56 protein-coding genes and 1 pseudogene (2 of these 57 only partly in view) are annotated in these 54559 nt (G+C 76.1%); 19 read left to right on the top strand and 38 right to left on the bottom strand.

All coding sequences use genetic code 11. The features are described 5' to 3' along the window. Nucleotides 1-1223 carry the 3' portion of an ADP-ribosyltransferase domain-containing protein gene (locus tag IE98_RS0131900; protein ID WP_030275033.1) on the top strand. Its footprint begins 397 nt before the window's first position, so only the last 1223 of its 1620 coding nucleotides appear in the window; its start codon lies beyond the left edge, outside the window; the stop codon is at nt 1221-1223. Nucleotides 1224-1277: 54 nt separating this feature from the next. Here the strand turns inward: IE98_RS0131900 and IE98_RS0131905 are convergent, their stop codons facing one another. The 8 genes from IE98_RS0131905 to IE98_RS0131940 form a co-directional block, all read right to left on the bottom strand. Next, a complete protein-coding gene (locus tag IE98_RS0131905) occupies nt 1278-2501 on the bottom strand; it encodes a branched-chain amino acid ABC transporter substrate-binding protein (protein ID WP_159401140.1) in 1224 nt (407 codons plus the stop codon). A gap of 410 nt (nt 2502-2911) precedes the next feature. Then, nucleotides 2912-4786 carry an AfsR/SARP family transcriptional regulator gene (locus tag IE98_RS0131910; protein WP_234443754.1) on the bottom strand — a complete coding sequence of 625 codons (1875 nt, stop codon included), beginning with the start codon at nt 4784-4786 and terminating at the stop codon, nt 2912-2914. A 250-nt stretch (nt 4787-5036) separates the two neighbouring features. Next, nucleotides 5037-5201, bottom strand: coding sequence for a hypothetical protein (locus tag IE98_RS49615; RefSeq protein WP_159401141.1), 165 nt, complete (start codon nt 5199-5201; stop codon nt 5037-5039). Between the two features lie 18 nt (nt 5202-5219). Continuing rightward, nucleotides 5220-5462 carry a hypothetical protein gene (locus IE98_RS48455; RefSeq protein WP_030275042.1) on the bottom strand — a complete coding sequence of 81 codons (243 nt, stop codon included), beginning with the start codon at nt 5460-5462 and terminating at the stop codon, nt 5220-5222. 182 nt (nt 5463-5644) lie between these two features. Next, nucleotides 5645-7729 (bottom strand): prolyl oligopeptidase family serine peptidase, encoded by a 2085-nt coding sequence (locus IE98_RS0131925; RefSeq protein WP_030275044.1) that lies wholly within the window; start codon nt 7727-7729, stop codon nt 5645-5647. A gap of 172 nt (nt 7730-7901) precedes the next feature. Further along, nucleotides 7902-9173: an MFS transporter gene (locus tag IE98_RS0131930; RefSeq protein ID WP_078661468.1), complete on the bottom strand. Its 1272-nt coding sequence runs from the start codon at nt 9171-9173 to the stop codon at nt 7902-7904. Between the two features lie 26 nt (nt 9174-9199). After that, nucleotides 9200-10396 carry a radical SAM protein gene (locus IE98_RS0131935; RefSeq protein ID WP_234443755.1) on the bottom strand — a complete coding sequence of 399 codons (1197 nt, stop codon included), beginning with the start codon at nt 10394-10396 and terminating at the stop codon, nt 9200-9202. Between the two features lie 68 nt (nt 10397-10464). Further along, nucleotides 10465-10785 (bottom strand): hypothetical protein, encoded by a 321-nt coding sequence (locus IE98_RS0131940; RefSeq protein ID WP_030275048.1) that lies wholly within the window; start codon nt 10783-10785, stop codon nt 10465-10467. 219 nt (nt 10786-11004) lie between these two features. On the opposite strand from IE98_RS0131940, the gene IE98_RS0131945 reads away from it, so the two are divergent. Genes IE98_RS0131945 through IE98_RS0131975 form a run of 7 tightly spaced genes read left to right on the top strand, consistent with a single transcriptional unit; the run spans nt 11005 to nt 18866 of the window. Next, complete coding sequence (locus IE98_RS0131945; protein WP_063749047.1) at nt 11005-12183, top strand: radical SAM protein; 1179 nt, start codon at nt 11005-11007, stop codon at nt 12181-12183. Continuing rightward, nucleotides 12180-12869 (top strand): iron-containing redox enzyme family protein, encoded by a 690-nt coding sequence (locus IE98_RS0131950; RefSeq protein WP_030275052.1) that lies wholly within the window; start codon nt 12180-12182, stop codon nt 12867-12869. The genes IE98_RS0131945 and IE98_RS0131950 overlap by 4 nt, the downstream gene beginning before the upstream one ends. Next, nucleotides 12866-13069 (top strand): aroma-sacti cluster domain-containing protein, encoded by a 204-nt coding sequence (locus IE98_RS0131955; protein ID WP_030275054.1) that lies wholly within the window; start codon nt 12866-12868, stop codon nt 13067-13069. The genes IE98_RS0131950 and IE98_RS0131955 overlap by 4 nt, the downstream gene beginning before the upstream one ends. 46 nt (nt 13070-13115) lie before the next feature. Further along, on the top strand, nt 13116-16229 hold the full coding sequence (locus IE98_RS52080; RefSeq protein ID WP_030275056.1) for an adenylate/guanylate cyclase domain-containing protein: 3114 nt from the start codon (nt 13116-13118) through the stop codon (nt 16227-16229). Further along, on the top strand, nt 16226-17071 hold the full coding sequence (locus IE98_RS0131965) for a S8 family peptidase (protein ID WP_052391245.1): 846 nt from the start codon (nt 16226-16228) through the stop codon (nt 17069-17071). The genes IE98_RS52080 and IE98_RS0131965 overlap by 4 nt, the downstream gene beginning before the upstream one ends. Continuing rightward, nucleotides 17068-17661, top strand: coding sequence for a GAF domain-containing protein (locus IE98_RS0131970; RefSeq protein WP_078661469.1), 594 nt, complete (start codon nt 17068-17070; stop codon nt 17659-17661). The genes IE98_RS0131965 and IE98_RS0131970 overlap by 4 nt, the downstream gene beginning before the upstream one ends. Nucleotides 17662-17687: 26 nt before the next feature. Then, nucleotides 17688-18866 (top strand): cytochrome P450, encoded by a 1179-nt coding sequence (locus IE98_RS0131975; RefSeq protein ID WP_052391246.1) that lies wholly within the window; start codon nt 17688-17690, stop codon nt 18864-18866. A 562-nt stretch (nt 18867-19428) separates the two neighbouring features. Here the strand turns inward: IE98_RS0131975 and IE98_RS0131980 are convergent. Further along, entirely contained in the window at nt 19429-20421 is a 993-nt protein-coding gene (locus tag IE98_RS0131980; protein WP_030275064.1) for a GlxA family transcriptional regulator, read from the bottom strand. Nucleotides 20422-20473: 52 nt separating this feature from the next. Between IE98_RS0131980 and IE98_RS0131985 the strand changes: the two genes are divergently transcribed. After that, the gene (locus IE98_RS0131985) at nt 20474-20869 is read left to right on the top strand and encodes a cupin domain-containing protein (protein WP_030275066.1); all 396 of its coding nucleotides are present in this window, start codon (nt 20474-20476) and stop codon (nt 20867-20869) included. A gap of 248 nt (nt 20870-21117) precedes the next feature. On the opposite strand, the gene IE98_RS0131990 is transcribed toward IE98_RS0131985, so the two are convergent. Beyond that, nucleotides 21118-22131: a LuxR C-terminal-related transcriptional regulator gene (locus IE98_RS0131990; protein WP_078661470.1), complete on the bottom strand. Its 1014-nt coding sequence runs from the start codon at nt 22129-22131 to the stop codon at nt 21118-21120. A gap of 133 nt (nt 22132-22264) precedes the next feature. Beyond that, the gene (locus IE98_RS0131995; RefSeq protein WP_052391266.1) at nt 22265-23140 is read right to left on the bottom strand and encodes an oxygenase MpaB family protein; all 876 of its coding nucleotides are present in this window, start codon (nt 23138-23140) and stop codon (nt 22265-22267) included. Nucleotides 23141-23331: 191 nt separating this feature from the next. On the opposite strand from IE98_RS0131995, the gene IE98_RS0132000 reads away from it, so the two are divergent. Next, entirely contained in the window at nt 23332-23811 is a 480-nt protein-coding gene (locus IE98_RS0132000) for a DUF427 domain-containing protein (RefSeq protein ID WP_030275072.1), read from the top strand. Between the two features lie 51 nt (nt 23812-23862). Here IE98_RS0132000 and IE98_RS0132005 read toward each other — a convergent pair whose 3' ends face one another. From IE98_RS0132005 to IE98_RS0132040, 8 genes are all read right to left on the bottom strand, one after another. Continuing rightward, nucleotides 23863-24036, bottom strand: a complete 174-nt coding sequence (locus IE98_RS0132005) for a CsbD family protein (protein WP_030275074.1) — start codon at nt 24034-24036, stop codon at nt 23863-23865. 102 nt (nt 24037-24138) lie between these two features. After that, nucleotides 24139-24555, bottom strand: a complete 417-nt coding sequence (locus IE98_RS0132010) for an SsgA family sporulation/cell division regulator (RefSeq protein ID WP_030275076.1) — start codon at nt 24553-24555, stop codon at nt 24139-24141. A 92-nt stretch (nt 24556-24647) separates the two neighbouring features. Further along, nucleotides 24648-25076: an ATP-binding protein gene (locus IE98_RS0132015; protein WP_052391247.1), complete on the bottom strand. Its 429-nt coding sequence runs from the start codon at nt 25074-25076 to the stop codon at nt 24648-24650. Between the two features lie 82 nt (nt 25077-25158). Next, on the bottom strand, nt 25159-25554 hold the full coding sequence (locus tag IE98_RS0132020; protein WP_030275081.1) for an STAS domain-containing protein: 396 nt from the start codon (nt 25552-25554) through the stop codon (nt 25159-25161). Nucleotides 25555-25719: 165 nt separating this feature from the next. Continuing rightward, nucleotides 25720-26064 (bottom strand): PRC-barrel domain-containing protein, encoded by a 345-nt coding sequence (locus IE98_RS0132025; RefSeq protein WP_030275083.1) that lies wholly within the window; start codon nt 26062-26064, stop codon nt 25720-25722. A gap of 38 nt (nt 26065-26102) precedes the next feature. After that, a complete protein-coding gene (locus IE98_RS0132030) occupies nt 26103-26363 on the bottom strand; it encodes a GlsB/YeaQ/YmgE family stress response membrane protein (protein WP_030275087.1) in 261 nt (86 codons plus the stop codon). Between the two features lie 132 nt (nt 26364-26495). Then, a complete protein-coding gene (locus IE98_RS0132035) occupies nt 26496-26816 on the bottom strand; it encodes a WhiB family transcriptional regulator (RefSeq protein WP_052391248.1) in 321 nt (106 codons plus the stop codon). Between the two features lie 23 nt (nt 26817-26839). Then, nucleotides 26840-27064, bottom strand: a complete 225-nt coding sequence (locus IE98_RS0132040) for a DUF6458 family protein (protein WP_030275090.1) — start codon at nt 27062-27064, stop codon at nt 26840-26842. 194 nt (nt 27065-27258) lie between these two features. Here IE98_RS0132040 and IE98_RS51325 point away from each other — a divergent pair, with 194 nt between their 5' ends. Then, the gene (locus IE98_RS51325; RefSeq protein WP_030275091.1) at nt 27259-27693 is read left to right on the top strand and encodes an SRPBCC family protein; all 435 of its coding nucleotides are present in this window, start codon (nt 27259-27261) and stop codon (nt 27691-27693) included. An 18-nt stretch (nt 27694-27711) separates the two neighbouring features. Here IE98_RS51325 and IE98_RS0132050 read toward each other — a convergent pair whose 3' ends face one another. The 3 genes from IE98_RS0132050 to IE98_RS48460 all read right to left on the bottom strand — a co-directional run bounded on the left by IE98_RS0132050 (nt 27712) and on the right by IE98_RS48460 (nt 30010). Continuing rightward, nucleotides 27712-28737, bottom strand: a complete 1026-nt coding sequence (locus IE98_RS0132050; RefSeq protein ID WP_030275093.1) for a mechanosensitive ion channel family protein — start codon at nt 28735-28737, stop codon at nt 27712-27714. A 62-nt stretch (nt 28738-28799) separates the two neighbouring features. Next, entirely contained in the window at nt 28800-29225 is a 426-nt protein-coding gene (locus tag IE98_RS45305; protein WP_052391249.1) for a hypothetical protein, read from the bottom strand. 110 nt (nt 29226-29335) lie between these two features. Next, nucleotides 29336-30010 (bottom strand): hypothetical protein, encoded by a 675-nt coding sequence (locus tag IE98_RS48460; protein ID WP_030275097.1) that lies wholly within the window; start codon nt 30008-30010, stop codon nt 29336-29338. Nucleotides 30011-30263: 253 nt separating this feature from the next. Here IE98_RS48460 and IE98_RS49620 point away from each other — a divergent pair, with 253 nt between their 5' ends. Next, a complete protein-coding gene (locus IE98_RS49620; protein WP_052391250.1) occupies nt 30264-30707 on the top strand; it encodes an SsgA family sporulation/cell division regulator in 444 nt (147 codons plus the stop codon). A 163-nt stretch (nt 30708-30870) separates the two neighbouring features. On the opposite strand, the gene IE98_RS0132070 is transcribed toward IE98_RS49620, so the two are convergent. Together IE98_RS0132070 and IE98_RS0132075 are read right to left on the bottom strand one after the other, a co-directional pair. After that, nucleotides 30871-31758, bottom strand: coding sequence for an RNA polymerase sigma factor SigF (locus IE98_RS0132070; protein WP_234443756.1), 888 nt, complete (start codon nt 31756-31758; stop codon nt 30871-30873). Nucleotides 31759-32347: 589 nt separating this feature from the next. Next, complete coding sequence (locus IE98_RS0132075; protein ID WP_043175616.1) at nt 32348-32752, bottom strand: hypothetical protein; 405 nt, start codon at nt 32750-32752, stop codon at nt 32348-32350. A 70-nt stretch (nt 32753-32822) separates the two neighbouring features. Between IE98_RS0132075 and IE98_RS0132080 the strand changes: the two genes are divergently transcribed. Further along, a complete protein-coding gene (locus IE98_RS0132080) occupies nt 32823-34106 on the top strand; it encodes an NAD(P)/FAD-dependent oxidoreductase (protein ID WP_052391252.1) in 1284 nt (427 codons plus the stop codon). Here the strand turns inward: IE98_RS0132080 and IE98_RS0132085 are convergent. Next, nucleotides 34048-34350: pseudogene (locus IE98_RS0132085) on the bottom strand (cryptochrome/photolyase family protein); the annotation flags it as partial. The gene IE98_RS0132080 and the pseudogene IE98_RS0132085 overlap by 59 nt on opposite strands. A gap of 120 nt (nt 34351-34470) precedes the next feature. Continuing rightward, nucleotides 34471-35481 (bottom strand): MerR family transcriptional regulator, encoded by a 1011-nt coding sequence (locus tag IE98_RS0132090; RefSeq protein ID WP_063749048.1) that lies wholly within the window; start codon nt 35479-35481, stop codon nt 34471-34473. 166 nt (nt 35482-35647) lie between these two features. Here IE98_RS0132090 and IE98_RS0132095 point away from each other — a divergent pair, with 166 nt between their 5' ends. After that, nucleotides 35648-35941, top strand: coding sequence for a hypothetical protein (locus tag IE98_RS0132095; RefSeq protein ID WP_030275109.1), 294 nt, complete (start codon nt 35648-35650; stop codon nt 35939-35941). Nucleotides 35942-36037: 96 nt separating this feature from the next. Here the strand turns inward: IE98_RS0132095 and IE98_RS0132100 are convergent, their stop codons facing one another. From IE98_RS0132100 to IE98_RS0132130, 7 genes are all read right to left on the bottom strand, one after another. Next, complete coding sequence (locus tag IE98_RS0132100; protein ID WP_078661482.1) at nt 36038-36775, bottom strand: DUF1295 domain-containing protein; 738 nt, start codon at nt 36773-36775, stop codon at nt 36038-36040. A 56-nt stretch (nt 36776-36831) separates the two neighbouring features. Next, a complete protein-coding gene (locus IE98_RS0132105) occupies nt 36832-38070 on the bottom strand; it encodes an SAM-dependent methyltransferase (protein WP_030275113.1) in 1239 nt (412 codons plus the stop codon). Next, on the bottom strand, nt 38067-39392 hold the full coding sequence (locus IE98_RS0132110) for an SAM-dependent methyltransferase (protein WP_030275115.1): 1326 nt from the start codon (nt 39390-39392) through the stop codon (nt 38067-38069). Before IE98_RS0132110 ends, IE98_RS0132105 begins: the two co-directional genes overlap by 4 nt. Further along, nucleotides 39389-40204 carry a DUF1365 domain-containing protein gene (locus IE98_RS0132115; protein ID WP_078661474.1) on the bottom strand — a complete coding sequence of 272 codons (816 nt, stop codon included), beginning with the start codon at nt 40202-40204 and terminating at the stop codon, nt 39389-39391. The genes IE98_RS0132110 and IE98_RS0132115 overlap by 4 nt, the downstream gene beginning before the upstream one ends. Next, nucleotides 40201-41580, bottom strand: a complete 1380-nt coding sequence (locus IE98_RS0132120) for an FAD-dependent oxidoreductase (RefSeq protein WP_420706239.1) — start codon at nt 41578-41580, stop codon at nt 40201-40203. Before IE98_RS0132120 ends, IE98_RS0132115 begins: the two co-directional genes overlap by 4 nt. Before the next feature lie 174 nt (nt 41581-41754). Further along, a complete protein-coding gene (locus IE98_RS0132125) occupies nt 41755-42522 on the bottom strand; it encodes an anti-sigma factor (RefSeq protein WP_030275120.1) in 768 nt (255 codons plus the stop codon). Then, entirely contained in the window at nt 42519-43103 is a 585-nt protein-coding gene (locus IE98_RS0132130) for a sigma-70 family RNA polymerase sigma factor (RefSeq protein WP_052391253.1), read from the bottom strand. Before IE98_RS0132130 ends, IE98_RS0132125 begins: the two co-directional genes overlap by 4 nt. 240 nt (nt 43104-43343) lie before the next feature. Between IE98_RS0132130 and IE98_RS0132135 the strand changes: the two genes are divergently transcribed. Together IE98_RS0132135 and IE98_RS0132140 are read left to right on the top strand one after the other, a co-directional pair. After that, a complete protein-coding gene (locus IE98_RS0132135; RefSeq protein WP_052391268.1) occupies nt 43344-44504 on the top strand; it encodes a spore photoproduct lyase family protein in 1161 nt (386 codons plus the stop codon). A gap of 50 nt (nt 44505-44554) precedes the next feature. Next, complete coding sequence (locus IE98_RS0132140) at nt 44555-46246, top strand: SDR family oxidoreductase (RefSeq protein WP_078661476.1); 1692 nt, start codon at nt 44555-44557, stop codon at nt 46244-46246. Here IE98_RS0132140 and IE98_RS49625 read toward each other — a convergent pair. The 4 genes from IE98_RS49625 to IE98_RS45310 all read right to left on the bottom strand — a co-directional run bounded on the left by IE98_RS49625 (nt 46152) and on the right by IE98_RS45310 (nt 52132). Then, nucleotides 46152-48959, bottom strand: coding sequence for a hypothetical protein (locus IE98_RS49625; protein WP_030275128.1), 2808 nt, complete (start codon nt 48957-48959; stop codon nt 46152-46154). The two genes, IE98_RS0132140 and IE98_RS49625, sit on opposite strands and share 95 nt — an antisense overlap. After that, nucleotides 48956-50014: an effector-associated domain EAD1-containing protein gene (locus IE98_RS0132150; protein WP_030275130.1), complete on the bottom strand. Its 1059-nt coding sequence runs from the start codon at nt 50012-50014 to the stop codon at nt 48956-48958. Before IE98_RS0132150 ends, IE98_RS49625 begins: the two co-directional genes overlap by 4 nt. A 12-nt stretch (nt 50015-50026) precedes the next feature. After that, on the bottom strand, nt 50027-51124 hold the full coding sequence (locus tag IE98_RS0132155; RefSeq protein ID WP_030275132.1) for an effector-associated domain EAD1-containing protein: 1098 nt from the start codon (nt 51122-51124) through the stop codon (nt 50027-50029). A gap of 108 nt (nt 51125-51232) precedes the next feature. Then, entirely contained in the window at nt 51233-52132 is a 900-nt protein-coding gene (locus IE98_RS45310) for an alpha/beta hydrolase (protein WP_030275134.1), read from the bottom strand. A 430-nt stretch (nt 52133-52562) separates the two neighbouring features. Here IE98_RS45310 and IE98_RS0132165 point away from each other — a divergent pair, with 430 nt between their 5' ends. From IE98_RS0132165 to IE98_RS0132175, 3 genes are read left to right on the top strand one after another with little or no spacing between them, the layout of a single operon-like run. After that, a complete protein-coding gene (locus IE98_RS0132165; RefSeq protein WP_052391255.1) occupies nt 52563-53177 on the top strand; it encodes an NUDIX hydrolase in 615 nt (204 codons plus the stop codon). A 27-nt stretch (nt 53178-53204) separates the two neighbouring features. Continuing rightward, the gene (locus IE98_RS0132170; protein WP_052391256.1) at nt 53205-53906 is read left to right on the top strand and encodes an HAD family hydrolase; all 702 of its coding nucleotides are present in this window, start codon (nt 53205-53207) and stop codon (nt 53904-53906) included. 59 nt (nt 53907-53965) lie between these two features. Next, entirely contained in the window at nt 53966-54520 is a 555-nt protein-coding gene (locus IE98_RS0132175; protein WP_052391257.1) for a DUF2231 domain-containing protein, read from the top strand. Nucleotides 54521-54524: 4 nt separating this feature from the next. Here IE98_RS0132175 and IE98_RS45315 read toward each other — a convergent pair whose 3' ends face one another. Next, on the bottom strand, nt 54525-54559 hold the 3' end of the coding sequence (locus IE98_RS45315) for a ribosomal protein L7/L12 (protein WP_159401143.1). Its footprint extends 364 nt past the window's final position; only the last 35 of its 399 coding nucleotides appear in the window; the start codon falls outside the window, past its right edge; its stop codon occupies nt 54525-54527.

Consider the following 54559-nt stretch of genomic DNA (forward strand, 5'->3'; position numbering starts at 1 on the left):
CGATCGCCGACGTCCGGGCGCTGCTGAAGGAGCGGGACACCGTCCAGCCGCCGGAGTGGTTCCAGGCGATGCTCACCCAGGGCGTGCTGCTGCTGAACGCGGCGCTGACCGCGAGCGGCGACGGCTCGGTGGGCGCCGACCGGCACACCGCGTTCTGGCGCCCGGTCGCCGAGCGGATCGTCGAGGAGATCCTCCGGGCCAAGCAGGACGCCGACGAGGCGGACCGCAGCGTGGTGTTCGCGTGGTGGGGCGCCCATGCGCGGAACCTGAAGAAGGTCGTCCTGGAGCTGCAGCAGAAGTACCCGGGGGTGGAGGTCCGGCACATCGACCACGCCAATCCGGCGGCGCAGGGCGACATCTTCTGTGACGGCGACCACTTCGACATGGTGAACACCGCGCTGGCGTCCATGGGCGCCGATCCGGTGGACTGGCTGCCCAGCACGGGGTGGAACGCCCACACCGCGGACGGCGGCGGCGCGGACGGCGACGGCACCGCGGAGCGGATGGGCGCGTTCATCGCCTCCACCATGGAGCTGCACCAGCTCTACCTGGACCGGCTCGCGAGCGTCAAGGACGAGGGCCTCGAACTGCCGGAGATCACCGGCGTGTTCGACACTCCGCTGATGGACTTCCGGGACGCCGTCGCCCCGGTGGCGGCGCTGCTGCGCGGCCTGGACCGGCACGTGGAGCGGTCGTACGAGTTCGGCAAGCGGCGGGCGGACGAGGCACCGGGCGGGCTGTCCGCGGACGCCGTCGCGGCCGTGTACCTCTACACCTGCGAGTCCGCCTTCTACCGGGAGATCAACGCCGTGCTGCGGTCGCCGGACCGGAGCCGGCTGGTGCCGTACCTCGCCTATCTCCGGCTGCTGTTCTCGGCCGTCTCGCAGCTGCCGGCCCGCACCGGGCCGCTCTGGCGCGGCGTCGCGCTGGACCTGCGCGCCCAGTACCCGCTGGGGCGGACGGTGACCTGGTGGGGCGTCTCCTCCTGCACCTCCGAGCCCGGCGTGGCCCGGGGCTTCCTCGGCAGCCGCGGCAGGCGGACCCTCTTCGAGGTGGTGCCCTCCCGTGCCGTGGGCATCCGCGACTTCTCGGCCTTCACCGGCGAGGAGGAGTTCATCCTGCTGCCGGGCACCCAACTGGAGGTGACGGAGGTCCGCAGCGAGCGCGGCGGCCTGTGCACGGTGCGGCTGACGGAGGTCGCGGAGGGTCCGATGGTGTCCTGAGCGACGGCGGCGGCCGGGTCCGGGACCCGGCCGCCGGCCCGCGGCCGGTCGCCGTCAGAAGTCGCGGAGGCGGCCGAACGGGACGATGGACGTCCAGGAGCCCTTCGTCACCTTGTAGATCGAGGCGACCTGGTTGTGGGTGTCGCCGAACTCGTCGAAGGAGACGTCGCCGGTGACACCGAAGAAGGAGACGTTCTGCAGCGCGTCCGCGACGGCCTTGCGCAGGTCGGCGCCGGCGAGCTCCTGGTTGGTCTGCCGGGCCTTGGCGACGGCCTGGATCACCGCCCAGGTGGAGTCGTAGCCGTACGGGCCGAAGGGGCCGGGCTCCTCCTTGTAGCCGGCCGCCTTGTAGGCGTCGAGGTAGCCGAAGGCCGAGGCGAGGCCCTCGACGGAGATGCCGGGCTGGCTGGCGAGGTCGCCGTTGGAGGACGTGCCGGCGGCCTTGATGAAGCCGTCGGTGTGCAGGCCGTCGCCGCCGGCCAGCGGCACCTTCACCCCGGCGGCCTTGAGCGCCGCGGAGAGCGGTCCGCCCTCGGGGTGCTCGCCGCCGTAGTAGACGATGTCCGGGTCCTGCGCCGCGACCAGTTGGGCGATCTTCGCGAAGTCGGTGGTGCCCGGCTTCACGGTCGTGCGGTACACCACCTTGCCGCCGACCTCCTCGAAGGCGGTCGCGAACTCGGCGGCGAGGTTGCTGCCGTAGGCCTTGGTGTCGCTGATCACGGCGGCGCGGCCGGCCTTCAGCCGGCTGTGCGCGTAGTGGGCGAGCAGCGGGCCCTGCACGGCGTCGGTGGTGACCGTCCGGAAGTAGGTCGGGTACTGGCGCTTCTTGCCGTTGGCGCGGTAGTCGGCGCCCCAGGTCAGCCCCGGTGCGGTGTTGGACGGGGAGACCTCGGCGAGGCCGGCCTGCGCCATCACCGGCGCCATCAGCAGCGCGCCGGAGGAGGTCAGCGGGCCGACCACGCCCATCACCCGCGGATCGGCCACGAACAGGTCGCCGTTGGACTTGGCCTTCTGCTCGTCCGCCTCGTCGTCCTTCGCGTCGAGCACGAACTTCACGCCTGGGACGACGTTCTTGGCGTTGGCCTTGGCGATGGCCAGTTCGGCGGAGTTCCGGATACCGAGCCCCAGGTCGGCGAGCTTGCCGGTCAGCGGGCCGTCGACGCCGATCACCACGGTGACGGTCGATCCGGAGCCGAGCACACCGGACGAACAACCCGACAGCAGCACGGCGCAGACCACACCCAGGGCGGACGCCCTGGGCCTTGAGAATCCGGTCACTGGCACATCCCTTGCTGAGTGGGTTTGCTCATGGGACGCCGGACCGCGCGCCGACCGGGGGCCGCTGGTGGCGGCACGGGCGCGCAGGGAGGGGCGACGGCTGTCCGGGCCCATGAAATCCGCACGGGGGCACGGCAGTCGGCACCTCTGTGGACGGTCCGGCGAGGGACGGCGGCCCGGCTGCCGGCGGCACTGCCGACATGTCCGGATCACCGACCGGCGTCCATGGGGCGCGACCCTATGGTCTGTCACCGGGAGCGTCAACGGGTTCGTCCGAACACAACCGGTGACGGCGAGACACCCGCCGAGCTGCCGGATTGGCCCGGACGGCCCGGAGCGGGGACCCACTACCGGCCGGTACGACCGACCGGTAGGGTGCCGCAGAGCCGTGCGCGGGTCCCGGCCGGCGGCTATCCCGCCATGGGCCGGTACGGCACCGGGGCCGGGCGTTCGGCCGCCGCCCGTTCGCGTGCGTAGAGCTGTGCGAGCAGCGGGATCTCGTACAGCGCCGCGTGCGCGGTGACTTCGCCGAGCCTGCAGTGCAGGACGGAGACCTCGATCATGCTGTCCAGCACCCGGCGGGCGACCTCCTCTCCGCAGCCGAGCACGGACATCGCCTCGGCGAGGGTGAACAGCGGGCGGGGCAGCCGGCCGAAGGCGCACAGTACGGCGCGCACGACGGCGGGCAGTCCGGCCCACCAGACGGCGAGTTGGCGGCGGACGGCGAGGTCGCCCGCGGCGAGTTCGTCCAGCAGGGCCGGGCTGCGGGCCAGCCGGGCCGCGTACTCGGCGGCCGAGAGCTGGTGCAGCACGGCGAGTTTGGTGCCGCAGACCCGCACCGCGAGCGGCAGCCGGCCGACGCCGTCGACGATCCGTTCGGCGGCCTGCCGGTCGCCGCGGATGCGGCCGTCGCCGACGATCCGGTCGAGCAGTTCGACGGCCTCGTCCGAGGCGAAGGGTTCGAGCTCCAGCCGCTGGACGGGGCCGAGCCCGGCCAGTCGCGTCCGGCTGGTGACCAGCACGGCGCTCGGCCCGGAGCCGGGCAGAAGGTGGCGGATGCCGCCCTCGTCGGGGGCGTCGTCCAGGACGAGCAGCAGGCGGCGGCCGGCCAGCCAGGACCGCCAGAGCGCCGCGGCCTCCTCCTCGTCCTCCGGGACGGACCCCACCAGGCCGGTGGCGCGGCAGAGTTCGGCGAGCAGCGAGGCCGGGTGGCGGGGTGTGCCGTCCGAGCGCCGCAGGCGCACGGTGAGACAGCCGTCCGGGAAGCGGCCGGCCAGGCGGTGCGCGACGTGCACGGCGAGGGAGGTCTTGCCGACGCCGACCGGGCCGCTCACCACCACCCGCCGGCCCTCGCCGGCGAGCAGGGCGGTCAGCCGGGCGACCTCCTCGCGGCGGCCGGTGAAGTCCGGCAGGTCGGCGGGCAGGACGGTCTGCGGGACGCGCGGTGCACCGGGGGCGGCCGCCCGGGGCGCGGGCCCGGCCGGGCCGCTCCCGTCCAGCATGCCGCGGTAGAGCGTCTCCAGCGCCGGGCCGACCCGCAGCCCGAGTTGGCGGGCCAGGTGCTGGCGGAGGTCGTCGTAGACGGCGAGGGCGGCGCTCTGCCGCCCGGAGCGGAACAGGGCGGTCATCTGGGCGGCGCAGAGCCGTTCCCGCATGGGGTGTTCGGCGACGGTCTCGGCGAGCGCCTCGGCGACCGCGGGCGCGTGGCCGAGGTCGAGTTCGGCCTCGGCCCAGTCCTCCAGCACGGCGAGGCGGCGCAGTTCGCGCCGTTCGGCCCGGTCGCGCAGCAGCTCGGAGTGGCCGAGGTCGGCGAGGAAGGGCCCGTGCCACAGGTCGAGCGCCTCGCGCAGCAGGGCGGCGCCGTGCGCGCCGGCGCCGAGGCGGATCGCCGACTGTCCGGCGCGGGCGAGCTCCTCGAAGCGCAGGACGTCGAGTTCGGCGGCGGCGACGCGCAGTTGGTAGCCGGTGTGGTGGTGCACGATCCGGTCGCCGTCGGTGGTCTCGCCGAGCAGTTTGCGCAGGGCGGAGACGTAGGCCTGCAGGTTCTTGCGGGCGGAGCGCGGCGGTTCGTCGCCCCAGACCGCCTCGGTGAGCAGGTCGACGGAGACGGCGGCGTTGGGGTGGCAGAGCAGGGCGCCGAGGACGAGGCGCTGTTTGACGGGGCCGAGCGGCAGCGGCCGTCCGCCGGCCTCGACGAGGAGTTCGCCGAGCACCCGGAAGCGCAGGTCGGCCGTGGCGGGGCGGCCCGCGCGGTCGGCGGCGGCGGACAGGTGGTCCAGCGTCACAGGTGCTCCTTCGGGAGGGGTGCGGGCAGGAGCGGTGCCGGGCCGTTCGGCCGGCCCGGGTCACGGGTCGACGGCCGGACGGGGTCCGGTCGGTGCGGCGGGGCGGGGCGGGCGCGCCGGCGGCACGCACGGGCTCGGGTGCCGGGGCTGCGGGGCGCCGTGGAACGGTCGGCGCAGAAGGGTCGGCGCGGCGGCCTCGCGGATGCGGCAGGAGGTGCAGCGGCACCGGGTGCAGCGGCGGGCAACGTCCCTACGGCCAAAGGGAGTCGGCGCGCGGCTCGAACTCGGCGAGCACTTCACGGGCGCGGCGCAGGTGCACCCGCCGGCGGGCGGCCCGGACGAGGAGGGCGATCCCGACGGCGACCGGCAGGGCCGCCGCCAGCAGGGCGCGCGGCAGGAGGTGCAGGCGCTTCATCGGGGTCGGTCCGTCCTCTCAGTGGCCCCAGGCGGTGTCCATCGGCTCCTGCGGGTCCTCCGGGTCGCCGCCGATGATGCCGCCGTGGCCGTGGCCGCCGGAGACCGGCGTGGTGGTGGGGGTGGGCGTGGCCGGGGCGGTCACGGCCGGGGCGGGGGTGCCGTCCGCGGCGGCCGCCTGCACCGCGAGGACGGGCACGCCGAACACGGCGAGGCCGGTGGCGACAGCGGCGGAGACGGCCAGCGTGCGGGCACGGTTCATCGGTTCCCCTTGGTGTGTGGAGTGCGGCTCGTCCGTTGTGGGCCGGACGGCTTCGACACCCGGAAGCCTGCCGCGCCGGCGGGGGCGGGCCAAGGGGTGACGGGCTGCAGCTTGCTGCATGCAGCAAGCCACCCCGCGGGACGAATCGGGCGGATCCGCCGCTACACCAGCATAGTTACCAACTAGTAGGCCTGCTGGTCGACGGGCAGCCCGGTGTGCGCCGCGAGGAAGGCCAGGCTGTCGGCGAGCAGGTCCACGGTGGCGCCGATGCCGCGCTCGCCGTGCCCGAGGCCGTACTCCTGACGCAGCAGCACCGGGCCCGGACCGCTGCTCGCGGCCTGCAGCGCGGCTGCCGTCTTGCGGGCGTGCAGCGGGTCGACCCGGGTGTCGCCGTCCGCGACGCCGAACAGCACGGCCGGGTAGCGGACCCCGTCGCGGACCCGGTGGTAGGGCGAGTAGCCGTGCAGCACGGCGAGTTGCTCGGGGTCGGCGGCGGTGCCGTACTCCTGCGACCAGCTCGGGCCCATCCCGGACAGCTCGTAGCGCACCATGTCGAGCAGCGGGGCCACCGCGACGACGGCGGCGTACCGGTCGGGTCTTCTGGTGAGCGCGGCGGCGACGGTGAGGCCGCCGTTGGAGCTGCCGATCAGGGCGAGCCCGCCGGGCGGCGTCCAGCCCTCGGCGGTCAGGTGCGCGGCGGCGGCGTCCAGGTCGTCGAAGGTGTTGTGCTTGAGCTCGCGCCGCCCGGCCCGGTGCCACTGCTCGCCCTCCTCGCCGCCGCCGCGCAGACAGGCGAAGGCGTAGACGCCGCCGGCCCGCACCCACGCCAGCGCCTGGACGGCGAACCCGGGCAGCACGGACGCGCCGAACCCGCCGTAGCCGCTCAGCACGGTCGGCCGGGGGCGGTCCGGCCGGCCGGTCGGCGAGACGACGAACATCCGCACGGGGGTGCCGTCGTGGGACGGGTACACCAGCAGCCTCACCTGCGCGCCGCCGGTGTCGGGCGCGCCCTCGGGAGCGGCCCACAGCGCGGTCGTGCCGGTCGCCGCGTCGTGGCAGAGCACCTGGTTGGGCGTCACGTGGTCGGTGTAGCCGAACCAGACGCGGGTGCCGCCGTCCGGGTCGGTGCGCAGCGGTCCGACCGCGCCGGCGCCGGGCAGCGCCGCCCGGTCGTACCGGGTGCCGTCGGCCGCGTCGTGCAGGGTGACCTCGGCGACGCCGTGCCGCGTCCGGGTGACGGCCAACAGGGTACGGCCGGGCTCGGGCCCGTCCAGGACGGCGAGGTCCTCCAGCACCGCCTCCGGGTCCTCGGGCAGCAGGACGGTGCGGTCGTCGGGGCGGGCCGGGTCGGCGGTCTCGATCCGGCCGCGCGGGGCGCCGTCGCGGGTGAGCAGGTAGAGCCGGCCGCGCCGGACGGTGGCGGTGGTGCGGGCGTCCGCGGCGAGCCGGAGTGTGCTGAAGTCCGGCCGTTCCGGGCCGGTGGCGGCGAGGTCGGCGAGCCGGACCTCGGTGCCGGGCGAGGCACCGGCGGTGGCGGTGACGATCAGCCAGCGGCCGTCCTCGCTGACGGAGACGGCGTAGAACTGCCGCGGGTCGCGGCCCTCGCCGAACACCGGGACGTCCTCGGCCGGGTCGGTGCCGACCCGGTGCAGCCAGACCCGGCGGTGGTAGCGCTCCTCCCCCGGATGCAGTTCGGGCGGCAGCCGCCGCACGTAGTAGAACGCCCCGCCGCCGGGCAGCCAGGCGATCGCCGAGCGCCGCAGCCGGTCGACCGGGCCGTCCAGGACGGCGCCGGTGGCGACGTCCAGCACGTGCAGCACGGAGTCCTCGGTGCCGCCGGTGGAGGTCTGCACGGCGATCCGGGCGCCCTCCCGGGACGGCGCCCAGGCGTCCAGCACGGTGCCGCCGGACGGGTCCAGGGCGAGCGGGTCGAGCAGGGTGCGCTCGGCACCGTCCTCGGTGACCACCAGGGCGGGCCGGTCGGCGCCGGGGCGGCCACGGGTGTGGAACCGCAGGCCGCCGCAGGTGACGGGGGCGCTGACCGAGCCGGTGTCGAGCAGGCCGGTGAGGGTCCGGTGCAGGTCCGCGAGACCGGGCCAGCCGGCCCGGTGCGCGCGGAACAGCTCCTCCTGGGCCCGGCACCAGGCGACCGTCGCGGGGGCGGCGGCGTCCTCCAGCTCCCGGTACGGGTCGGCGATCCGCAGGCCGTGCAGCTCCTCCACCAGCTCCCGCCGCGGCGCGGTCGGGTACACGGGCAATCCGGTCACGGTCGGCACGGTCACGGCGGCTTCCTCGGTCGTGGTGGGGGTAGCTCATGGGGGCTGGGGGAGAACTGCGCAGTCCGGGGTGGGCATGTCGACGGCACGGGACAAGCCCCGATCCGCACGGAGGCCCGCATCCGAACTGCACAGCCCCGCGCCCCTGGGGCGATCGGCCGTCTCAGGCGGCGACGGCGGTGCTCCCGTCCGGGGCGGGCTCCGGGGCGGGCTCGGTGGCCGGTTCCTTCCGGGGCGTGCCGAGGCCGGACTCGCGGAGCATCGGGACGGCGGCGACCGCGGTGGTGGCGGCGATCAGCGCGGCGATCAGCAGCCAGGTCTGCGGAATGCCGAGGCCCTCCAGGGCGAGGCCGGTGAGGACGGGTCCGACCGCGGCGAGCCCGGCGATCAGCAGGTCGGCGGCGGTGCTGATCCGGCCGAGCAGGTGCCGCGGGGACTGGCTGATGAGCGCCTGGCCGACCACGATGCCGGCCGGCGGCGTGAGCAGGATCAGCAGGACGAGCAGCGGCCCGACCACCCAGGGCAGTGCGGTGAAGGCGATCACGGCCGTGCCGCCGGCCCACACCGCGCCGATGACCAGGAAGAGCTGCCCCGGCCTGAGCACCTTGAGGACGCGCGGTGCGGCGAGCGAGCCGAGCACGGCGCCGACGCCGGCGCAGGCGAGCACGGTGCCGATGGCGGTGCCGCCGCTGCCGCCGTCCCGGAGGGTGACGACCATGGCGACCTCGGAGGCCGCGCCGACCAGGTTGAGCAGGGCGCCGAAGAGCAGTGCCCGCAGCAGGGCGGGCTGCCGGAGCAGCCAGCGCAGGCCGGCGGTGGGGCTGTTGTCGGTGCGGGTCCCCGGTTCGGCGGGGGCGGGGCGGGTGGCCATCCGCAGCAGCAGCACGGCGGAGACGGCGTAGGAGGCGGCGTCCGCGGTGAACGGCAGGATCCGGTCGACGGTGAACAGCCAGCCGCCGAGGAAGGGGCCGATCAGCGAGGCGGCGGCCAGCGCGGCCTGGTCCTTGGCGAGCGCGTCGGAGAGGTGCTCCTCGGCGACGACGTCCCGGACGGCGATGGTGGAGGCGGGGGCGAAGACCGCGGTGGCCACGCCCTCGACGACGGCGACGGCGAGCAGCTGCGGGTAGCCGAGCACGCCGAGTCCGGCGGCGGCCGGGACGGAGCCGACGGCGACCAGGCGGACGAGGTCGGCGCCGAGCATCAGCCGCCGGCGGTCGACCTTGTCGGCCAGCTGTCCGGCGGGGATCCGCAGCAGCATCCTGGTCAGCAGTGAACAGGTGGCCACCAGTCCGGCCCGGGCGGCGCCGCCGCCGAGGGAGAGCACGAGCAGCGGGAACGCGATCAGCGACATCTGGGAGCCGAGCGTCGACAGCGCCGAGCCGATCCAGTACCGCCTGAAGTCCCTGTTCGCGCTCAGCACTCCGGGTTCAGCCATCGTCCACCTCCGAGGTTGTGCCGGCGTCAGAGTCGGCCGGCCGTGTGCAGCAGGTCGAGCAGGGCCGCGTCGACCTCGTCCTGGAAGACGGCCAGTGCGGCGGCGTTCTCGCCGTGCTGGTACTGGTCGTCGCAGGTGATCCAGCGGCCCTCGGTGCGGTCGGCCGGCAGGTAGCCGTCGGCCAGGGTGCCGACCTCCCAGCCGGGCCGGCCGGCAGTCTCCCAGCAACTGGAGAGCACGCCGTCGGCGTTGACCACCGCGCCGTAGCGGCCGTCGTGGTACGTGCAGGCCTGGCAGCCGTCGTTGGGGCGCGGCCTGGTCAGCGCGAAGCCGAGTTCCAGGGCGCGGGCGTGCCAGCGGGTGAAGTCCGCGGCGAGGCCGCTGCCGTAGGCGAGTTCGTTGCCGTAGCCGACGCCGACGTCGCCGACCAGGGCGAACTGGAGCCCGCAGCGGGCCGGGTCGAGGCCGGCGGCGAGGCGTTCCAGCAGGGTGTCCATGCCGTGCCGGTTGTGGTGCGAGACGTTGATCCGCAGGTGCCAGCGGATCGACTCGGCGGCCGCCATCGCCTTGGCCACGTTGTGCACGATCGCGTCGAAGGTGCCGCCGCCGGAGCGGCGGATCCGGATCGCGTCGTGCTCCTCGCGGTCGCCGTCGAAGGTGATCTGGACGGACCTGAGGCCGGCCGCGTTCAGCTCCTTGGCGATCAGCGGGGTGAGCATCGTGCCGTTGGAGATCATGCCGGCCTCCAGCTCGCCCAACTCGGCCGCGCGGTGCAGCAGTTCCCGGGCACCGCGGAAGTTGAGCAGTGGCTCGCCGCCGAACAGCATCACGGCCAGCCGGTCCAGCCCGGCCTCGGCCATCCGCTGCCGGGTGAAGTCGAGGACCTCGCCGATCATTTCGGAGGTCAGCCGGGCGTGCTTGATCCGCGGCGGCCGGTTGCCGCCCTTCGGGTCCTGACCGGTGTTCTGGAAGCAGTAGCCGCAGCCGAGGTTGCAGTCGGTGCTGGTGAGCACCGTCAGCGAGTAGGAGCGGAAGGCCCTGGCGTCGAGCAGCCCGGTGTCCCGCAGCCGCTGCTCGGCCGCGGGTGCGAGGGCGCCGTCCGGGCCGACCTGGCCGGGGCGGAGCCGGGCGACTCCCCCGTCACCGAGGAACCACCAGCCGGCGTCGGCCCTGCGGAGCAGGCGGTACCGGTCGGCGCGGAGGGCGGGCTGGGTTACGGGCACGGTGACCTCCATGGGCCTGGGAAGGGGGACGGGGCCCGCCGGACGGCGGGCCCCGTTGGCCGGGTCGATCAGTTCGAGGTGCCGGTGTTGATGACGCACCAGGGGGTGTCCTCGGCGTCCGCGGTGTGGGCGACCACCTCGAGGTCCTCGTCGTCGAGCTTGGTGGTGCCGGTGTTGATGACGCACCACGGGGTGTCCTCGGTCTCGCCGCTGTGGGCGACGACCTCGACGTCCTCGTCGACGTTGGTCTTGCCGGGGTGGGCTCGGTGTTCTCGGCCATGGTGGTCTCCAGTCCTGGTTCGGCGGGCGGGCCCGGTCGGAACGCCCGGCTCGGTGCTGCGGCCGGCGGTTCGTCCGCCGACACCGAGAAAGCTAGGAACGCCCGGCACGAAGGCGGTTCAGCCGCGGTACAGGACGGTCCGTGCGCAGGTCGGAGCCGGTGGCGGACCTCCCGCGGTGGCGCCGCGGCACCGTCCGGGCCGCCCCGCACCCGCCGTGGCCTGCGGATGTACCGGATCCGGGGCGCCGCCGAACCGGCCGCCGACCGCGGGCGGGCACGGTGGCAGGGACGGTGGCGGGGACGGCCCTGCTGCGGGAGGAGGTGGACGATGGACCTGGCCGAACTCGTGGGCCTGCGCCCGACGCCCTGCGCCGGCCTGCTGCTGACGCTCACCCGCCGCTGCCCGCTCAGCTGCGCGCACTGCTCGACCGCCTCCGACATGCGGGGCACCGACCCGGCCGGGGGCGGACTGCTGCGCCTCGTCCGGTCGTTCACCGCGGCCGACCGGCCGGAGCTGGTGCTGCTGACCGGCGGCGAGCCGCTGCTGCGGCCCGAGCTGGTCGCCGAACTCGCCGACGCTGCACGGGTGTCCGGGGCGCGGACGGCGGTGCTCAGCGGAATGTTCTTCGCCCGCGGCGGCCGTGTTCCGGACCGGATCGCGGCGGCGATCGGCCGGGTGGACCACTTCTCCGCCAGCCTGGACGCCTTCCACGAACGGGAGGTGCCGCGCGCGGACGTCTTCGCGGCGCTGCGCACCGTGCTGGACGGCGGGGTCCCGGTGAGCCTGCACCTGACCGGCAGCGGCCCGGACGACCCGTACCTCGCCGAGGTCACCGGGCAGGTGCACCGGGTCTTCGGCGGCGCCGTGCCGATGCTGGTCAACGAGGTGCGCGCGGTCGGCCGGGCGGCGGGCTGGGCGGCCCGGCAGTCGGCACCGGGCCCGGACGGCCGGCCGGTGCCCTGTGCGATGGCCGCCTGGCCGGTGATCGCCGCGGACGGCGCCGTGCTCGCCTGCTGCAACCAGCAGGTGGTGGACCGGCGCCCCGTCCCCGCGCACCTGCTGCTCGGCCACACCGACCGCGACGACTGGGCCACCGTACGCCGCCGGGCACTGACCGGGCCGGTGCTGCGGATGGTCCGCGCGGTCGGCGCCCCGCACCTGTACGCCCGGTTCGGCGCGGCGGCCGACTGCACGGACACCTGCGCCGGCTGCCGCGCCCTGCCGGACCACCCGGCCGTGTACGCGGCCGCCGCCCGGACGGGCGCCGGGCCGGTCGGCGAACTGCTCGACCTGGAGGCCGCCCGCAGCCAGGCCGCGGCCGGGCCGGCCGCCCTGGTCCGCCGCTTCGGCAGCCCGTCGTGGGCCGACCTGGTCACCCCCGGCACCACGCCGCCCAACCGCCCGCACAGCCCTGCCCCGCTGCCGTGCACCTCCGCCCCGCTCCCGCGCACCTCCGCCCCGCTCCCGCGCACCTCCACCCCGCTCCCGCTCGGAGAAGCCCGATGACCTCCGCACCGCCCTCCCGCAGCACCGCCCTCCGGCTGACCCTCGACCTGGCCGCCCTGCCGCTGCAGGCCGCGGCCACGGCGCTGTGGCGGCCGGACGGCCTGGGCGAGCGCTACGCCGCCTACCTGCGCGCGATGCACGCGGTGGTGCGGGCCTCCGTGCCGTTGATGGAGCTCGCCGCCCGGCGCTGCGCCGGGGCCGGACCCGGGGACCGGGTGGCCGGTCCGCTCGGCGCCTACCTGGAACGGCACGTCGAGGAGGAGCGCGGCCACGACGACTGGCTGCTGGAGGACCTGGCGGCCGCCGGCACCGCGCCGGACGCGGGCCCGCCGCCGGTGGCCGCGGCACGGCTGGTCGGCCCGCAGTACTACTGGATCGAGCACGTCCACCCGGTGGCACTGCTCGGCTACATGACGGTGCTGGAGGGCCATGCGCCCGCGCCGTGGCTGGCCGGCCGGCTCGCCGCGGACACCGGCCTTCCGGCGGCGGCCTTCCGCACCGTGCACGACCACGCCGTCCTCGACGCCGGCCACCGGGCCGACCTGGACGCCCTGTTGGACGGCCTGCCGCTGGACGTCCGGCAGGAGAGCGCCGTCACCGTGAGCGCCCTGCACACCGTCACCGCCACCACCCACCTGTTCCGTTCGCTGGCCCACCCCGGCCCGTCCTCCGGAGACCGCGCATGAACCCCGCCGACGACCCCGTGCTCACCGCCCTCGCCGCGGCCGGCTTCCCCGTCGACACCTTCACCGAGGAGCAGCTGGGGGTGTTCCGCACCCTCGGTCCGGAGGAGCTGGCGCTGCTGCTCGATCTCAAGGCGCGCCTCGACGAGGTGGAGCCGGAGGTGCAGGCGCACAGCACGGTGGCCGGCGGCGCACTGTTCTGACGTCCCGGATCCGACGATCCGTCACTTCTTCGGAGAGGAGGCCGTCGTGGCCTGTCCCAGCTGCGCGGGCGAGCCGCCCGACGGGGCCCGTTTCTGCCCGTACTGCGGGGCCGCGCTCGCCCCGCGGGCCGTCCCCCCGGTGCGCGCGGACGAGCGCCGGATGGTCAGCGTGCTCTTCTGCGACCTGGTCGGCTCCACCGCGCTCTCCGGCCGGCTCGACCCGGAGGCGCTGCGTTCGGTGACCCTGCGGTACTTCGAGCTGATGACGGAGCGGATCGAGGCGCACGGCGGCCGGGTCGAGAAGTTCATCGGCGACGCCGTGATGGCCGTGTTCGGCATCCCGGTGATGCACGAGGACGACGCCCGCCGGGCGGCCGCCGCCGCGCTCGACATGGTCGACGCGCTGGCCGGTCTGAACGACGGGCTTGCCGCCCTCGGGGTGCGGCTGAACGTCCGGATCGGCGTCAACACCGGTGAGGCGGTGGCCAGTACGGACGCCTCCGCCCGGCAGGCGCTGGTCTCCGGCGAGGTGGTGAACGTGGCCGCCCGGCTGGAGCAGAACGCCGCCGCCGGCGAGATCCTGATCGGCCCGGACACCCTGCGGGCGATCGGCCCGAACGCGGCGCTGACCGAACCGGCCGGCCCGCTCGCCCTCAAGGGCAAGACCGAGCCCGTCCCCGCGCACCGGCTGCTGGCCCTGCACGGCGACGCCCCGGAGCTGCTCCGCCGCTTCGACACCCCGTTCGTCGGACGGGAGGACGAACTGCTGCTGCTCGACCGGGCATTGGCCCGCACGGTGACCGGCGGAGGCGGGCTGCTCACCCTGCACGGCGAGGCCGGGCTCGGCAAAACCCGGCTGGTCCGCGAGTGGCTGGCCCGCACCGGGGTGCGGCACGGCGCCGGCCGCTGCCGCCCGTACGGCGACCGGGGCAGCCTGGCCCCGCTCGCCGACGCGATCCGGCCGCTGCTCGCCGGCGGCGGACACCCGCTCCCCGCCGAGTCCGTGCGGCTGCTGGAGGCCGGACTGCTGCGCGACGGCACCCCCGACCCCTCGGTGGAGGAGACCTGCGCCGCACTGGCCGCCGTGCTCGGCTCGCTGGCCGGCGCCGAGGGGCTGGTGCTGGTCGTCGACGACTTCCACTGGGCGGGTGCGCTGCTGCGCACCGTGCTGCGCCGGCTCGCCGACGACCTCGCGGCGCGGCCCGTGCTGCTGCTCTGCCCGGGCCGGCCGGAACTGCTCGACCAGGACCCGGAGTGGGCCCGCCGCTCGGCGGCGGTCGCGCTCGGCGGGCTGTCCGACGTCGACTGCGCCCGGCTGGCCGCCGGCCTGGTCGAGGTCGCCGGCCATGGCGCCGAGGCGGGTGCGGCGCTGCTGGAGCGCGCGGAGGGCAATCCGCTGCACCTGGAGCAGCTGCTCGCGATGGCCGCGGAGGGGCACGGCGCGGGCGGGCTGCCGCCGACCGTGCAGGCGCTGCTCGGCGCCCGGATCGACGCGCTGGCGCCGCCGGAGCGGACGACGCTGGCACTGGCCTCGGTGGTCGGCCGGGACTTCCGCGCGGAGGAGGTGACCGGCCTCGCCCTCGGCGGGCCGGAGAGCGGCCCGGGCGGCGAGCTGCGGGCGGACCCGGCCGGGCCGGACCCGGTGCTGCCCGCCCTGCACCGGCTGGACCGGCGGCGGCTGGTGGAACCGGCCGAACCGGCCGGCGGCTACCGCTTCCGCAGCGGCCTCGTCCAGGAGGTCTCCTACCGGGGCACCGCCAAGCGGGTCCGCGCCGAACGGCACGAGCGGGTCGCGGACCTGCTGGCCGCCCGCGGCGCCCCGGACGGCGCGGTCGGCGGGCACCTCGCGCTGGCGCACCGCTACCGCACCGAGCTCGGCCTGCTGGACGCCCGCACCGACGCGCTGCGCGCCCGGGCCGCCGACCGGCTGGCCGCCGCCGGGGCGACCGCGCTGCGCCGGGCCGACCTCGGCTGGGCGGAGGAACTGCTCGACCGGGCCGTCGGCCTGTACCGGCCGCAGGACGCGGGCCGGGCGGCGGCGGCCTGGCGGCTCGCCGAGGTGCGGCTGGCGGGCGGGCGCACCGACGAGGGCCGGGCCCTGCTGCAGGAGGCGGCGGCCGCCGGGGACGCGGTGCTCGCCGCGCACGCCGGCCTGGCCCTGGCCGTGCTCGACCCCGGGCCGGGGCTGCGCGCCGCCGCCGCGGCGGCCCGGGCCGCGCTGCCGCTGTTCGAGGCGGCCGACGACGACCTGGGTACCGCCCGGGCCTGCCTGCGGCTCGCCCAGGAAAGGCAGTTGGCGGGCCGGCACGGCGAGGCGGAGCAGCTGCTGCGGCGGGCCCTGGACGGTGCGGTGCGGGCGGACGCCGAACCGGAGCGGGCCGCCGCGCTCGGTGCGGTGGGCGTCTCGCTGTGGACGGGCCCGGTGCCGGTGGCGGAGGCCGTCGAGCGCTGCCGGGCGCTGCTGGCCCGGCACGGCGCGGGCCGGCGGACCGTCCGGCTGACCCTCAACTGTCCGCTGGCCGTGCTGCTCGCGCTGCAGGAGCGGTGGACGGAGGCCGAGGCGTGCCTGGCGGAGGCCGGGCGCCTGGCGCAGGAGCTCGCCTTCGCGGAGGCGGAGGTCTTCCTGCCGGTGTTCCGGGCCGCGGTGCACGCGGCCGCGGACCGGCCGGCGCGGGCCGTCGAGGAGCTCCGGCAGGCCGAGCGGGCCTGCCGGGTGCTGGGGGCGGCGGGCCTGCGCGGCCCGATCGCCCGCGGGCTCGCCCGGTCCCTGCTGGACTGCGGCGACACGGCTGCCGCCGAGGACGCCCTGAGCGGGCACCAGGACGGCCTGCCGCCGGCGGACGCCGCCGATCTGCACGGCACCCTCGCCCGGGTGGCGGCGCTGCGCGGCCGTCCGCAGGAGTGCGCCGCGCAGCTGCGCCGCTGCCGGGCGGCGGCCGGGGCGACTGACTCGCCGGTGGTCCGGGCGACCGCCGCCCTGGACGAGGCCAGGGCCGCGCTCGCACTCGGCGATCCGGCCGGGGCGGCCCGCGCCGCGGGCGAGGCGGCGGCCCTGCACACCGCCCAGGGGAACGCCGCGGGTCTGCGCGGGGCCGCCGCCGTGGCCGCCCTGGCGGAAGGGGCCGCGGCCGCCCGAACGACACAGGAGGAACAGCGATGACCAGTCCGACCGCGCTCACCTGGAGCCTGCGCGGCCGCAGTCCGGCGGACATCCCGATCACCGCCGACGGGCCCGAGGTGACGCCCGAGTGGGCGTGGGGCGGATCGACCGGCCGCGGGGTGCGGGTGTGCGTGGTGGACAGCGGCGTCGAACGCGACCATCCGATGGTCGGGCCGGTGGACGGCTCGTTCGTGGTGCTCAAGGACGAGGACGGGATCCGGGTCGAGCCGACCGACACCGGGGACGTCTGCGGGCACGGCACGGCCTGCGCCGGGATCGTCCGCCGCACCGCGCCGGACTGCGAGCTGTACAGCGTCCGGGTGCTCGGCGAGCGGTTCTCCGGCAGCGGGGACGTGCTGCTCGCCGGGCTGCGCTGGGCGGTCGAGCAGCGCTTCGACGTGGTGAACCTGAGCCTGTCCACGACCCGGACGCGGTTCACCGAGGAGCTGCGGGCGCTCGCCGACGAGGCGTACTTCCACCGCACCGCGATCATCGCCTCGGCGCACAACACCCCGGTGGAGAGCTTCCCGTGGCGGTTCTCCTCGGTGATCTCGGTGGGCAGCCACCAGGAGGACGACCCGGAGCTCCTGCTCTACAACCCGGCCCCGCCGGTCGAGTTCTTCGCGCCGGGGCAGAACGTCACGGTGCCCTGGCTGGGCGGCGCGACGATCCGCACCACCGGCAACAGCTTCGCCACGCCGTACCTCGCCGGCCTGGCCGCCCGGGTGCTCTCCAAGCACCCGCACCTGACGGTCTTCCAGCTCAAGGGCGCGCTGTACCAGGCGGCGTCCAACGTCCGCGCCGGCAACGGCCTCGACCACACCACCAGGGGTGCCCGATGAACGGAACCTGCCGCGCCGCCGAGACCGACCCGGTCGCCCGGGACCTGTTGCAGTCGGTGGTCGACACCGCCCGCGCGATCTTCGGCGCCGCCGCCAGCTCGATCTTCCTGCTCGACCGGGAGGCCGACGAACTGGTCTTCCAGGCCGTCTCCGGCGAGGGCGAGGACTTCCTGGTGGGGATGCGCTTCCCGGCGGGGCGGGGCATCGCCGGCTGGGTCGCCGGGTCCGGCGAGCCGATGGTGGTCGACGACCTGTCGCGGAGCGCCGGGTTCGCCCGCGACCTCGCCGAGAAGACCGCGTACGTGCCGAACGCGCTGATGGCGGCGCCGCTGCTCGGCCCGGACGGGGTGCTGGGCGTGCTGGAGGTGCTCGACCCGGCGCCGCAGGCCCGGGCCAGCCTCGGCGAGCTCGACCTGCTGGCGCTGTTCGCCCGGCAGGCCGCCACCGCGCTCGCGGCGGTGCTGGAGCGCCGGGCCGCCGACGCCGGGCAGGCCGCGGCCGCCCGGGTCCTCCAGGACCTGGACGACGCCGGCCGGGCCGCCGGGCTGCGTGCCCTGGAGGCCGTCCGCGACCTGCTCGCCGCGCACTGAGCGGGCCCGGACGGAAGGGGGAGGCGATGACCGCGCACTCGCCGCTCGGCGGCCGCTTCACCGCGGACCCGCACGGGGTGCTGGCCGGGCTCCGCGAGTCCTGCCCGGTCTCCCGGGTGACCACCCCGGCGGGCCGCACCGTCTGGGTGGTCACCCGCGAGGAGGACGTCCGGGCGGCCTTCACCGATCCGCGGCTCTCACTGGCCCGGACGGCCCCGCCCGCGGCCGGCCGGCCGCGCCGGGCCCTGGACATGACGCTGGTCGACTACGACCCGCCGGACCACACCCGGATCCGCCGGCTCGCCGCCCCGGCGCTCTCGGCGGCCCGGATCGCGGCGTACCGCCCCCTGGTGGAGCGGGCGGCCGGGGAACAGCTCGCCGCGCTGGCCGCCGACCGGCCGGTCGACCTCCTGGCGGGCTTCGCGGCGCCGTTCGCCTTCCGGGTGCTGTGCGAGGTGTTCGGCGTGGCGCAGGCCCACCGGGCGCCGCTGCGGGCCGTGGTCGACGACCTGATCGCGCACCGGGACGTCCCGGCGGCCCAGCGCCGACTGGACGCCTTCGTCCGGACGGGCGCGGCCGAGCGGCTGGCCCGTCCCGGTGGCGAGGACGCCTTCTCCCGGATCGTCGCCGCCTGGTCGCTCCGTACGGACGTCACCGAGGACGAACTCGCGGACCTGCTCGCGATGCTGCTGCTGGCGGGCTTCGACAGCACGGTGCAGATGCTCGCGATGGCGGTGCTGGCGCTGCTCGCCCACCCGGCGGAGCTGGCGCGGCTGGCCGCCGACCCGGCGCTGATGCCCGCCGCCGTCGACGAACTGCTGCGCTGGGACACCCCCGGCCCGTTCGCCACCACCCGCACCGCACTGGCGGACGTGCCGATCGGCGGCACGGTGGTGCCGGCGGGCAGCGGCGTCCTGCTGTCGGTCGCCGCCGCCAACCGGGACCCGCGCCGCCACCCCGACCCGGACGCCCTGCGGCTGGACCGGCCGACCGCGGCCCGCCAGCTCGGCTTCGGCCTCGGCCCGCACTACTGCCCGGGCGCCCCACTGGCCCGCCTGCAGCTCACCGCGGCCCTCTCCGCCCTGCTCAACCACCGACCCGACGTGCGGGCCGCGGTGCCGCCGGACCAGCTGCAGTGGGGCGGCGGCCCCCACCACCGCCGCCTGGCGGCCCTGCCCCTCCTCCTCGGCCCGCACCGCGACTAGGACAAGTTCTCGGATCATGGGCGCACCCCTGACGACCAGGTGCGCGAGCAGGCCGCGCCCGGACGGCGCCGGGTCGACGACGGCGAGCGGCCCGTCGGGGAACTTCGCGGGCTTCGCGTCGGCGGGTCTTCGGCGAGATCACCCCGGGCAGGCGATCACCCCACCGCGGAAGGCGAACAAGATCTGTCCTCCAGAGATCCACGAGGCACGGGACAGGGCCGGCACACGCACTCGTCCCAGCGCATTCCCGTCGAGCACGCCCTCGCCGACCACAACCGATGGAAGGGCCCGACCCGCTGGACCCACCGGCGCGACACCCTCCCGGACACCTACCTCGCCATCGCCGGCCCCGTCTCCGACCGCACCGCCACCACCTGCACAAGGCTCCCGACCCAGGCCGGCGCATCCCCGCCGCGATCACGCTCCAGCTCGCGAGAAGACGGAGAGCCTCCGCCGCTCTTCAAGCCCTCTCCCGGGGCGATCTCGAAGCCGACAAACCTGCTCGCCCATGGCGGGAGCAGACGATGAAGCGCACGTAGCCCGCCGACCAGGACGTCTGCCTTCAACTCGCCTCCGGACCGAACCGGCGCTTGTACGCCGACGGCGTGATGCCGGTCTCCCGGCGCATCAGCGTGCGCAGATTGGCAGCGGTGCCCAGCCCGCTGCGTCGCGCGACCGCCTCGAAGTGGGACTCACCTCGCTCGATCAACCGGCACGCCAGAGCAAGCCGTTCCCCCGTCAGCCACGCCAGCGGCGTCGTGCCCAGTTGCGCCCGGAAGCGGCGATGCAGGGTCGCCGGGCTGACCGCCGCACGCGCCGCAAGGCCGGACACGGTGAGCGGTGAGTCCAGCCGCTCCTGGGCCCAGACCAGAACAGGCGCCAAGGACTCGTCCGGCAGGTCGGGCATGGGGCGCTCCACGAACTGCCGCTGCCCACCATCCCGGTGCGCCGCGAAGACCAACCGCCGGCTCACAGAGTTGGCGACCTCCGCACCGTGGTCGCGGCGGACCACATGCAGCCCGAGATCGAGCGCAGCTGAACTTCCTGCCGCGGTGAGGATGTCACCGTCATCCACGAACAGCACGTCCGCTTCGAGCCGGACAGAGGGGAAACGGGCGCGGAAGGAATCCGCCCACTGCCAGTGCGCGGTGGCCCGGCGCCCATCGAGGACTCCGGCCTCGGCCAGTGTGAAGGCACCGCTGCAAAAGCCGACCAGGCGCGCACCGCGGGCGTGCGCGCGCCGGACGGCATCGAGCACGGCGGGACGGCGGGGCACCTCGGTGTCCGGGCGGTTGGGGACGATCAAGGTGTCCGCAGCGTCGGCCGCTTCCAAGTCGGCGACTCCCGTGAGCGTGAAGAATCCGTCTCGCATCAGGGTGCGGGGCTCAGGGGAACAGAGCTTGAAGTCGTAGAGATCACGGCCGATCTCCGGTCTGCGCAACCCGAAGACCTCGGTCGCGCAGCCGAGCTCGAACGGGTTCGAGTTCTCGTCCACGATCACGACCACCCGGTGTGGGCCCGCCGCGTGGGCTGCGTGCGAGGATTCTTTCGACATGCGCAATTCCTAGCACTCACGGCGGTCGAGCGAAACGGCTCAGGATGAGCCCATGAGCAGCGAACCCATCACCCTCAGCAAGGCTCTGGCCTCCTTCGACGCCTTGTGGAGCCCCCGCATCGTCACGCGCGTCAACGACTACGACGTTCGTATCGCCAAGGTCGAGGGCGAACACGTCTGGCACGTGCACGACGACACCGACGAGTTCTTCCTGGTACTCGACGGCGAGCTGCACATCTCCCTGCGCGAGCCCGATGGGGAGCGCACGGTCCTGCTCTCCCAAGGGGCGGTCTTCACCGTCCCCCGAGGTACGGAGCACAAGCCGCATGCCCCGTCCGGCGCCGCAATCCTCATGTTCGAGCCCACCGGGACACCGACCGTGGGCGATCGCCACGACGAGATCCCAGAGCACGTCGACTCAACAACCGGACATGCACTCAGCACCTGACCCGACAGGCTTCGGGCCCGCCGGCGCCCATGGCGTCAGCCTGTCGCCGGGTCGGTTGCGTTCACCGACTGCCCGGCGAGAGCGGCGCGGGGCTCAGTCCTCGGCCGCGTCCGGACCGAACGGGCCCCGGCCGCTGCCGCCGAGCCGATCCATCTGCCGCGGCCCCGGTCCGTCCGGTGGCCCGCATCCGAATTGCGCAGTTCTCCCCCAGCCTTCGGCCTGGAGATGCCCACGCGCCCCTGGTGGTCTCACTCGGGTTGCGGGGCGCGGGTGAGGTAGCCGGCCTGGAAGCGGCTGGCGGCGCCCAGCGCATCCATGATCTCGGCGATGTGCTTGCGGCAGGTGCGCAGCGACATGCCGAGGCGGCGTGCGATCATCTCGTCCTTCATGCCCTCGGCGAGCAGCCGGACGATCGCCTCCTTGATCTCGCCGAGCGAGGAGTCGCCCGCGCAGGAGGGTGCGTAGGGGTCGGCGAGGGTCCAGGAGTGGTCGAAGACGGCGCAGAGGTAGGCGACGGCGGAGGGGTCGCGGACGATCACCGCGCCGTCGTAGGCCTCGTGGTGCGGGATGATCACGACGTCCCGGTCGAATGCGATCATCCGGCCGAACAGGGCGGTGAGGGTGCGCACTTCGGCACCGGCCCCGGTGATCCGCCGGACGTACTCCTGGGTGGGGGCGTGCCGTCGGGAGGTGTGCTGGTAGAGGGTGCGCATCCGGACGCCGCGGCGGATCATCGCGAGGTCCCGGGCGTAGGCCTGTTCCAGCAGGTGGGGTGCGCGCGGGCCGCCGGGCTGGCAGGTGAGCACCTCGGTGCGGCACTGCTCGGTGAGCCGGCCGATGATGTCGATCACGGCGGCGAGTTCGAGGACCTCGTCGAGGGCCCCGCCGGCGGTGGGCCGGCCGGCGTTCTGGGCGTAGAGCGGGCCGAGGGCGGCGAGTTCGGCGCGGACGCGTTCGGCGTCGGCGAGTTGTCGGCGCAGTTCGGCCTCGGCGGGGGCGACCAGGCTGGCCACGGCGAGGTCCGGCGGGACGGCGACCAGTTGCGGGCGGGCGCCGTCGGGCCCGGGCAGCGGGCGCAGCAGGTGGAGCCGGGTGAGGACGGCGGCGGAGACCTCGACCTCGGCGGGGTCGAGGCCGAGTTCGGCGGCGGCGGCCGCCGGGTCGAGGTCGCCGTGCCGGGCGGCCCACTGGAAGACCCGTACATCGGTGTCGTCCAGGCCGGGCAGGGCGGTCGTGGCGGCCGGTGGCCCGAAGTGTCCCATCCTCAGCTCCCCACCCGTGCGCCGTGCCGGCGGTACGTCGATGCACATGACATGGAGTCATATAGTAGGACCGGCACATGACATTCAGGAGAACTCCACATTCCGCACGGTGCGGCCACCGCCGGTAGGACCGTCAGACGCCCACCCGGCGCGCACCGGGCGCCGCCGCCGGAAGCCCCAGCCGCTCCCGGGCCGCCACCAGGTACGGGCCCTCCCACCAGCTGCGCGGCAGGTGGAACGCGGCCGACCGCAGCGCCCGCGCCTCCAGCCCGGCCGTCCGGTCGGTGATCCACCAGCCCGGCAGGCCGTACATCCGGCGCGCCCAGGCCGGCAGCATCGCGAAGGCCAGGCCGACCAGCCCGGACCACGCGGGGACGGCGAGCAGCGCACTTCCGTGCAGCGGCGGCAGGAAGGCGAACCGGACGGCCTCCCGGGCGGCCGGGGTCACGCACAGTTCGGGCCGCACCTCGGCGAAGTAGCGGCGCAGCGCCGCGGCCGAGTCCGGCACCGCCGTCCCGGCGGGCACCCCGACCAGCCGGGCGACCGCGCTCTGCTCGCGCAGGTACGCGTCGGCCTCGGCGGCGGTCAGCGGCAGCCCGGCCCGGCGGACGACGTCGAGGAAGGAGCCCACCTCGCTGGCGTGCACCCAGACCAGCAGCGCCGGGTCGTCCGCCCGGTAGGCGCGGCCGGTGGCGGGGTCGGTGCCGCGGACGTGCCGGTGCACCCGGCGCACCCGTTCCACCGCCTCGCGGGCGTCCTCGCCGGTTCCGTAGGTCACGGCGCCGATGAAGGCGGCGGTGCGGTCGAGTCTGCCCCAGGGGTCCTCGCGGAACGCGGAGTGCTGGGAGACCCCGGCCATCGCCAGTGGGTGCAGCGCCTGCAGCAGCAGGGCCCGCAGGCCGCCCAGCAGCATCGCCGGGTCGGCGTGCACCCGCCAGGTGACGGAGTCCGGGCCGAACAGGCCCTCGGCCGGTATGCGCGGCCCGTCGGCCGGCCGGGTGGGGGACATCCGGAACACCTCCCGTCCTCGGGAGCCTGCCCGCCGGCGCCGGCCGGCAACCGCGCGCCCGGCGGCGGGGCCGCCACCCGTCCGGTCCGGATGCCGGCACCCATCCGGTCCGAGGGGCCGCTCCGAATGGTCCGGGAGCCCGGTCCGGGCGCTGCGGCGCCGGTCCGGCACGGCGGCACGAGGAGGCTGCGATGTCCGGTGAGGACGGTACGGAGTCGGTGTGGGACTACCCGCGTCCACCGCGGGTGGAGCGCGCGGGCCGCCGGGTGACCGTGGAGTTCCAGGGCCTGCTGGTGGCCGACACCGGGGACGCGCTGCGGGTGCTGGAGACCAGCCATCCGCCGGTGTTCTACCTGCCTCCGGCGGCGGTGGCGCCCGGGGTGCTGGTGCCGACGCGGCTGCGCAGCTGGTGCGAGTGGAAGGGCGCGGCCGTCTACTGGGACCTCGTCGTCGACGGCGTGCGCAGCGAGAACGCCGCCTGGAGCTACCCGGAGCCCTCCCCCGGCTTCGGGGCGATCCGCGACCACCTGGCGTTCTACCCGGCGCGGGTGGACCGCTGCACGGTCGACGGCGAGGAGGTCCGCCCGCAGGAGGGCGGCTTCTACGGCGGCTGGATCACCTCTGCCGTCCGTGGGCCGTTCAAGGGCGGGGCCGGGTCGGGGAACTGGTGAGCGGGGGCGCCGGTGTCCGGCGCCCCCGCCCGGGTTCCGAGGTCGGACGGGTCAGTGCTTGAGCGCGTCCTTGGCCTTCTCGCCCGCCTGCTTGGCGTCGGCGGCGGCCTGGTCGATCTTGCCCTTCGCGGTCATGCGCTCGTTGCCGACGGCCTTGCCGGCCGTCTCCGTCGCCTTGCCCTTGGCCTTCTGGGCCATGTTCTCGACCTTGTTCTTGCCGCTCATGACCACTCCCTTCGGAGCCGGCGGGCGTTCCACCGGCGGTCACGGACGGCGTCTGCCCCGTTCCCGCCGTTCCATGCGCCGGCCGCTCCGCCCTGGCCGCGGTCAATCCGTCGCGCGCAGGAACGCCTCGACGGTGTCCGGCCAGTGCACGTTCCGGTGCTCGTCTCCGGGCCGCACCACCTCGGCGGTGTCGGCGAGGAAGCCGCGGAGCTCGTCGGTGGCGACCTGGACGAGGGCGACGCCGTGCCGGTTGTGGAACTCCAGCTGGGTGAGCCCGCCGTCCACCGGCACCAGCCGGAAGTCGCCGTCCCCGGCCGGGCCGGCGAGGCCGGCGATGAGCAGCTCCCGGGAGACGTACCAGCTGAGCGGTTCGCCGCCGGACATCTCGCCGCCGGCCGGCGGGTCGGGGAAGTCCAGCACCACCGCGAACGGGTCGTCGGAGTCGTAGCGCAGTACGAGCGGCACGACTCCGGGGACGGGGGCGGGGATGGAGGCAGCACCGGCCTGCGCGATGATCACGGTCGACTCCCTGGGAGGTCCGAAGCGGTCGGCGGCCGTCTGCCCCCGATCGGTCCGGCCATGCACCCGCGGAGCCGGACCGGCCTGCGCTCTCAGGGGCTCTCGGGCAGCGCCACCTCGGCCCAGACCGCCTTGACGCCCGGGGCCCGCAGCACGCCCCAGGCGGTGCTCAGCCGGCCGACGATGTGCAGACCGTGCCCGCCCGGGCGGGACGAGCGGTGCGGGCTGCGCGGCTCGGGCACCCCGTCGCCGGTGTCCAGCACCTCGATCCGCACCGAGCGGTCCGACAGGACGAGCACCAGCTCGCTCGGGCCGCCGCCGTGCAGGCAGGCGTTGGAGACCAGCTCCGACACGATCAGCCGGACGTCCTCGTCCAGCAGCTCGTCGCAGGCCAGGCCCCAGTCCAGGAGCACCTTGGCGGCGAACTCCCGGCCGAGCCGGACCTGCCCGGCGGGTCCGAAGGCGTACCGGCGGCGCTGGCCCAGAACGGGCCCGTCGGCGGTGTGCGAACTGCTGCTCATGTCCTCACCCTGATGGATTTCCGGCACTTCCCTGGGACGCCCTCGGCCGCGGCCCGCCCGCCCGGGCGGCCGGGGGTCGTCCTCACCCGGCCGCGCACGCCTCCCCCACCGTCTCGAAGACCCGGAACACCGCGCCGGTGCCGGTCAGTTCGAACAGCCGGCTCAGCTGCGGGCCGGGCTGCGCCAGGACGAGCGAGACCCCCGACTCCTCGGCGTCCAGCCGGAGCCGGAGCAGGAGGTTGAGGCCCGTCGAGTCGCAGAACCCCACCGCGGAGAGGTCCAGGCAGAGCAGGCCGGGCGCGGTGGCGGCCACCAGCCCGCGCAGCGGCTCCTCCACCTCGGCGAGTCCGTCCAGGTCGAGGTCCCCGGCCAGGGAGCAGACCACCGCCCCGTCCGGACCGGAGGCGGTGCGCATCGGCGTCCCGGCCTCCTCGGCCCGGCCGGTCGTCGGCCCCGTACCCAGCTCACCGCTGCCCATGTCCCGTGCCCTCCGCTGGCGGCCGTCCGCGGTGCGGCCGCCGGTCCGTCACTTCTTCGCTGCCGGGTGGTCGGCCCGGGCCGTCCACCCCTGGCACCGTACCCGGTGCCGGCCGGGCGGAACCCGGGGGATCCCCCGGCTCCGTTCCCGGCTCCCGACGATCGGTCAGATCATCGGGCGGTAGTAGGTGCCGAGGGAGTCCAGGTAGTCGGCGGGCACGTCGTGCTCGCTGACGAACTCCGGCGCGCCCTTGATCTCGTCCTTCGACCGGCCCACCAGGACGGCCCGCTCCTCGTGGTCGATCCGCAGGACGGTGCCGGCCGGCAGCAGCACCTGCCGGCCGAAGATCCACGGGCCGGTGTCGACGACCAGGTAGGCGGCGTCGACCTCCACGGAGTGCCGGTCGACCTTGCCGATCTTCCCGTCGGTGGCCTGCACCGTGTAGCCGATGATGTCCCGGTCCGCGGTGTTGCCGTTGTCGGGGTGGTGGTTCCACAGCTGCTCGCTCATCGTCTTCTCCTCGCTCGGTCGGTTCCGCTCGGTCGGACTCAGCGCCGGCGCCCGGCGTACACCGGGGACGCCGCGGCGATCAGCACGGCAGCCACGCCCACCTGCAGCAGGTGCCGTATCCAGTCGATGCCGCCGGTGTTCCGCACCCCCAGGTACGAGGCCAGTGCGTTGCCCAGGACGGCGCCGATCGCGCCGAGCAGGACCGTCAGCCACAGCGGTACGGGCTGACGGCCCGGCAGGACCAGTCTCGCCAGCAGGCCGACCACCAGGCCGGCGACCAGTGCCCAGAGGATCGTCATCGCCGAACCCCTCCCTTCGTCCGTCTCTCGCGTCCCCGGCCGCCGCCCCCTGCTGGGGCCGGTCCGTCCGGCGACGGGGGTCGTCTGCCCCCTTCCGGCGGCTCCATTCCCCCGGATCCGCCGCCCCGGGGCTCAGGTCCGGCGGGGCGGCCCGGCGGTGGCCGAACGGCCGCGGCGCCGGGCCCGGGCCGGCAGGACGCGGCGCTCGTCCTCGGTCAGCCCGCCCCAGATGCCGTACCGCTCGTCGGCGGCCAGCGCGTACTCCAGGCACTGGCCGCGGACCGGGCAGCGGGTGCAGACCCGCTTGGCCGCGTCCTCCCGTTCCTGGCTGCGCTCGCCGCGCTCGCCGGCCGGGTGGAAGAACAGTGCGGCGTCCTTGCCCCGGCAGGCCGCGCGGCGCTGCCAGGCCCAGCCTCCGGTGTACCGCCGGCCCCGGCGGTCCTCCGTGTCCATCGGTGCTCCTCTCCCCGGGGCGGTCACGGCCCCTCGTAGTAGCGGCGCTCCTCGACGACCTCGTCGACGGGGCGGCCGAGCGGCCGGCGCCGGCGCAGTGCGCTGGCGTACACGACGACGCCGAGCAGGCCGGCCGCCATCAGCACCCAGCCGACGGTGTCGAGGTCGACACCCGAGAGGTGCCAGTCCACCGCGAAGGCGAGAATCGCCCCGATCGCGAACAGGATGATGCATCCGCCGATGCCCATGGGTTCTCCTCCGTCGTCGCTGCCGCGGTCCGCCGGGGCGGCGGGCCGGGGCGCGTCTACCCCCGCTCGCCGCCGTCACCCGGGGCCGGTCGCAATTCGCTGCCGGAGGGGGCATGTCCCGGCGCGGCGGGGACAGAAGGCCTGACGGACGGTCACCGACCGGTGACCGCGGGCGCGATGCGGAGGTGGCGAACATGGCACGGGTCGAACAGTCCGTCCGGGTGGAGGTCCCGGTGCCGGTGGCGTACCGCCAGTGGACGAGGGTCGAGGACTTCCCGCTGTTCTTCCGGGGCGTGCTCCGGGTCGAGCGGGCCGGTTCCGGACTCACCCGCTGGACGGTCCGCACCGGCGGCGCGATACGGGAGTTCGACGCCCGGGTGACCGAGCGGATCGAGGACGAGCGGATCGCCTGGGCGTCCGTCGCGGGCGACCTGCGGCAGAGCGGTGTGGTGACCTTCCACCGGGTGGACGGCCGGCGGACGACGGTGATGCTGCAACTGGACGTCCGGCCGGCCCGGCCGGCGGACCGCCTGGCGGCCGCGCTCGGCTTCGCCCACCGCCGGGTGCTGGACGGCCTGGCCGGTTTCAAGGAGTTCACCGAGGCGCAGGCCGCCCGGCAGCCGCAGTAGGAGCGGGCCCCGCCGCGGTCAGCCGCGCGCGGGGTCGACGGCCACCCGCGGCAGTGCCTCCGGGTACTGCTCGCGCAGGTGGCCGATCAGCCGTTCCCTGACCCAGCAGCGGAGTTCGAAGGCGTCGGCGGCGCTGCGGGCGGTCATCAGGGCGCGCACCACGATGGTGGTCGGCGTGGTGTCGACGACCTGCAGGGCGGCGCCCCGGCCGTCCCACCACTCGCTCTCCTTGAGCAGCCGCTCGAACTCGGCGCGCAGCTCCGGCACCGGCGTGCGGTGGTCGAGGTGGAGCAGTGCCGTCCCGGTGATCGCCGGGTCCCGGCGCGACCAGTTCTCGAAGGGCCGGCCGACGAAGTAGGACACCGGCATGACGATCCGCCGCTCGTCCCAGGTGGCGATGACCACGCAGGTGAGGGTGATCTCCTCGACCGTCCCCCAGTCCCCCGCGACGACGACCTCGTCGCCGAGCCGCACCATGTCGCCGAACGCCAGCTGCACCCCGGCGAACAGGTTGGCCAGCGTGTTCTGCGCCGCCACGCCGACCACCAGGCCGAGGATGCCGGCGGAGGCGAGCAGGCTGGCGCCGACCGAGCGGACGGCCGGGAAGGTCATCAGCGCCGCCGCCAGGGCGAGCACGGCGATGCCGGCGCTGGCCAGCCGGCGCAGCATGCCGGTCTGGGTGCGGACCCGCCGTATCCGCGCCGGGTCACGCCGCTCGGTGGCGTACCGGGCGAGCGAGGTGTCGATCAGCAGGGCGACCACGCGGGCCAGCAGCCAGGCGCCGGCCGCCAGGGCGAGCAGCACCAGGCCGTGCCGCAGCGGCCCGCGGACGGCCTCCGGGAGGCCCGCGGCCGGTTCGGCCGCGAGCAGCAGCAGGGCGCCCAGGGTCAGCAGTCCGGGCACCCGGCACGGCAGCATCACGTGGCGGTGGCGGGCCGCCGCCGGACGTCTCGCCACCGCCAGCACCACCCGGTCCAGCAGCAGGATCGCGAGCAGTGCGGCCGCGGCGACCGCGGCGGGCCTCAGGGCGGTCCACACGGACATGGTCCTCCGTAGGTGTCTGTGGCTGCGGGTCCGGCCGGCCCGCGGGGCCGGGACGGTCGGGGTCAGGAGGCCAGCAGGCGGTCCAGGACCCCGCGGTAGTCGCGCAGGGCGAGCCGCAGCTCCTCCGTCCCGGCGTCCGGGGCGGCCGGCGTGCCCGGCTCGGTGTGCAGGCCCTCGCGGCGCCGGCGGACGGCCTCGGCGACCAGGTCGGCAGCCCGGGCGACGAGCGCGTCGGCGCGCCGCACGGCGTCCGCCGGGTCGTCGACGAACCCCGCCTGCACGGCCTCCCACTCGGCGGAGACCGTCGCCACCTGCTGCCGGTCGAGCCAGCGGCCGAAGCCGTCGCCGGCCGGCGACGGCTCGGGCAGGTCGGCCCCGGCGACCTCCGCCCGCGGTGACGAGGCGTCGGGCTGCCGGGGGAAGGGCACCCGGCCGGCGGGGGCGTCCGGCCGGTGGTGTGCGGTGTCGTGCGGTCGGTCCTCGGTCATGTCGTTCCTCGCAGAGGTGGTGGGTGGATCGGGCGCGCCGCCCGTCCGGTTCCGCGGCGCGGCCGCACGGGCGGTCGGGCGCGGCGTCCGGACGGGCGGCGGCGGGCCGGTCAGGAGTTGACGGCCCGTCGGCCGAGCGCCCGCTCCGGCGCCGGCGCGCCGGTGGCGGGTGCCGGCCGCTCGGCGTCCGGCGTCCCGGTGCCGAGCGTCTTCGCCGGGGCCGGCCGGGGTGCTGCGGCGGGCCGTTCGGCGGGGGCCGGGTGCTCGCGGCCGAGGACCTCCAGGGTGAGGCCGCGGATCGCCAGCAGGGCGCTCCGCAGCTCCTCGGTGTCGGCGCCGGCGCCGTCGGCGCGGCCGAGGGTCTCCCGGGCCGTCCGGTACGCGGCGATGCGCCGCGCGTGGTCGACGGACAGCGCCTCGATCCGGCCGGAGGCCGGGTAGCCGACCCGGTCCAGCAGGGACTGCAGGGTCCGGTCCGCCTCGGCGGCCGCCCGCGGCGGGTCCTCGACGAAGAGCACCTGGAATCCCCTGATCGCGGTGGTGAACCGCTCGCGCTCGGCCTCGGGGAGGCCGGTCAGCCGCAGGCCGCGGCGGAGCGCGAGCCGGTCGGCGAGTTCGCGGTCGGTGCGGCGGACGTCGCCGCCGTGGCTGCGCAGCGCACGTTCGTACTCGGGTCCGAACCTCGTCCGCAGCCGGCGCGTGCGCAGGCGCTGCAGGACGAGCGGCGCCGCGGCGGCCGCGGCGGCGCAGAGCAGGACCACGAGGAGGACGGCCACGGTGGACATGGGCTCTCTCCTTCCGGTGGGGTCCGGGCCCGAGGTGGCGTCCGGACGGGCTTCGGCGGTACCGCCTCACCGCTCCCGGCGCGGGCAAACCCCCCTGTGCAGCCGCCCCGGTGACGGACCGTCGGCCGCTCCGCCGGGCTCCGGCGCGGAATCGGCCGGGATCCGCCGCTCCCGCCCCGCATGGACGCCCGGCGGCGGGGCAGTCGCCCTCCGGCGGGCACCGGCCCGGATCACAGGAGCGGAGGGACGCAGCATGGTGGAGACGATCGAACGGCACACGACGGCGCGGATATGCGGGACCCGGCCGCGGCGGGTGCGCGTGGTGCTGCGGTACCGCACCGACGACCCGTACGCCGTCGCGCTGTGCTTCCCCGGGCCGGCCCGGCTGTCGGAGACGCTGGCCGTCGAGGACGGCGGCGCGGTCGACGACGGCCCGCAGTGGACGGTCGGCCGCGACCTGCTGGCCGAGGGCCGCTACGGCAGCACCGGCGCCGGCGACCTGCACGTCCGGCCGGACGAGGAGGGCGGGGTGCTGCTGCAGTGGCGCTGCCCGGGCAGCGGCGCGGACGTGCGGCTGGGTGCGGCGGAGCTCGGCGCCTTCCTGGACCGCACCTACCGTGCCGTGCCCGCGGGCCGCGAGTCCGCCTTCGTCGACTGGCCGCAGACCCCCGAGGAATTCCTCCGCCGCATCGTCTGACCGGCGCAGCCCCCGGATTCCCCGCAGGGGCGCCTCCCGGCCGAAGGCTGGGGAACTGCGCAGTCCGGGGGCGGCCGTCACGACGATCAGGGCCGAGCGCCGATCTGCACGACGAGCCGTATCCGGATTGCGCAGTTCCCCGCGCCCCTGGTGTTGCCCCCGCCTATCCGACGATCATGCCTTCGCGGAGGCGGTTGAGGATCCGCGCCAGCAGCCGCGAGACCTGCATCTGGGAGACGCCGAGCCGGGCCCCGATCTCGGCCTGGGTGAACTCCTCGACGAACCGCATGTGCAGGATCGCCCGGTCCCGCTCGGTGAGTGCGGCGACCAGCGGCTTGAGCGCCTCCAGGTTCTCGACCTTCTCGAGTCCGGGGTCGTGCCTGCCGAGCCGCCGGAGCAGCGAGCCGTCGCCGTCCTCGTCGTCGCTGCCGAGGTCGAGGGAGCCGGCGGTGTGGGCGTTGCGCGCGATCATGCCCTCGACCACCTCGTCCTCGGTGATCTCCAGGTGGGTGGCGAGCTCCGCGACGGTGGCCGGGCGGCCCAGCGACTGCTCCAGCAGGTCGCTCGACTTGGCGAGGGCCAGCCGCAGCTCCTGGAGGCGGCGCGGGACGTGGACGGCCCAGGTGGCGTCCCGGAAGAACCGCTTGATCTCGCCGACGATCGTCGGCACCGCCAGGGTCACGAACTCCACGCCGCGGTCCGGGTCGAACCGGTCGATCGCCTTGATCAGGCCGACGGTGCCGACCTGGACGATGTCGTCCATCGGCTCGCCGCTCTGCCGGAACCGCCGGGCGACGTACCGGACGAGGGAGAGGTTCAGCTCGACCAGGGTGCCGCGGACGTACGAGTACTCGGCGGTGCCCTCCTCCAGGGTCCGCAGCCGGGCGAACAGGGCCGAGGAGAGGACCTTGGCGTCGGCCGGGGCCACCGTCGAGGGGTCGTCGACCACGCGCTGCACCGGCGCCGGAGCCGGCACCGCGAAGCCCGCGGAGCTCGCGCCTTCGGCGGTCGCTCCAGGTGCGAGGGTCGACCCTTCACTCATCACTGCCATGGCCATTCCTTCCGTGGGTGCGTCGGCGGCTCGCATGCCCGGGGTTCCGGGACGCAGTCCTCGGGATGCCGATCCTCCACGGAAGGGGCCGGAAGCCTTCACCGGCCCTTCACGAGCGGTGCCGTTCGCCCACTCCTCCGGCCGGGTCCGGCCGCGGCGGGGAGCGGTGCGCAAGCGATGCACCTGGCAGCCGTGACGGCCCGACTAAAGACTCGCCGCAGGGTCCGGCGGGCGGCGGCGGCCCGCCGGTCGCCGGTCGCCGGGCCGCCGCCTCGCCGACCCGGGCCCGTCCTCGGCCCCGCCGACGACCGTACGCCGCCGCACCGCACGAGACCGCCGCACCGCACGGGAGGGGCCGATGGCACACCGACCGCAGCCGGAGGGTGCCGCGGGCGCACGGAACGGGCCCGGGGCATCCGCTGCCCGGGCCCGTGCATCCACCGTCGGACCGGCCCGCCGGCCGCTGCCGCTTCACGTTCCGGCGGGCCCGCCTGCACCCGTCCCACGCTCCTCCGGCCCCCCGGCCCGGTCCACCCGCAGCGTTCGCGCAGCGGTCGGCAGCACCGCGGCAGACCCCCGGCCGGTCGGCTCAGGGCAGCGGCTCGGGCTCCCGGTCGGGCCGCAGCAGGCCGGCGACGGAGAGGGCGCCCCAGCCGAGCGAGACCACCAGTGCGCCCGCCCGGTGCCGTGCGGTGGGCAGCGGGGTGACGCCGGGGACGAGTCCGGACAGCAGTGCGGCGTCGCCGAGGTCGGCGGCGATCCGCAGCAGGGCGGCGGTGCGCAGGCTGCGGTCGTCCGGGGCGAGCAGCATCGCCAGGCCGCAGGCCGCGTCGCGCAGGCCCAGCGGGGAGATGCAGGCGGCGACCGGCGCGGGGACGGTGCCGTCCGGACCGGCGAGGCCGGAGGGCCGGGCGAGCAGGGCGGGGCGGCGGGTGACGGCCAGGCCGTAGACGGCGGTGGCCGCGCCGGTGAGGCGGAGCAGGGTGCGGTTCACAGGTGCATCCGTACCCGGGGTCGGGCTGCCGTGCACGGGGTGCGCGGCCGAACGGAGAGGAGGCGGTGAGGTGGCTTCGCCGGACGTGGTGGTGGTCGGTGCCGGACTCGCGGGGCTGGCGTGCGCCCGGGACCTGGTGGCGGCCGGGCTGGAGGTGACCGTCCTGGAGGCCTCGGACGGCGTGGGCGGGCGGATGCGGACCGATCTGGTCGGCGGGTTCCGGGTGGACCGCGGTTTCCAGGTGTTCAACACCTCGTACCCGCAGGTGCGCCGGCGGCTCGACCTGCGGGCGCTGCGGCTGCACCCGTTCACGCCGGGCTTCGTCCTGGCGGGCGGCCGCGGGCGGTACCGGTTCGCCGATCCGACGCGGCGGCCGGACCTGGCCGGCGACCTGCTGCCGGGCCGGCTCGCCCCCTTCCGGGACCTGGTGGCGCTCGGGCTGCTGAGCGCCCGGGACATGGTGCTGCCGGCCGCCGTGCTGCGGCACGGCCGGGACGTGCCCGCCCGGGCGGCGCTGGCCTCGGCGGGTGTCTCGCCGGAGACCGTGGACGCGGTGCTGCGGCCGTTCCTCGCCGGGGTGTTCCTGGAGGACGGCCTGGAGACCTCGGGCCGGTTCTTCCACCTGGTGTGGCGGAGCCTGCTGCGCGGCACGCTCTGCCTGCCGGAGGCCGGGATCGGCGCGGTGCCGGCGCAGCTGGCGGCCGGACTGCCGCCGGGCACGGTGGCGCTGGAGTCGCCGGTGGCGGAGCTCACGGAGGCCGGGGTGCTGCTCGCGGACGGCACGGAGGTGCCGGCCGGGCGGGTGGTGGTGGCGGCCGAGGCACCGGAGGCGGCGCGGCTGCTGCCCGGGCTGCCGGTGCCGCCCGGGCGTCCGGTGACCACGGTGTACCACGCGGCGCCGGTCCCGCCGCTGGCCGAGCCGACGCTGCTGGTGGACACCGACGGCCTGGTGCTGAACAGCGTGGTGCTGTCCGAGGTGGTGCCGGGGTGCTCGGGCGACGGGCGGGCGCTGGTGGCGACCTCGGTGCTGGGGGCGGCGGCCTGGGAGCCGCAGGTGCGGGCCCGGCTGGCCGAGCTGTACCGGGTGGACACCGCCGGCTGGGAGCACCTGGCGGACCGTCGGATCCCTTACGCGCTGCCCGCGATGCCGGCGCCGCACCCGCTGACCCGGCCGGCGGCGCTGGGCGGCGGCCGGTTCGTCTGCGGGGACCACCGGACGACCGGGTCGGTGCAGGGGGCGCTGGCCTCCGGCGCGCGGGCCGCCCGCGAGGTGCTGGCGGACGCGGCGACCGTGGTCAGGGCGGGTCCGCTCCCCGGTCGCGTTCGGCGGCGAGCAGTTCGGGCAGGCCGCTGAGCCGGTCGAGTCCGGCCGCGGCCCGCGCGGTGCGGTGGTTGGCGGCGAGCACGTCCCGGTGGCGGTGGACGAAGGCCCAGTGGCCGGTGGTGAACGGGCAGGCCCGCTCGCCGATCCGCCCGGTGGGCCGGTAGCGGCAGGGTCCGCAGTGGTCGCCCGTCCGGTGCAGGTAGGCGCCGCCCGCCGCGTACGGCTTGGTGGTGATCCGGCCGCCGTCGGCGTACTGGGACATGCCGACGACGTTCCACCGGCTGATCGACGACACCCCGGGCGCGCCGCCCTGGCCGCCCGCTTCGCCGCCGCACCGGGCATCTGGCCCGGCCCCGTTCGGCCCCTCCCCGGTCACGGGCGCTCCGACGCGGCGTCAGGCCGCGGCCAGCGCCTCCAGCTGGGCCAGCCCCTCGGGGAGGCGGCGGGGCCGGACGGTGCCGGCGATGCGGCCGACCCCGGCCCAGCCAGGGCCGCCGAGCAGCACCGCGGGCCGCGCCCGGGCACCGCGCGGACCCCAGGCGGTGGCGGCGGCCAGCTGGGCGAGCCGCGGGTCCGCGGTGCTGCGGCACTGCGACCAGAGCAGCGCCGCCGAGGGGCCGATCCGCCGCACGGCCTCGACCAGCGCGGCCGTCGGCACGGCGGGCCCGAACATCCGGTACGGCACGCCCCGTTCGGACAGCCCGGCGGCGGCCGCCTCCAGGGCCAGCGAGTGCAGCTCCCCCGGCATGCCGGCGAGCAGCACCGGCGCCGTCGGCGCGGCCGGGTCGACGCACCGGGTGACCTTCCGCAGGGCGCCGGAGACGTGCCAGGAGAGCAGGTGCTCCACCTCGACGTAGCGCTCGCCCTCCACCGCCCACTTGCGGCCGACGGCCCGCAGGGCGGGCATCATCACCTCGTCCCAGGCGGTCACCACGCCGAGGTCGGCGACCACCCGGTCGAGCATCCGCTCCACCACGGGGGCGTCGAGGCGGACGGCGGCCCGGCCGAGACCGCGGCACTCCGGCCGGACGGTGCCCAGCGGCAGCGCCCGGCTGCCGCCCGACTCACGGGGCTCTCCGGGCTCGCGGGCCTCGCCGGGCCCGCCGGCGGCACGGGCCTCGGCCCGGCCCTGCGGAACCCGGACGAGGGCGCCGGCCAGGGCCAGCCGGGCGGCCTCCGCGGGCGGCACGCCGTGCGCGGTGAGGCGGCACATCGCCTCCAGCACGGCGACGTCCTGCGGGCGCCAGCGGCGGTGCCGGCCGGCCTCGTGGCCCGAGGGGCCGATGCCGTAGCGGCGCTCCCAGGAGCGGACGGTGGTGGGCGAGACGCCGAGTCGGCGGGCCACTCCCCCCGTGGTGATGCTGGCCTCGGCGAGGCTCGCCGTCAGGTCGGTGGGGATCTCCACCCCGGCACGGTACGCCCGCCGGCCTGCCGGCGCGCACCGGACACGCCGCCGCGCGCCGGTCCCGCCCCGAACGGTGCACAGGCGGTGCGACCTGCCGGGCGGCTGCGGCCGTTCCACGGTGGAGGGGACCGGGCTCCGGGCCCGGTGTGGAAGGAGGTCGATCGCCATGGCAGCCGCCGCCCCGACTCCGCGATCCGTCCTCGCCGACCCCGAACGGGCGACCCGCCTCGGCGATCCGGGGCTCGACCGCAGGCTGCGCCGCGTGCGCGGCACGGCGGGTGCGCCGGTGCCGGGCCTGCGAGTGCGCGACGCGGTCGTCCCGGCGTCCGCGGTGGCCGCCGGACCCGCCCCGCGGGACGCTGCCGCACCTCCGGCGGCAGCCCTGCCCGCCGCACCGGCCGACCGGGGCTCGGCGGCCGCGTGCCGGCACCCGGCGGGTTCCGGCTCCGGATTCGGATGACTCGTTTCTGTTCGGTTGCCGAAAGGCCGGGCGGGCGCCGAGGCGCCCGCCCGGAACCGTGCCCGGCCCGGACCCGTGTCCGGCCCGGTGGCCTGCTCAGCGGCGGGGCGGCAGCGGCACGAAGCCGCTGGTCCGTGCCGCGTACTCGGCCCAGCCGGGCTTGTCCGCACCCATCTGGCGCTCCAGCATCGGCTTTCCGCTGCCGAAGGCCAGCAGCCAGGTCATCAGCAGCGGGCTGCCGACGAAGGCCCAGCCGATCGGGGCGTCCGCGGCGAGCAGGAAGAGCCCCCACCAGACGCAGGCGTCGCCGAAGTAGTTGGGGTGCCGGGTGTAGCGCCACAGGCCGCGGTCCATCACCCGGCCGCGGTTGGCCGGGTCGGCCTTGAAGCGGCTCAACTGCCGGTCGCCGACCGCCTCGAAGAACAGCCCGACCGCCCAGAGCGCGGTGCCCGCCCAGGCGAGCGGGCCGGGCCCGCCGGGCAGGTACTGGGCGGCCTGCACCGGCAGCGAGACGAACCAGACCAGGACGGCCTGCAGCAGGTAGACCAGGCGCACGGCGTACAGCGTGCGGGCCCGGCCGGGCGGGCGGCGGGCGAGCATCCGGGCGTACCGCGGGTCCTCCCCCGTGCCGCGGGCCCGCCGGGCGATGTGCGCGGCGAGCCGCACGCCCCAGACCGCGGTGAGCAGGGTGGCGAGGAGCCGCCGCCCGTCGTCGCCGTACCCGGCCGAGAGCCCGTACCCGGTGAGCGCGACGGCGGTGAAGGCGAGGCCCCAGGCGACGTCCACGCCGCGGTGCCGGCCGGTGCGCAGTCCGACGGCGAGCGCGGCCAGCATCACGGCGAGCGCGGCCCCGGCCGTGGCCGCGAGGTTGACCGCGAAGGCGGTGGCGTTCACGGGGCGGCCCCGTACCGGAGCGCGGGGCCGGCGGGCCGGACGGCGAGGATCTGGTCGACGCCCATCCGTCCCTCGGCGAACGCGAGCGAACTGCCGGCGGTGTACAACTGCCAGAGCCGGACGGTCGGTTCGCCGACCAGGTCGGTGAAGTCGGCGTGCCGCTCGTGGAGCGTGTCGTACCAGGCGTCGATGGTGCGGGCGTAGTGCTCGCGCATCGCCTCGACGTGCCGGACTTCCAGCCCCGCGCCCTCCAGCAGGTCGACGGTGCGGCCGACCGGGCGCATGTGCATGTCGGGGGCGATGTACGTCTCGATGAAGGCCCCGCCGCCGGGGGTCTTCGCGCCGCGGGACATCTGCTGCACCAGCAGCCGGCCCTGCGGGCGGAGCAGGCCGCGCAGCCGTTCGGCGAAGGCGGGGTAGTGCCGTTCGCCGACGTGCTCGCCCATCTCGATGCAGCTGATCGCGTCGTACGGCCCGTCGGCGAGGTCGCGGTGGTCCTGCAGCAGGACCTCGACCCGGTCCGCGAGGCCGGCCTCGGCGACCAGGGCGGTGGCGAAGGCGTGCTGGCGGCGGGAGAGGGTGACGGCCGTGACGCGGGTGCCGTAGTGCCTGGCGGCGTGCCGGGCGAGGGCGCCCCAGCCGCAGCCGACGTCGAGCAGGCGGCTGCCGGGGTGCAGGTCGAGCTTGCGGCAGACCAGGTCGAACTTGGCGGTCTGGGCGTCGGCCAGGGAGTCCCCGCCGGACGTCCAGTAGGCGCAGGAGTAGGCCATCGCCGGGCCGAGCAGCAGGGCGTAGAACTCGTTGGAGAGGTCGTAGTGGTGGCTGATCACGGCACGGTCCCGGCCCCGGCTGTGCAGGGCGCCGCGGACGGCGGCGCGGCCGCCGGGCGGGGCGGGCCGCGGGCCGAGGGCGCCGAGCCGGGCGGCGGTGGCGAGCAGCCGGGGCAGCTCGCGGACGGGCGGGCGGACCGGCCCGCGGCCGGCGAGGGCGCGGCGGACGGTGCCGAGGCCCTCGGCGAGGTCGCCCTCGACGTCCAGGTCGCCGGTGATGTACGCGTCGGCGAGGCCGAGTTCGCCGGGCTGCCAGAGCAGTCGGCGCAGCGCGCGGCGGCGGCGCAGCACGACGGTCGGGGCGTTGCCGGGGCCCGCGGTGGAGCCGTCCCAGGCGCGGATCCGGAACGGCAGTGGGCCGAGGAGATCGGTGAACAGGGCTTCGAGGCGGGTGGCGGCGGTCACCGGGCGGTCTCCTCGCGGGTGAGCAGGATCTGCCGGACGTCGAGGTAGCCGGTGCGGAACCCGGCCTCGGAGTAGGCGAGGTAGAGCTCCCAGGTGCGGCGGAAGACCCGGTCGAAGCCGAGCGCGGCGACGTCCGCGGCGCGGTCGGTGAAGCGTTCGCGCCACAGCCGCAGGGTCTCGGCGTAGTGCGGGCCGTAGGCGTGGTCGGCGGTGACCCGCAGCGCGGTGTGCCGGGCGGTCGCCTGGTCGATGGCCTGCACCGAGGGGACGAGCCCGCCGGGGAAGATGTACTTGAGGATCCAGGTGTACGTGTTGCTGCTGGCGATCATGCGGTCGTGCGGCATGGTGATGGCCTGCAGGGCGGCCCGGCCGCCGGGGGCGAGGACGCGGTCGATGGTGCGGAAGTACTCGGGCCAGAACTGCCGTCCGACCGCCTCGATCATCTCCACGCTGACCACCGCGTCGTACTGCCCTTCGGCGGCGCGGTAGTCGCAGAGCCGGACGTCGGCGCGGTCGGCGAGGCCGGCCTCGGCGATCCGGCGGCGGGCGAGGCCGAGTTGCTCCTCGGAGAGGGTGAGGCTGGTGACCCGGGCGCCGCGGGCGGCGGCACGCAGGGCGAGTTCGCCCCAGCCGGTGCCGATCTCCAGGACACGGCTGCCGGGGCCGACGGCGGCCAGGTCGAGCAGCCGGTCGATCTTGGTGTGCTGGGCCTCGGACAGGCCGTCCCAGGTGGCCAGGGGTGCGCCGGAGGGCGTGGTCGGGAAGACCGCGGACGAGTAGGTCATCGTCCGGTCGAGGAAGAGCGCGAAGAGCTCGTTGGACAGGTCGTAGTGGTGGTGGATGTTGCGGCGGGCGTTGGTGGCGGTGGGGAGTTCGGCGGCGGGCGGGCGCTGCACGTAGAGCCGGCGCAGCCACTGGGCGCCGGTCGGGACGAGGGTCTCGGGGGCGGTGGCGAGCACGGAGAGCAGGCCGACCAGGTCGGGGGCGTCCCAGTCGCCGGCCTGGTAGGACTCGCCGAAGCCGATCAGGCCGGTCGCGCCGACCCGGGCGAGGAAGTCCGCGGGCCGGTGGAGGCGGAGCACGGGGGCGCCGGGCGGGGCGGCCACCAGCGGGCTGCCGTCGGGCAGCCGGACGTCCAGGCCGCGACGGTGGGCGACCCGCCGGAGCAGGCGTCCGGCGACGGCGGCGCGCAGCTGCGCGCGGGGCACCCGGGCGACGTCGGGCCAGCGGCTCCGGTCGACATCGGCGGCCCGCGGGGCGGCGGCCGGAAGGGTGTCCGGTGCGGTGGCGGGTGCGGCGGGGAGGTCTGCGGGCCGGGTCACGGGGCGGACACCTCTTCTGTGGCGGCGGAGCCGGTGCGGTCGGCGGGTACGGGCCTGGGGCGGGGGTGCACGGGCAGACCCTTCAGCAGCAGGCGTATGCCCTGGTGGCGGATGTGCACACTGACGGCGAGGGTGGCGAGCGGGTGCCGCACGGCGGCCCGCAGCAGGGCGGCCGGGCCGGCCGGGCGGCGCAGGCCGCGCACGGTGGCGACGAACGGGCTCGCGCCCTCGCGCTCCAGACGGACGGTCAGGGCGAGCCGCTCGCCCGGCCGGGGCAGCGCCATCCGGTACCGGCCGTCGACGGGGAAGAACGGCGAGACGTAGAACTCCTTGGCCACCGTGGCGCGCCCGTCGGCGCCGGGCCGCATCAGGTACCGGTGGTGGCCGCCGTAGGTGTTGTGCACCTCGGCGACGGTGCAGAGCGGGGTGCCGTCCGCGGCGAGGCACCAGTAGACGGTGAGCGGGTTGAAGACGTACCCGAGCGAGCGGGCCTGCGCGAGCATCAGGACCCGGCCGCCGGCGAGGTCGACGCCCTCTCCGGCGAGGTACTGCGCCAGGTTGCCGCGCAGGGTGCCGCGCGGGTCGCCGGGGTGGTCGGCGGCCCGGAAGCGGGCGAGCGGGCGCAGCGCCCGGGGCAGCACGGGCAGGTGGTCGAGGTCGACCAGCCACAGGTAGGTGCGGTGCCGGAAGGCGTGCCGCACCGGGGCGGTGCGGACGTGGGTGATCGCGCACTCGTACAGCGCGGCGCCCCAGGGGCCGGGCAGCGCGGCCGTGCTGCGGTCGGTGTCGGCGGTGGCGGCTGCGGCGGTCATCGGACACCCGCCGGCAGGCCCGCGTGGACGGACGCGCCGGACCCGCCGGGCTCGGCGGGCAGGCCGAGCAGGGCGTGCGCGGCGTGGACGCCGGAGCGGCAGCCGTCCTCGTGGAAGCCCCAGCCGTGGTGGGCGCCGGCGAAGGCGGTGCGGCCGGTGGTGAGTTCGGGCAGCCTGCGCTGGGCGGCGATCGTCCCGGCGGTGTAGACGGGGTGCTCGTAGACGGTGCGGGAGACGACGTCCTCCTCGGCGAGCGGCTCGTGCCGGTCGGCGTTGAGGGTCACCAGGTAGTCCTCGGCGGTGTCGAGGCCGAGCAGCCGGTTGAGGTGGTAGCTGACCTGGACGCTCTCGGCGCTGCCGCGGCAGTCGGCCATCCGGTAGTTCCAGGAGGCGCGGGCCCAGGCGGCCCGGGGCAGTCGGGAGGCGTCGCGGTGCAGCACGGTGGCGTTGCGGGAGTACCGGAAGGCGCCGAGGACCTCGCGCTCGGCGCGGGTGGGGCGGGCGAGCAGGGCGAGCGCCTGGTCGGCGTGGGTGGCGATCACGACGGCGTCGGCGGCGGTGCGGCGGCCGTCCGCGGTGGTGATCTCCACGCCGTCGTCGTGGCGGTGCACGGCGGTGACGGGCGCGGAGCGGTGGACGGCGGTGAGGCGCTCGGCGATCCGCTCGACGTAGGTGCGGGAGCCGCCGACCACGGTGCGCCAGGTCGGCGAGCCGGTGACGCCGAGCATGCCGTGGTTCTCCAGGAAGGCGAAGAGGTAGCGGGCCGGGTAGTCGCCGGCCAGGTCGGGGGCGCAGGACCAGACGGCGGCGACCACCGGGGTCATGAAGTGGCTGGTGAAGTAGCGGGAGAAGCCGCCCTCGTCGAGGAATCGGCGCAGCGAGGGGTCGCCGGCGCCGGGGTCGGCGAGCAGCCGGCGGGCGCGCCGGTGGAAGCGCGGCACCTCGGCAAGCATCCGCAGGTAGCGGCCGCGGAGCAGGGCGTCGGGGCGGGCGAGCAGTCCGGCGGGGCCGCGGGCTCCGGCGTACTCCAGGCCGCAGCCGCGGCACTGGACGGACATGCTCATGTCGCTCTCGCGGGTCTGCACGCCGAGTTCGCGGAACAGCCGGACCAGGTGCGGGTAGGTGCGGTCGTTGTGCACCAGGAACCCGGTGTCGAGCGGCACCTCGCGGCCGTCGGCGCCGACGGCGCGCTGGGTGTGGGCGTGCCCGCCGAGCCGGGCCTGCGCCTCGAAGAGGTGCACGTCGACGCCGGCCCGCCGGAGTTCGTGGGCGGCCGTCAGACCGGCCACTCCGGCGCCGACCACGGCGACCGTGCGGCCGGCGGGCGCGGACCGCCCGCGTACTCCGCCCGTCGGCTGCGGCACTGTTCCGGGCACTGTCACGGGGCCCCCTCCACTGCACGGGCCCGCCCTGCCGGCGGGCCGCTCCTTCGCTGGCCACGGGTACTTCGGAGCGGACGCCGGGGTGGATTGCCCTCGATCGGTGCGGAGTTGTCGTGGCGGGCGGACGGGCCGGCACCTGCCCCCCGGGCGGGGGGCAGGTGCCCGTGCTCAGCTGAACGGCAGCAGCATCACCGGCGTGCTGCTCGGGTGCGCGGAGCCGCCCGCCGGCTCGACGGTGACGCCGACGCCGACCGCGCCGTTCAGCGGGCCCTGCAGCAGCAGCGAGCCGCTGGAGGCCGGCAGCAGTCCGGCCGGACGCATCGTCCCGGCGTCGTCGAACCACAGTTCGTACGTCGTCCCGGCGGCCAGCGCCGGCATCCCGGAGGCCAGGAACCCGGCCTGGCCGCGGCTCTGCGACCAGACCACCGTGCCCACGCCGGGGCCGGCCGTCGCGGTCGCCGTCCGGGCGTCCGGCGCGGTCAGCAGGCTCCCGAACACGGCCTGCTGGGACTGCAGTTGCGCGGCCCGCGCATCGGCCTCGTCGGCCCGCCGGCTCTGGTCGACCGCGAGGCCGCCGAGCGCCGCGGCCAGGGCCACCGACGCCGCCAGCGCGAGCTTCGGCCAGTGCCGGACGATCTTGCTCCGGCGGCGCCGCCCGGTCGGCTGCGGCGGCGTCTCCGGCGGCGGCGCGGCGGACGGCGGGGCGACCTGGCGGACGGCCCCGATGCCCGCCATCACCCGGGCCCGCAGCTCGGCCGGCGGCGTCTCGGCCTCCGCGGCACCGAGGCGCGCCAGGGTCGCGGCGAACTCCCGGACCTCCAGCGCACAGGCCTCGCACAGGGCCAGGTGACGCTCGAACTCCGCCAGCTCCGGCCCCTCCAGGGCATGGGCCGCGTACGCGCCCGTCAGCGTGTGCAGTTCGGCTCCGCCGGTCACGACTCCACCCCCAGGCAGTCCCGCATCCGGATCAGACCGTCCCGCATCCGGGTCTTCACGGTGCCCAGCGGCGCGCTCAGCATGTCCGCCACCTCACGGTACGAGTAGCCCCGGTAGTACGCCAGGGTGACGGCCTGGCGCTGGAGCTCGGTCAGCATCCTCAGACAGCGCCGCACCTGCTCGCGCTCCAGACGGCCCTCCACCTGCTCGGCGACCTCGTCGAAGGCCGGCATGTGCGAGCGGGCGGCGACCCGCTGCTCCCGGTCGGCCGTCGCCTGCGCGGAGCGGACCCGGTCGACCGCCCGGCGGTGCGCCATCGTCAGTACCCAGGACATCACCTCGCCGCGGTCCGGCTGGTAGCGGGCGGCCGTCCGCCACACCTCCAGCATCACCTCCTGGGTCACCTCCTCCGACTGTGCGGGGTCCCGCAGCACCCGGCGCACCAGGCCGAAGACCGGACCGGCCACCGCGTCGTACAGCCGCCCGAACGCGTCCTGGTCGCCGAAGGCCACCTGGGCGACGAGCTCCTTGAGGTCCGGGCCGCGGCGCTGCGGGCCGGACAGGTGGACCACCGTGCTCAATCCGCCACCCCGCTCGGTCGGGCGGCGCGGACCGCCGGTCGGGCCGGGCAGGCGTACGGCCTGCCCGTCGGACGGATGACGGGCATCGGGAACCTCCGGGTCGTCGGCGGGACCGTGCCGTCCGGGGCGGCGGCGGTCGTCGGGCACCGGTCATTCGGAACCGGACGCCCGCCGGATTGCCCGCGGGCCGCACCAGCATGGCGGAACCGGCCGGGCGGCACACCGTCCCGGACGGAACGGATCCGCACCCATCCGATCCGCGGCCCGCTCCGAAGCACCGCGCGCGAGACCCGTCCGACCCCGAACCACCCGGAGACCTCCACCGTGCCCACCGACCGCCGCCCGATGCCGCTCTTCCACGTCCGGGAGATCTTCGCCGAACCGGCGGCCGCCGCCTCCCCGCGCGGCCGGCAGGTCCTGGAACGCTTCCCCGACGCCCGGGTGGTCGAGGTCGACTCGCACTGGCGGATCCCGCACCTGCACGGCAACGCCGGGAACGTCGAACGGTGGGCGCGGATCAAGAGCGAGGTGCTGGTCCTCGGGGTGAAGAAGAGCCTCGCCGCCCGGCCCAACGGCCGCTCCGCCGACTGGATCGCCCCCAGCTCCGCCAACGGCTGCGCGCTGGCCTGCGCCTACTGCTACGTGCCGCGCCGCAAGGGCTACGCCAACCCGATCACCGTCTTCACCAACATCGACCGGATCGTCGCCTACCTCGCCGGCCACGTCCGCCGGCAGGGCCGCAAGCCCGCCCCCGACCAGTGCGACCCCACCGCCTGGGTGTACGACATCGGCGAGAACAACGACTGCTCGGTGGACGCCCTGATCTGCGACAACACCGCCGACCTGGTCCGCGCCTTCCGGGAGTGGCCGACCGCCAAGGCCTCCTTCGCCACCAAGTGGGTCAACCGCGACCTGCTCGCCCTCGACCCGCGCGGCCGCACCCGGATCCGCTTCTCGCTGATGCCGCCCGCCGACGCCCGGCTGCTGGACGTCCGCACCACGCCCGTGCCCGAGCGGATCGCCGCCGCCGGAGACTTCCTCGACGCCGGGTACGAGGTGCACTTCAACCTCTCCCCCGTCGTCCTGCGCACCGGCTGGCAGCGCGACTGGGCCGAGCTGCTGCACCGGATGGACGACATGCTGCCCGCCGCCGTGAAGGCGCAGGCCGCCGCGGAGATCATCATGCTGACCCACAACCGGGAGCTGCACGAGGTCAACCTCGGCTGGCACCCCAAGGCCGAGGAGCTGCTGTGGCGGCCCGCCCTCCAGGAGGCCAAGACCTCCGGGAACGGCGCCCGCAACGTCCGCTACCGGGCCGCCGGCAAGGCGGCGGCGCTCGCCGAGCTCCGCGGCCTGATCGACCGGCACGCACCCTGGCTCAGGGTGCGGTACGCCTTCTGACCGACCGTCCAGCGGCCACCGCCCGGTGGCCCACCGCCCCGGGAGGACCGATGACCGACCAGCCCGCCCGGCCGCCGCACTGCCTGGTGACCGGCGCCACCGGGTACATCGGCGGCCGCCTGGTGCCCGAACTGCTCGCGGCCGGCCGCACCGTGCGCTGCCTGGTCCGCGACCCCCGACGGCTGCGCGACCACCCCTGGCGGGCCCGGGTGGAGACCGCGACCGGCGACGTCACCCGGCCGGACACCCTGACCGCCGCCTTCGAGGGCGTCGACACCGCCTACTACCTCGTCCACTCCCTCGGCACCGGCCCCGGCTTCGAACGCACCGACCGCGAGGCCGCCCGGGCCTTCGGCGCGGCCGCCGCCCGGGCCGGCGTCCGGCGGATCGTCTACCTCGGCGGACTCGTGCCCGCCGACGTCCCCGCCGACGAACTCTCCCCGCACCTGCGCTCCCGCGCCGAGGTCGGCCGGGTGCTGCGCGACAGCGGGGTGCCCACCGCCGAACTGCGCGCCGCGGTCATCATCGGCTCCGGCTCCGCCTCCTTCGAGATGCTCCGCTACCTCACCGAACGGCTGCCCGTGATGGTGACGCCCAGCTGGGTCGGCACCCGGATCCAGCCGATCGCCGTCCGCGACGTGCTGCGCTACCTGGTCGCCGCCGCCGACCTGCCGCCCGAGGTCAACCGGGCCTTCGACATCGGCGGCCCCGACGTCCTGACGTACCGCCGGATGATGCTCCGCTACGCGGCCGTCGCCGGACTGCCCCGCCGGCTGATCGTGCCGGTGCCCGTCCTCACCCCCCGGCTCTCCGGCCACTGGGTCGGCCTGGTCACCCCCGTCCCGAACTCCATCGCCCGCCCGCTGGTCGAATCGCTGCGGCACGAGGTGGTCTGCGCCGAGCACGACATCGCCCGGTACGTCCCCGACCCGCCCGAACAGACCGTCCCCGGCCTCCACCGGCCGGTGCACGGCCTGATCGGCTTCGACGACGCCGTCCGCCTCGCCCTGCGCCGCATCCGGGACGCCCAGGTCACCACCCGCTGGTCCTCCGCCTCGCTGCCCGGCGCCCCGAGCGACCCGCTGCCCACCGACCCCGACTGGGCCGGCGGCAGCCTCTACCAGGACGTCCGCGAACGGCGCGTCGGCGCCGCCCCGGAGTCCGTCTGGCGGGTCGTCGAGGGCATCGGCGGCGAGAACGGCTGGTACTCCTTCCCGCTCGCCTGGGCCCTGCGGGGGTGGGCGGACCGGGCGGTCGGCGGGGTCGGACTGCGGCGCGGGCGACGCGACCCGGCGCGGCTGCGGGTCGGCGACTCGCTCGACTTCTGGCGGGTCGAGGAGATCGAGCCGGGGCGGCTGCTGCGGCTGCGGGCCGAGATGCGGCTGCCCGGCCCGGCCTGGCTGGAACTCTCGGTCACCCCGGACGGCGCCGGCGGCGCCGTCTACCGCCAACGGGCCCTCTTCCACCCCCACGGCCTCGCCGGCCACGCCTACTGGTGGTCCGTCGCCCCCTTCCACGCCGTCGTCTTCGGCGGCATGGCCCGCAACATCACCGAACGCGCCCTCGCCCCTGAAGGGTCCCTGGGTGCTGCCCCACCCTCGGACGCGAGTACCCCCCGCCCCTCGGTACCGACCGCACTGCGCTCCGCTACTCCGGTGCCGGGCCGTCCTTGTCGAGCCATTGGCGGTAGATGCCGGCGAGGGCGGCGAGCACGGCGGTACCCCCGGGGAGGGCCGCGGTGAGGGCGGTGAGGGCGTTCGCCGCCTGGGCCGGGGTGGCCGTCGCCAGCCACTTGGGCCAGAAGCCGGAGGCGGGCAGGACGGCCCCCGGTCCGGCCGAGGCGGCCGTCCTCGCGGCTTCGCCCCCGAGCGCGGCGTCCCACTCCTCCAGGATCCGGGCGAGCCGGCCCCGCTGCCGGGAGGTGAACCGCCGCAGGCCGATCACCCGCAGGCTCTGCCGGACGAGCTCCGGCCGCCGTTCGCCGACCGCCCCGGTGGCGGCCAGCAGCAGCCGCGGGTCCTGCGAGAGCAGTTCGACCGTCCGGTCGTCGACCAGCCGGGCGAGCCGGCCGGCGACGGCCTCGGCCTCGACGGCGCCACCGGGCCGCAGGCGGGCGATCTCCCAGCGGGCGAGTTCGATCCTGATCCCCATCAGCCGGTCCCCGAGCTCCCCGGCGAGCCCTGCGGCCTCGGCGAGCAGCGGTCCGGCCTCGTCGGTGAACCCCTCGTCGACGGCCCAGCGGGCGTGCGCGAAGTCGGCCTCCAGCTGCACCCCCCTCTCCTGTTCCTCGACGGCGCGGCTGCGGGCGGCGGAGGCCAGCGCCCGGGCGGAGTCGAGTTCGCCGAGGGCGGCCCGCACCCGGGCCTCCAGCAGCAGCAGCCGGGCGCCGCGTTCGCTGCGGGCGGGCCGGTCGTCGAGGACCTCGGCGGCGCCGTGCGGGTCGTCGAGTTCCAGCAGTCGGGTGACCTGGACCTCGGCGTGCCGTTCCCACTCCTCGGCGGGCACCTCGCGCAGGGTGGCGGAGAAGAGCGTCCGTCCGGACCGGGAGGCGAGGTAGGCCTGGCTGCCGGGCGGGAGTTCGTCGATGGAGCCGGTGAGCAGGGCCTCGACGCCGGGCTGCCAGCGCCGGTCGAGTTCGGCGGCGCTCTCGCCGAGGCTGAGCCGGTGGTAGAGCTCTTCGGCGCGGGCGGTGAGGTCGTCCTCCTGGACGTAGTGCAGCACGGCGGCCTCGTGGATCTCGGCGACCTGCTCGGGCGCCTCGGCCCGCAGCAGGGGCAGGAGTTGGCGGCGGACGTCGCTGCGGTGCTCCAGGGCGCCGTCGGCGGCGTGGCTGAGCAGGGACACCTCGCGGGCGAACAGCTCGAAGAGTTCGGTGGCGCGCAGGTCGTCGGGGACGGGCACGCCGCTCGGCCCGGCCAGGACGTAGCGCAGCACGGCGGGGGTGAGCCGGCGCAGGACGAGGGCGGGGCGGGCGAGGCTGCGGACGTCGCGGTCCTCGATGTGGTCGAGGACCCGGCGGTAGAGGTAGCCGTGCAGTTGTTCGCCGGTGATGCGGTCGCGGGTGGCGGAGCCGTCGGCGCCGGTCAGGTCGGCGAGGGCGGTGCCGTCGGCGCGGACGAGGTCGGCGGCGAGGCGCAGGCTGAGCGGGTTGCCGCCGACGAGGTCGATGACGGCGTCGAAGCCGGCCGGGTCTGCGGCGGGCCCGAGCAGGGCGCCGAGGTAGGCGCGGGCGGCGTCGCGGTCGAAGTCGGGCAGCCGCCGTTCGCGGGCGGGAAGTCCGGCCGGGGCGCGGCCGGAGAGGACGATCCGGACGGCCGGGTTGGCGCCGGCGAGCAGGTCGAACATCCGCCAGAGTTCGGCGAGCACCTCGGGGCCCTGGTACTGGGCGGTCTCGAAGGTGTCGATCGCCAGCAGCACGGGCCCGGCGGGCAGCGCGAGGGTGAGCAGCCGGGCGAACTCGTGGTAGAGCTCCTCGCGTTCGGAGGGTGCGGTGAGCAGCCGGGCGGAGGCGGTGATGTGGTCGGGGGTGCCGCGGGCGGCGGCCGCGGAGTCCGCGTGGGCGGCGGCGAGGGTGTGCAGGTCGGGGGTGGAGGCGCGGGCGATCCACTTGCCGGTGAAGAACTCGGCGAGGGGCCGCAGGCCGGGATGCTGGATGCGCAGTTGGCGGACGGCTTCGAGGAGCAGGGTGAGCGGTTCCTGCGGGAGCATGCCGAACCGGTCGAGGTCGACGAAGGCGAAGGGCAGCCGCGGGCTGGTGCCGCGGTGTTCGCCGTCGAGGATGAAGCGGGCGAGGACGGTGGACTTGCCGATGCCGCCGGGCCCCCAGATCAGCATCGGGCGGCGGTCGGTGCCGGCGGTGTGCTCGGCGAGTTCGGCGAGGATGTCGGCGCGTCCGCCGAAGTGGGTGCCGACCAGGCGGCGCAGCGGTTCGAGGAGTTGGCGGCGTTCGAGGTGGTCGGTGATCTCGGCGGGGCCGGGCAGGCCGGGTACGAGTCCGTCGAGCCATTCGGCGACCCGGGCGGTGGCAAGGAGTTCCTCCAGGTCCTGTTCGGCCGGCGGCGGGGCGCTGCCGGTGAGGTAGCGGGTGAGGGCGAGTTGGACGGGCCCCTGGGGGCGGTCGGGGTTGGTGTCGAGGGCGTGGCGGTAGGCGTCCTCGCCGGCCATGGCGGCGAGGGTGGTGCGGCGCAGCGGTTCGGGCAGCCGCCATTCGGGCCGGCCGTCGGCGCCGTAGACGGGTTCGCTGACGGTGAGGAGGGCCTGCAGGGCGGCGTCGTCGGGTTCGTGGCCGACCGGGCGGAGGGTGGCCGGGTCGTAGCAGGCGAGGACGGCGGCGGCCTGACGGTAGGCGTGCTCGGCGGGGGGTGGCGGGGCGGCGGTCTCGGCCGTCCTGCGGCTGAGCCGGTCGAGCCGTTCCTCTACGGCCCCGGCGGTGAGGCGCGCACGTGCCTTGCTCATCGCAGTACCTGCCTGTCGAAGACGGCGTTGGCGGTGTCGCGGACGGTGCCGGGGAGTTGGCGGATCGCGGCGGCTCGGTCGTCGGGCAGCATGTCGAGCATCCGGTCGACGATGTTCTCCAGGACGGGCGGGGCGATCTCGGTGTCGAGGCCGGCCGCGAGCCGTCCGAAGAAGTCGCACAGGACGCGGCGGTCGATGGTGCCGACGGGCTCGGTGAGGACGGAGTCGAGGGCGCCGAGGCCGGTGCGGCCGTAGCCGAGCAGCAGGACGCGCAGGCCGGGGAGGCGTTCGCGGATGGCGGCGCCGGCGAGGTGGTCGATCAGGGCAGCGGTGTCGGCCTGCAGCGGCACGTGGTCGAGGCTGTCGACGACGAGCAGGTACTTCGCGCGGACGGACTCGTCGTACAGCTGGCCGACCAGCCAGTCGCGCAGCCGGCGGGCCTGGGCGGCGCCCTGGGCGTACTGGTCGACGGTGGGTTCGGGCAGTTTCAGCTGGGAGGCGACGGAGCTCATCAGGTCGCAGGGGGTGCAGACCTGGTCGGCCCATTCGCTGAGGTCGACGAGGATCGGTTTGAAGGTCTGCAGTTGCTGGGCGACGTGGCTGACGAGGTACCAGGTGTAGGACTTGCCGCAGCAGCGGGGGCCGGTGACGAGCAGGACGCGGCTGCGGCTGTCGGAGACCAGGTCCTTGAGCTGGGTGCGGAGCAGGGTCCGGTCGAGGAAGAGCCGCTGGCCGAGCAGGTCGGTGACGTACGGGTCGTCAGCCGTGTCGTCGAGGCCGGCGAGGGTGGTGGGGACGGCGGCGAGCAGCTGCCCGGCGAGGGCGGCCACCGCGGGGAACCGGCCGCAGCGCAGCGCGTCGAGGAACTCCTCGATCCAGCCGGCCCGTTCGGCCTCCTCGACGACCTCGTGGGTGATGGTGCGCAGGTCGCCGCCGGTGCTGATGGCGGCCAGTCTGCGGCCGAGGTAGGAGATTTCGCGTTCCAGGTCGGGCAGCGTGTAGTCGTTGACGACGGCCTCCACGAGGTGCCGCCGGTCGGGTCCGGAGAGTCTCACCGCCACCGCCTCCTAGTCGGCCGGGGGGAAGAGCCTGCCGGCGTGTCCGCGCCGGTCCAGCAGGGTGCGGACGGCCGGCAGCGGGATCGCCTCGTTCCAGGCGGGGCGGTGGCCGGGGCTGTAGTCGGGGTCGCCGCTGTGGTGGAGGGCGACGAGTTGCAGGTCGAGGTCGAAGCAGGGCGAGCCGGAGGAGCCCGGTTCGGTGTCGGCGCCGTGCCGGACGCGGGTGCGGTTGGCGTTGCTGCCGAGGACGGGGCCGAGGGCGAGTTTCAGCGGCCCGCCGGAGGGGTGCTGGAGCAGCAGCAGGATCGCGCGGTCGTCGTCGGCGGGGGCGGCGGAGCCGGTGATCCAGCCGCGGGCGGGGGCGTCGGGGGCGGCCCGGTCGGCGGCGACGGGTTCGTGTCCGGCCTCGGTGGCGAGCCGGAAGAGTGCGTAGTCGAGTTCGTCCTCTGCGGGCAGGGCGTCGCCGGGGTCGGGCCGGCTGTCGAGGGGGCTGGGCGGGCTGGCGTCGACGAGCCAGTCGCCGTCGGCGAGCGGGACGGTGGTGCCGGGGTTGAGCACCGTGCCGTCGGCGGACTTCTTGTGGTCGAAGCGGACGAGCACCTCGGAGGGCTTGCTGCGGGCCTCGATCACCGGGGCGAGGACGTGGTGGTTGGTGAGGCAGAGGTCGGGGGCGACGAGCAGCGCGGTGCCGTAGCAGGTGCCGGCCGCGGTGCCGACCTCGACCCGGCCGACCCGGCCTTCGAGGGCGCCGAGCCGGCGGCGCCAGTCGGACGGGTCGAGGTAGCCGGGCCGGTCGGCGAGGAGCCGTTCCAGGGTGTCGCGCTGTTCGGGCTGGACGGGGCCGATCCGCCACCGTTCGGCGACCGCGGACAGCTGCGGGTTGGTGGGGTTGGCCTCCCGGGCGCCGGCGACCAGGGCCGGGGCCCAGCCCTGGCGGTCCGCGGTGTCGAGGACCTCGAAGGCGACCGTGCGGAGGTTGCCGCCGAGCGAGATCTCCTCGCGGCGGCGGTCGAGGTGGAAGCGGAGCATCTGGTCGAAGCCGGCGAGGGTGAAGGCGTCGAGCAGGGCGGCGACGGCCTCCCGCATCTGCGCTCCGGGCATGGTCATCAGGGGTGCCCCCGGTCGGGGTGTGCGGCGGTCGGGTGTGCGGCGGTCCGCGCCGGACGCGCGGGGCCGCGGGACGGGTGCGCCGCCGGTCGGGCGGCGGGCCGGCGCTCAGGCGGCGATCCGGGCCCGGACCGGCGCGCGGACGGCCGGGCAGGCCAGGTACTCGGCGGCGCCGTGGTGGTTGGCGCTGTCGTTGACCACCAGGACGTCCTCGGTGAGGCTGCTCGGCTCGTACTCGGGGCGGACGGTGCGGTCCAGGGCGACCAGGTCGCGGGCGTCGCAGGCGTTGCGCCAGGCGGCGACGCCGGGCGGCACGGTGAGCGGGGCGGCGAGGCGGTCCTGGATCTCGGTGATGCCGAGCGGCGAGCCGATGGTGATCAGCAGCGGCACCTCGCCCGGGTAGGTGCGCAGCACCTCGTAGGCGATCACCGAGCCGAGGCTGTGGCCGACGACGACGAGCGGCCCGTCGGCCTCCTCCAGGGCGCTCGCGGCGACCTTCTGGATCTGTTCGCGCATCCCGCCGAAGAAGTAGGCGTGCACGTCCTTGAAGGCGTGCCGGGCGAGCGCCTGGAAGGCCAGGGTGCGGCCGAACCTGGGCAGCGGCAGCACCTCCAGTCCGGCGGCGGCGCCCGGTGAGCCCTCCCCGGCGGAGAGCGCCTCGGCGGCGTAGACCATGGCCCGCAGCCAGGGGTCGAGCGGTCCCGCGGCGGTGCTCTCCAGGGCGCCCGTCCCGGTCTCGGCGCGGACTGCGGCGAGGAACTCCTCGGGCGGGGCGGGGGCGGTCGGCCGGGCGGCCTCCAGCGCCGCGCCCGAGGGCGGCAGTTCGGTGACGCCGTCGTCGGGGACGGGTGCGGGCAGCGGCTCGTGGTAGCGCAGCGGCGCCCAGTACGCCATCCGCGAGACCTCGCCCATCGGCCGGCCGAACAGGGCGACGTCCCACTGTTCCTTCAACTGCTGCTCGGGCGGCTTGTTGCCGATCCCGTGCACGTACACGATCGCTGGCCCCATGGCATGCCTCCGGCGACTCGCTCTCCCTCCAAGTGTCGGCCCCTTCGGCGGGGAGCTCAATCGGCCGCGGCCGGCCGCCTGCCGGGCGTCCGGCCGGTGGTGACGGTCCGTGGCCGACCGGCGGGTGCCGTCCCGGCGGCCGGGGCCGGGTGGCGCCGCCCCGCGGGTGACGGTCCGTGGCCGCCGCCCGCGGGCCGGCCGGGCCCGCCCACGGGATCCCGGCTGACGGGGGGTCGGCCCGGGCGCCGCGGCCCCCTCGGTGTCGCCCACGGTGACGGAACCGGCGGGGAGCCGCCCCGGGCCGGGCGGTCGCGCTCGGTGTACGGCGGGGCCCCGGAGGAGGAAAATCGGTGTGCGGAGCGCCGCGGCCCGGCTAGGTTCGACCGGGGCCGGCCGACCGGTCGCACGCGGCACGGGTACGGAGGCTGGCATGGCAGGGACGGACGTCCGCGGGACGGGGGGCACCGCGCCCGGGGCGCTGCCGACGCTCGCCGGGCTGCTGGCCGGGCACCGTCCGCGCACCGCGCGGGAGGCCGCGGACCTGGCCCGGATCGCACCGCTGGCGGGCGCCGCGGACCGGTACGACCGCGGGCGGCCGCTGCACGTGACCGCCTCGGCACTGATCGTGGACCCGGCCCGGCGGGAGGTGCTGCTGCGCTGGCACGAGCGCCAGCAGGACTGGCTGCAGGTCGGCGGCCACGGCGACCCCGGCGAGGAGTTCCCGGGCGCGGTGGCGCTGCGCGAGGCGGAGGAGGAGACCGGCCTGGCCGATCTCGTGTTCTGGCCGTCGGCGGGGCTGCTGCACGTGGTCGTGCTGCCGGTGCCGGCGTCGGACCGCGAGCCGGCCCACGAGCACGCCGACCTCCGCTTCGTGCTCGCCACCGGCACCCCCGGGGCGGCCCGCCCCGAGCGGCCGGGCGCGCGGGTGCGCTGGCTGCCGCTGGCCCGGGCGGCCGCCGAGGCCCGCGGCGAGGCCCTGCAGGAGTCGCTCGCCCGGCTGGACACCCTGCTGGCGGACGGCGGCCCGGCCGCGCCACGGGACTGACGGACCGTCACGGAACGGATGAGGTGGATGGGATTGCACGCCGACCAGGTGCTCGTCTTCGATGCCGACGACACGCTGTGGGAGAACAACGTGCTCTTCGAGCGCGTCATCGAGGGCTTCCTCGACTGGGTGGCCGGCGACCCGGCCGACCCGGCGGCCCGGCAGGCCGCCCGGGCGGTGCTCGACGCGGTGGAGGCGGCGAACGCGGCCACCCTCGGCTACGGCGCCGCGGTGTTCCGGCACAACCTGGCGGAGAGCCTCGGGCAGTTGCACGGCCGGTCCGTCACCGCGGAGGACCGGGACCGGATCGACCGGTTGCTGCTGCCGCTGACCAGCCGCACCGTGGAGCTCATCCCCGGCGTGGCCGACACCCTCGCCCAGCTGTCCGGGCGCCACCGGCTGCTGATGCTGACCAAGGGCGACGAGGCGGAGCAGCGGCGCAAGGTCGAGGCGTCCGCGATCGCGCACCACTTCGGCGGGATCCACATCGTGGCCGAGAAGAACGTCGACACCTACCACCGGCTGGTCGAGGACCTCTCCCTCGCCCCCGACCGGACCTGGATGATCGGCAACTCCCCCAAGTCGGACATCGTGCCCGCCCGGCGGGCCGGCCTGAACGCCGTCTTCATCCCGCACGAGCACACCTGGGTGCTGGAGCACGAGGAGTTCGGCGCGCACACCGCCACCCTGGAGCTGGCGGGCTTCGCCGACCTGCTCGCCCACTTCTGAGACCCGCTCGCCCACCCCGGCGGGGTTTGACAGGTGCGGGAACCGGCAAATCGCCCGATATGGACGTTCACACCTTTTCCGGATCCCGGCGGTCGCCGCTCGCCGGATGGCTGGACGCGCCGTCCGGCTGGACCGCCCTCGACCCCGTGTCGGAGCGGCTGCACGGGGTCGTGCGGCGCGTGCCGCGGTCCGTGCAGGACGCCCTGCACGGGGTGTGGCTCGGCCACCACCTCCACCCGGCGCTGATCCCGGTGCCGGTGGGCTGCTGGCTGTCCGCTGCGATCCTGGACTCCACCTGCACCGCCCCCGACGCCGCCCTCCGGCTCACCCGGATCGGCCTGGTCGGCGTCGCCCCGGCGGCCTGGACGGGCTGGGCCGACTGGTCGACGCTGAACGCGGAGCAGCGCCGCACCGGCCTGGTGCACGCCGTCGGCGTCGTCGCCGCGGCGGCCCTGCAGGGCGCCTCGCTGGCGGCCCGGTGCCGCGCCGCCCGCACGGGCGCCGCCCCCACCACGGGCCGTCTGCTCGGCCTCGCCGGCCTGACCGTGGCCGGTGCCGCGGCCGCCCTCGGCGGTCACCTCGCCCACCGCCAGGCGCCCGCCGACAGCCTCTGACCCGTCAGGCCGTCCCGCCGCCCGGCGGGCGGGTGATCC

The sequence above is a fragment of the Streptomyces sp. NRRL B-24484 genome (assembly GCF_000717715.1).
In the GTDB taxonomy this organism is placed as follows: Bacteria; Actinomycetota; Actinomycetes; order Streptomycetales; family Streptomycetaceae; genus Kitasatospora.

What these genes read in the sequence shown, in the direction of transcription:
- IE98_RS45310 (WP_030275134.1), bottom strand. Translation starts at nt 52,132, where the DNA reads ATGGGGCCAGCGATCGTGTACGTGCACGGGATCGGCAACAAGCCGCCC.
- IE98_RS0132025 (WP_030275083.1), bottom strand. Translation starts at nt 26,064, where the DNA reads ATGAGCGAGCAGCTGTGGAACCACCACCCCGACAACGGCAACACCGCG.
- IE98_RS49620 (WP_052391250.1), top strand. Translation starts at nt 30,264, where the DNA reads ATGGTGGAGACGATCGAACGGCACACGACGGCGCGGATATGCGGGACC.
- IE98_RS0132030 (WP_030275087.1), bottom strand. Translation starts at nt 26,363, where the DNA reads ATGACGATCCTCTGGGCACTGGTCGCCGGCCTGGTGGTCGGCCTGCTG.
- IE98_RS0131970 (WP_078661469.1), top strand. Translation starts at nt 17,068, where the DNA reads ATGAACGGAACCTGCCGCGCCGCCGAGACCGACCCGGTCGCCCGGGAC.
- IE98_RS0131990 (WP_078661470.1), bottom strand. Translation starts at nt 22,131, where the DNA reads ATGGGACACTTCGGGCCACCGGCCGCCACGACCGCCCTGCCCGGCCTG.
- IE98_RS0132020 (WP_030275081.1), bottom strand. Translation starts at nt 25,554, where the DNA reads ATGGGCAGCGGTGAGCTGGGTACGGGGCCGACGACCGGCCGGGCCGAG.
- IE98_RS0132165 (WP_052391255.1), top strand. Translation starts at nt 52,563, where the DNA reads ATGGCAGGGACGGACGTCCGCGGGACGGGGGGCACCGCGCCCGGGGCG.
- IE98_RS0131980 (WP_030275064.1), bottom strand. Translation starts at nt 20,421, where the DNA reads ATGTCGAAAGAATCCTCGCACGCAGCCCACGCGGCGGGCCCACACCGG.
- IE98_RS0132040 (WP_030275090.1), bottom strand. Translation starts at nt 27,064, where the DNA reads ATGGGCATCGGCGGATGCATCATCCTGTTCGCGATCGGGGCGATTCTC.
- IE98_RS0131955 (WP_030275054.1), top strand. Translation starts at nt 12,866, where the DNA reads ATGAACCCCGCCGACGACCCCGTGCTCACCGCCCTCGCCGCGGCCGGC.
- IE98_RS0131975 (WP_052391246.1), top strand. Translation starts at nt 17,688, where the DNA reads ATGACCGCGCACTCGCCGCTCGGCGGCCGCTTCACCGCGGACCCGCAC.
- IE98_RS0131985 (WP_030275066.1), top strand. Translation starts at nt 20,474, where the DNA reads ATGAGCAGCGAACCCATCACCCTCAGCAAGGCTCTGGCCTCCTTCGAC.
- IE98_RS0132170 (WP_052391256.1), top strand. Translation starts at nt 53,205, where the DNA reads ATGGGATTGCACGCCGACCAGGTGCTCGTCTTCGATGCCGACGACACG.
- IE98_RS0132115 (WP_078661474.1), bottom strand. Translation starts at nt 40,204, where the DNA reads ATGACCGCCGCAGCCGCCACCGCCGACACCGACCGCAGCACGGCCGCG.
- IE98_RS0131950 (WP_030275052.1), top strand. Translation starts at nt 12,180, where the DNA reads ATGACCTCCGCACCGCCCTCCCGCAGCACCGCCCTCCGGCTGACCCTC.
- IE98_RS0131995 (WP_052391266.1), bottom strand. Translation starts at nt 23,140, where the DNA reads ATGTCCCCCACCCGGCCGGCCGACGGGCCGCGCATACCGGCCGAGGGC.
- IE98_RS45305 (WP_052391249.1), bottom strand. Translation starts at nt 29,225, where the DNA reads ATGACCGAGGACCGACCGCACGACACCGCACACCACCGGCCGGACGCC.
- IE98_RS0131930 (WP_078661468.1), bottom strand. Translation starts at nt 9,173, where the DNA reads ATGGCTGAACCCGGAGTGCTGAGCGCGAACAGGGACTTCAGGCGGTAC.
- IE98_RS0132140 (WP_078661476.1), top strand. Translation starts at nt 44,555, where the DNA reads ATGACCGACCAGCCCGCCCGGCCGCCGCACTGCCTGGTGACCGGCGCC.
- IE98_RS0132095 (WP_030275109.1), top strand. Translation starts at nt 35,648, where the DNA reads ATGGCAGCCGCCGCCCCGACTCCGCGATCCGTCCTCGCCGACCCCGAA.
- IE98_RS0132005 (WP_030275074.1), bottom strand. Translation starts at nt 24,036, where the DNA reads ATGAGCGGCAAGAACAAGGTCGAGAACATGGCCCAGAAGGCCAAGGGC.
- IE98_RS0132015 (WP_052391247.1), bottom strand. Translation starts at nt 25,076, where the DNA reads ATGAGCAGCAGTTCGCACACCGCCGACGGGCCCGTTCTGGGCCAGCGC.
- IE98_RS48460 (WP_030275097.1), bottom strand. Translation starts at nt 30,010, where the DNA reads ATGTCCACCGTGGCCGTCCTCCTCGTGGTCCTGCTCTGCGCCGCCGCG.
- IE98_RS0132070 (WP_234443756.1), bottom strand. Translation starts at nt 31,758, where the DNA reads ATGGCAGTGATGAGTGAAGGGTCGACCCTCGCACCTGGAGCGACCGCC.
- IE98_RS0132035 (WP_052391248.1), bottom strand. Translation starts at nt 26,816, where the DNA reads ATGGACACGGAGGACCGCCGGGGCCGGCGGTACACCGGAGGCTGGGCC.
- IE98_RS48455 (WP_030275042.1), bottom strand. Translation starts at nt 5,462, where the DNA reads ATGAACCGTGCCCGCACGCTGGCCGTCTCCGCCGCTGTCGCCACCGGC.
- IE98_RS0132155 (WP_030275132.1), bottom strand. Translation starts at nt 51,124, where the DNA reads ATGACCATGCCCGGAGCGCAGATGCGGGAGGCCGTCGCCGCCCTGCTC.
- IE98_RS49625 (WP_030275128.1), bottom strand. Translation starts at nt 48,959, where the DNA reads ATGAGCAAGGCACGTGCGCGCCTCACCGCCGGGGCCGTAGAGGAACGG.
- IE98_RS0131965 (WP_052391245.1), top strand. Translation starts at nt 16,226, where the DNA reads ATGACCAGTCCGACCGCGCTCACCTGGAGCCTGCGCGGCCGCAGTCCG.
- IE98_RS49615 (WP_159401141.1), bottom strand. Translation starts at nt 5,201, where the DNA reads ATGAAGCGCCTGCACCTCCTGCCGCGCGCCCTGCTGGCGGCGGCCCTG.
- IE98_RS0132100 (WP_078661482.1), bottom strand. Translation starts at nt 36,775, where the DNA reads ATGCTGGCCGCGCTCGCCGTCGGACTGCGCACCGGCCGGCACCGCGGC.
- IE98_RS51325 (WP_030275091.1), top strand. Translation starts at nt 27,259, where the DNA reads ATGGCACGGGTCGAACAGTCCGTCCGGGTGGAGGTCCCGGTGCCGGTG.
- IE98_RS0131945 (WP_063749047.1), top strand. Translation starts at nt 11,005, where the DNA reads ATGGACCTGGCCGAACTCGTGGGCCTGCGCCCGACGCCCTGCGCCGGC.
- IE98_RS0132000 (WP_030275072.1), top strand. Translation starts at nt 23,332, where the DNA reads ATGTCCGGTGAGGACGGTACGGAGTCGGTGTGGGACTACCCGCGTCCA.
- IE98_RS0132175 (WP_052391257.1), top strand. Translation starts at nt 53,966, where the DNA reads ATGGACGTTCACACCTTTTCCGGATCCCGGCGGTCGCCGCTCGCCGGA.
- IE98_RS0132050 (WP_030275093.1), bottom strand. Translation starts at nt 28,737, where the DNA reads ATGTCCGTGTGGACCGCCCTGAGGCCCGCCGCGGTCGCCGCGGCCGCA.